Source organism: Aromatoleum evansii (assembly GCF_012910805.1).
Lineage (GTDB): Bacteria > Pseudomonadota > Gammaproteobacteria > Burkholderiales > Rhodocyclaceae > Aromatoleum > Aromatoleum evansii.
This window is the reverse complement of the sequence record NZ_WTVK01000013.1, coordinates 1-57671: the sequence shown is the minus strand read 5'-3', so window position 1 is coordinate 57671 and position 57671 is coordinate 1. Positions and strand designations below refer to the sequence as shown.

Sequence of the window (57671 nt, the reverse complement as noted above, 5' to 3'; positions counted from 1 at the left end):
GAGCACACCGTTGCTGTGGTTGTGCGCGCCACGCTCGAACAGTGCGATCGCCGGTTTGGTGGTCGCGAACTCGCGCGCGGTCTTCACGATGAGGTCGGCGGGAATCGTCGTGACGCCTTCCGCCCACTTCGGCGTGCGGTCCTTCAGTTCCACGTTCCACCACTCGGTGAGGCCCTGCGTCCACTTCTCGTTGAACGCCGTATCGACCGGCTCGCCGGCCTTGAAATGGTTCTGGCCGTCCGCGAAATTGCCGACGAAGTTGCGGTCCCACAGCCCCTCGGTCAGGATCACGTGCGCGATCGCCAGCGCCAGCGCCCCGTCGGTGCCGGGCTTGATGATGAGCGCGCGGTCCGACGCGGAAAGCGTCTGGTTCATGTGCACGTCGACGGCGGTCACGCGCGTCTTCGGCGCCTTCTCGCCGCGGATGTAGCCCCATACCTGCAGGTTGTTGTTGTACGGGCGGAAGGACTCCAGGAAGTTCGCGCCGAACATCAGCAGGTAGTTCGCATTGCGGTAGTCGTAGGAGCTGTAGGACGCGTTGCCGTCGGTGCATTGCTTCGCGAGCACCGAGCCGTCCGAGCACATCGACGAGTGGCCGATGCCGATGTTGGGCGAGCCGTATAGTTTTGCCATCGGCGCGAGCGTCACGCCGACGTCGGTGGCGCCCCAGCCGCGGCCGAAGAACAGGCCGAAGCGGTGCGATTCACCCTTGTCGCGCAAGGTGTTCATGCGGTCGGCGACGGTCTGCCACGCTTCGTCCCAGGTGATCGGTACGAACTTCGGATCCTCGTCGCGGCCTTTCTTCGGGTTGGTGCGCTTCATCGGCCCCTTGAAGCGATCCGGGTCATACAGGATGTAGGTGCCCAGGTGCATCTTCGGACAGCCCTTGCCATTGGCGATCGGATGGCCGGCGTTGCCGTAGATCGCGTGCACCTTGCCGTTCGTGGTGTAGACGTCGATGCCGCAGCGCGCCGGGCATTGTGCGCAGATGCTCTTGTTCACCACGGTGTTGCTGTCGACGGTGGCTGCGGTCGCTTCCTTCAGCGTCGACAACTGCCCGATGCCAAGTCCGCCGCTGCCCACCACCGCTGCGCCGGCCGCTGTCCCCGCGCCGCTGACCTGCAGGAAGCGGCGCCGCGAAATGAGCTTCTTGAGTAGTTCCATTTTTGCTGACTCCTCCATTGACCGTCTTGGTGTGGCGTTCATGTCCGGCATAACGGGGGCTAAGGGCCCTCGGGAACTGCCGGCGTGTCTCGGTGTTGGCGGCTGAACAGGGCAAAACCCGCGCGTGCGAGGTTCTCCGTCTTGCGGCAGCGCTCGCACAGCGCTTCGTCTTCGTGCGCGTCGAACAGCGCGCCGCAGCGCTCGCACTCGCTTTGCCTGATCGTCGCGAGCACGACCGGCACATCCGCAAAGGGACGCCAGGCGCGTGGTTGGTGATCGAGCGCATGGGACGGGCAGATCCGCGCGCAGGCGCCGCAATCGACGCACAGCCATGCGTCGAACTGCAGGCGCGCCTGGCCATCGTCATGTCCGGTTTCGAGGTGCAGGGCTCTGGTCGGGCATGCGCGCGAACAGGCGCCATGTGCACGGCAGGCGTCGCTCGCCATGAGCGCGGGTAGCAGGACCGACCGGGGATGGGGCTGGCCACTGCTGCTTGCGATGTGCTGCAGCAGCACGCGGGTCTCGGCGCCGCGATGTGCGGCGACGCTGGCGTGGCGGCGTGCTTGCGCACCGGCGGCGGAACTCGACACGCGCTCGCCCGTTGCGGCCTGGCTGATCGCCGAGGCGAGCGAACGCGAGAGCCCGGCAAAAAAGCGACGGCGACCTTCGATGGGCAACTCGGCAATCGCGGTGTTGGAGCGGTTACTGTTCGGTAACGCGTCGGGCGTCATGGCCACGGGTAGGCGATTCGGCGGCATTCCTGCTTCGGACAGGGCGCGTCGCGCAATTTCCAGAGTGCTGCGCCAGGGCGCCTCGTGCGAGGGCGCATTACTGCAGCCCGCGCAGGCGCCGTCGTCCGCCACGCGGATCGGCGCATCGCCGGCGGCTATCGTCAGGCGCAGCCAGTCGTTGACGGCGAGGGCCCCGAGGCAGGCCAGACGGAGGACGGGCGCATCGGTCGCCGCGCGGCTACGTTCGCAGGCCAATACCAGCCCCTGTGCGGGGACGTGCGTCGGCAGCGTCACGCCGTCCACCGCGAGAGCCCCCGTCGGACACGCGGCTGCGCACATGCCGCAGGCGCTGCACGCGGTCGGCTCCAGCGTCGGGCCGCTCTCGCTGATCTCGAGGCAGGCATGGGGGCAGGCGATCTTGCAGAGCTCGCACAGGCCCGCTGGCCGGCTTGCGGCGATGCACATGTCGCGACGCAGCCCGACCAGCCCGAGTGCGTGCAGGCGCCGATAAGCGTCTTCCCCGGAGAGGGATGCGGTGTTGGCGGCGGGACGGTGCGGATCGTGATTCATACTCGGCTTCCGGAACGGTCGAGCGTGTCCCGCAAGAGACGGGCCATCCACTTCAAGTGTCGGAAAAATAAGGGGATATGTCTTTGAAGACCGTGCAGCGGGGGTCGCGCGTTACGGATCGGTAACCTAAACTCCAGTCACGATCAGGGTTTTGTTACGATCCGGTAACGGGGATGCCGGCGCGAGGCGCGGAGGCCGCCAGCCCCGCTCTTCGGCGCAGATCTTGCCTTTGCATGAGTGCCCGTTCTTTCGCGTGAGAACGGCAAGCGGAAGGGAGGGGGGAGGGATGCTGAGCTCGGAACCGCGTGGGCGATGGGGCGGGCGATGAACCGGCGACAGGCCTTGATCGGGTTGTGCGGGTTTGCACTTGCCGGCTGCGCGCGGCGGGCGATGGCCGAGGCGGGTGCAGACCCCGTGCGCATCGGCATGACCCCGGTGTTCCTCGACGACCAGGTCGGGTTTCTGGGCGCCTGGCGCGATTACCTGGCGCAGGCCTTGGGGCGCCCGGTCGAATTCATCCAGCGCGGTAGTTACCGCGAGATCGTCGAGCTCATGCGCCAGGACAAACTGCACTTCGCGTGGCTGTGCGGATACCCCTACGTGCGCGAGCAGCGCTGGATGCGGCTGCTGGCGGTGCCTCTGCATCAGGGCCGACCGCTGTACCGCTCCTATCTGATCGTGCCTGCGAAGGACACCGCGACGTCGACGATCACCGAGCTGCGTGACCGCGTTTTCGCGTTCTCCGACCCGGATTCGAACTCCGGCTACCTCTATCCCAGTTACCAGCTGAGTCGCGCGAACACGTCGCCGGCCAACTTCTTCCGCCGCAGCTTCTTCACCTACTCGCACAAGAAGGTGGTCGAGGCGGTGGCGCTCGAGGTCGCGCACGGCGGGGCGGTCGACGGCTACGTCTGGGACACGCTCGCGCGGACGCACCCGGAGCTGACCGGCCGTACGCGCGTAGCCGACCGCTCGCCGCCGTTCGGTTTTCCGCCCTTCGTCGCCGGGCCCGCGGCATCGCCTGCGCTGTTCAAGCGGATGCAGGAGATCCTTCTTGCGATGCACGACGACGCTGCCGGAGCGGGCTTCCTGCGCCAGCTCAATCTCGATCGCTTCGCCCTCGGCACCCCTGCGTTGTATGCCGACATCGAGCGCATGTTGCGCGCCATCGGCCAGCCCGGGGCCTAGGAGGACGCTTGCTTCAATTTCGCGACATCAGCTTCCGCTACAAGATTCCGTTGCGCGCAACGGTGCTGGTGTTCGTGACCGCGACGGTGCTCACGGCTTCCCTGCTGCTGCGCGAGTACCGCGATCTGCGCAGGGACATGCTCGACGGTTCGGCGCGCTGGTCCGCGGTGTTGAGCCAGACGCTCGTTACGCCGATGCTGCACGACGACCTGTGGCGTGCCTTCGAGATCGTTCGTGCGGCGACCTCCCCGGGCGGAGGTGAGCAGGCGAGCGCGATCACCCTTGTGGACCCGCGCCTGCGTATCTATGTGTCGACGGATCCGGCCCGCTACCCCATCCTCGCGCCGCTGCACGAGCGGGGCGAGGCAGCGCGCGAGATTGCGAGCCTGATCGACACCTTGTCCGGGGCGGAGTCGCACAGTGTGGAGATCGGCGACAAGCTGTACGTCATCACGCCGATCGACGCGGACGGGGTGCGCCTGGGCCACATGATCCTCGAGCACACCAACACCTTCATGCAGTCGCGCTTTGCCGGCATGTGGCTGAGTGCGACGCTGGTGACGCTTTTCGTGCTGCTGCTGATCCTGCCGGTGTCGTGGTTCTGGGGACGGCGCATGGCGGAGCCGCTGGTGCATCTGGCCGATTGCATTGGCAAGGTCGGCGCGACGATTCCTCCGCCCGGAGCGCTGCAGTTCGAGGACTCCAAGGACGAGCTGGGACAGGTCGGGCGCGCCGTGGAGCGCATGTTCGACGAACTGCGCGAGAAGGAGGGGCTGGAGCGCGAGATGCTGTTCTCCGAGCGGCTCGCGGCGATCGGCCGGCTCACCGGCGGCATCGCGCACGAGATCAACAATCCGCTCGGCGGCATGCTCAACGCGATCGGCACCTACCGCAAGCACGGCGCGAGCGATCCCGAACTGGCCGCGCGCACGATGTCGCTGCTCGAACGCGGACTGCTGCAAATCCGCGATACGGTGTCGGCGCTGCTGGTCGAGGCCAAGGCACCCAGCCACCCGCTGGCACCGCAGGACATCGAGGACGTGCATATCCTGCTCAAGCCCGAGGCCGCGAAGAAGTCCGCGCGGCTGGAATGGAACTGCGAGCTGCCCGACGAGATCCCGCTACCCGCGACGCTGGTGCGGCAGGTCCTGATCAACCTCGTGCTCAACGCGCTGCAGGCGGTCGAGGCGGGGGGCACCGTCGCCTGCGACATCGGCCTCTCGGCGGAGGGCATGACGATGGTGGTGCGAAATGATGGGCGCTACATCGAGGAGTCGCGCCTGGCCTATCTCTTCGAGCCTTTCGTCGGGGACAGCAATGGCAGGCACGGCCTCGGCTTGTGGATCACCTACCAGATCGTCACCGAGCTCGGGGGCCACATCTCGGTGCAGAGCGAACCGGGTCTCACGGTGTTTGCCGTCGATCTGCCGCTGGGGCTGGCCGTCGAAATGGAGTCCGCATCATGAATGCCGCCGTGCGCGTGTGCCTGATCGAGGACGACCCGATCATGGGCGAGTCCCTGTGCGAGCGATTCCGCCTGGAGGGCTTCGATGCGCACTGGTGCACCAGCGGCACCGAGGCGATGCGCAGCCTGCGCGAACAGGCCTTCGATGTCGTCATCAGCGACATGCGGCTCGGCGACACCACAGGCGAAGCGATCTTCGACTGGGCGGTGGGGGCTTTGCCGCAGGCTCCGCCCTTCGTCTTCATCACTGGATACGGCACTGTCGACCAAGCCGTCGCGCTGATCAAGCGCGGGGCGTGCGACTACGTCACCAAGCCTTTCGACCTCGACGCGCTCATCGCCAGGGTGCAGGAGATCGCGACAGTTGCCCGCGCGCGGGAGGAGGGCGCGCCGGGGTTGGAGTCGCTCGGCGTGTCGGCAGCGATGCAGCGCATCGAGGCGATGCTGCCGCGGCTCGCGCACGCAGCCAGCACGGTGCTGATCGTCGGTGAATCGGGCGTCGGCAAGGAGCGCGTCGCGCAGCGCCTGCATGCGAGCCTGCCTGACGCTGGGCATCGGCCGTTCATTGCGCTGAACTGCGGTGCGGTGCCCGAAACGTTGCTGGAGGCAGAACTTTTCGGCCACGAGAAGGGCGCCTTCACGGGCGCCGTGCGCAGCCGGGCCGGCGTGTTCGAGCAGGCGCACGGCGGCACGCTGTTCCTCGACGAGATCGGCGAGATGTCGCTGGCGATGCAGGTGCGGCTGCTGCGCGCGGTGCAGGAGCGGCAGGTCGTGCGCGTCGGCGGCGACCGCCCGATCCCGGTGGACCTGCTGCTGGTCTGCGCGACACACCGCGACCTGAAGGCGATGGTCGCCGAGGGGACGTTTCGCGAGGACCTCTTCTATCGTGTCAATGTCGTGCAGATCCGCGTGCCGCCGCTGCGCGAGCGGCGCGAGGACATCCCTTGGCTGATCAGGCGCTTTCTTGTCGACATCGCGCGGGAAAGCGGCGAGGCGCGCCGCCACCTCACCCCCGCAGCGGAGGAGGCCGCGCTGGCCTACCCTTGGCCCGGCAACGTGCGCGAGCTCAAGCATGCGGTAGAACGCGCCTGCATCATGAGTCCGGCCGAATGGATTACGCCCGCCGCGCTGTTTCCCGATGCCGATCTCCCGCCGCCGGCGGGCGACGTGCAGGCGTCGCTGGGCGATTACCTGCGCGAATGCGAATGCCGCTACATCCGCGGTGCGCTCGAATCCTGCGACGGACACATCGGGCGCACCGCCGAGCTGCTCGGCATCAGCCGCAAGAACCTGTGGGAAAAGATGAAGAAGCTCGATATCGGGCACGCCTGAGATCCTCTCGGTGTCTCGCGTCGGCGTAGCGCAGTGCGGCATTTGTCAGATGCTTGGCATCGCCGCCGCTGTTTCGGGAGGATAATTAACAACAACTGATATAGGACCCGTTGGCGATCCGTCGATGGGTGACCTGCGCGAACGCGTGAGGGCGCAGGAAGCCAATCACGGGAGCAGCGCCGATGCGCGAGTCTTGAGCGAGGCGCTGTCGTCGGGTCGGGGAGCAATGCCATGGAAACCGTCTCATCGTGGATCCTGCCGGTGTTCTACGGCGGGTTGGGAAACCTCGCGGCGTATCTCGCGGCGCACGTGCTCTTGTGCCTGCTGCCGGCCTTCTTCATTGCCGGCGCGATGGCGGCACTGATTCCCAAGGAAACGGTCACGCGCTTCCTCGGACGCAACTCCAGCAAGGCAGTGTCCTATCCGGCCGCGGCAGCGGCGGGGTCGCTGCTGGCGGTATGCTCGTGCACCATCGTCCCGCTCTTCGCCGGCATCTACAAGAAAGGGGCCGGGCTGGGGCCGGCGATCACCTTCCTGTTCTTCGCCCCGGCGGCGAACATCCTGGCGCTGGTCTATACGGGTGGCGTCATCGGACCGGATCTCGCCGCCGCGCGCTTCCTGCTGTCGCTGACCTTCGGCATCGGCATCGGCCTGATCATGGCGCTGATCTTCCGCGCCGACGATGCCGCGCACGATCTCGCCACCGACAGCCCCTTCGCGGCGCAGGGCGAGGGCATGGGCCGCGCGCCGCTGTTCTTCCTCTTCGTGTGGGTGGCGCTGTTGCTGGCCGGCACGCTGAAGCTCGGTGTGCTGACCGGCACCTACGCGCACTTCGAGCTGCCGCTCGCCGATGCGCAGGCTTGGCAGGGCGTGCTCGATCGCCTCGTGCCCTATGACGCGACGAAGGGCGAGGAGGGCGTATCGCTGCAGGGCGCGGTGCTGATCGCGCTGCTCGCGGTGATCGGATTCAGTGCGTGGCGCGGGCTCGAGAACATCCAGGACGGCGCGAACGCATGGACGTGGACCAGCCTTGCGACGATTGCCCTCACGCTGCTCGTCGCCGCGCTGTCGGTGCAGGCGGCGCCGGAAGGGCTGCGGATCGGGCTGACTGGCAAGTTCTTCGGCGTCGCGCTCGCGCTGGCCGGGGTGGGGCTGATCGCACGCGCGCACCTGTCACCGGACGAGCTGCGCGACTGGCTGTGGGAGTCGTGGCGCTTCGTGAAGCAGATCTTCCCGCTGCTCGTGGTCGGCGTGTTCATCGTCGGCATGATCCGGGTGCTGATCCGCCCCGAATGGATCGAGATGCTGGCGGGCACCAATTCCGCGATCGGCAACCTCGCCGGCGTGGCCTTCGGGGTGTTCATGTACTTCCCGACGCTGGTCGAAGTGCCCATCGCGAAGATGTTCCTCGACCTCGGCATGCACCGCGGGCCGCTGCTCGCCTACCTGATGTCCGACCCTGAACTCTCGCTGCAGAGCATCCTGATCATTTCGGCGATCATCGGCCGGCGCAAGACGGCGACCTATGTCGGGCTGGTGGCGCTGTTCAGCGCCGTGGCCGGCTTCACCTACGGCGCTTGGGTCGACGGCGTGTCGTTGGTGCGACTCGCGCTGTGGCTGGGCGCCTTCATCGGCGTGCTGGCCGTGCTGCTGTCCTTCGCTGGCCGGCGCGCCGCATCCACCCTCGTGAAAGGAGTCTGATCATGGTGAGCATCAAGGTTCTCGGCCCCGGCTGCGCGAACTGCCGCAAGCTCGAGGAGGTCGCACGCGAGGCGGTCGCGTCGCTGGGCGTGCAGGCGGAGATCACGAAGGTCACGGACATGAACGAGATCATCGCCCACGACGTCCTGAAGACGCCCGGGTTGGTGATCAATGAAAAGCTTGTGTCGTCGGGGCGCATTCCGACGCCCGCGACCGTTGCGGAGTGGGTGCGGGCGGCAATGTCCTGAACGGGGAATGCGCTCAGCGGGCCGGGGGCGTTGTGCGGCGCAGCCGCAGCGCGTTCGTGACCACCGACACCGAGCTCGCGCTCATCGCCAGCGCGGCGACCATCGGCGACAGCAGCAGGCCGGTGAAGGGGTACAGCAGGCCGGCCGCGAGCGGCACGCCGAGCGCGTTATAGACGAAGGCGAAGGCGAGGTTCTGGTGCATGTTGCGCACCGTCTCGACCGAGATGCGGCGTGCGGCGGCGATGCCGCGCAGGTCGCCCTTGACCAGCGTGAGCTGAGCGCTCGACATCGCGACGTCGGTGCCGGTGCCCATCGCGATGCCCACGTCGGCGCGGGCCAAGGCGGGCGCGTCGTTGATGCCGTCTCCCGCCATCGCGACCACGCGGCCCTCGCGTTGCAGCCGGGCGACCAACTCGTCCTTGTCCTTCGGCTTGACCTCGCCGAGCACTTCCGCGATGCCCAGCCGTGTGCCGACGGCGCGCGCGGTCGTCAGCCCGTCGCCCGTCGCCATGACGATGCGGCCGATGCCGTGTGCGCGCAGCTCGGCAAGGGCCTCGGGCGTCGTCGCCTTGACCGGGTCGGCGACCGCGACGATGCCCACGGCGACGCCGTCGACGGCCAGCATCATCACGCTCGCGCCTTCGAGGCGCAGCGCTTCGGCCTGACCGGCGAGCGCGTGCCAGTCAATGCCTTCGTCGTCCATCAGCGCGGTGTTGCCGAGCACGAGCTTGCGGCCGTCGACCGTGCCGCGCACGCCGATGCCGGACGAGGACTCGAATCCTTCCGGCTTCGACAACGCCAGCCCGCGGCGCCGAGCCTCGCCGACGATCGCATGGGCGAGGGGATGTTCGCTGCCCTGGTCGAGGCTCGCGGCGAGGCGCAGCACCGCGTCCGCCTCCCAGCCGGGCGCGGCGATCGCGGTGTGGAAGGCGGGGTGTCCTTCGGTGAGCGTGCCGGTCTTGTCGACGATCAGGGTGTCGACGCGGCGCAGGTTCTCGATCGCCGCGGCGTCGCGGAACAGCACGCCCTGCGTTGCGCCGTTGCCGGTTGCGACCATCACCGACATCGGCGTCGCGAGCCCGAGCGCGCACGGGCAGGCGATGATCAGCACCGCGACGGCGTTGATGATGCCGTAGGCCCACGAGGGTGAGGGGCCGAAGAGGCCCCAGCCGAGGAAGGTGAGGGCAGCGATCGCGACGACCACGACGACGAACCAGCCCGCGACGCGGTCGGCCAGGCGCTGCATCGGCGCGCGCGAGCGCTGCGCCTGGGCGACCATCTGCACGATCTGCGCGAGCACGGTCTGCGAGCCGATCTTCTCCGCCTGCATCACGAGGGCGCCGCTGGTGTTGAGCGTCGCGCCGATCAGCTTGTCGCCGGCCGCCTTCGATACCGGCATCGGCTCGCCGGTGAGCATCGATTCGTCCACGGCGCTCATGCCTTCGAGCACGACGCCGTCAACCGGCACCTTCTCGCCCGGGCGCACGCGCAGGCGGTCGCCCGGATGCACGTGGGTCAGGGGAATGTCCTCCTCGCTGCCGTCGGCGTTGATGCGCCGTGCGGTCTTGGGCGCGAGGCCGAGCAGCGCCTTGATCGCCGCACCGGTCTCCGATCGCGCACGCAGTTCCAGTACCTGGCCGAGCAGGGTCAGCGAGACGATCACCGCGGCGGCCTCGAAGTAGACGGCGACGTGCCCGCCCATGCGGAAGGAATCGGGAAAGACGCCCGGTGCGATGGTCGCGATGACGCTGTAGCCGTAGGCCGCCGCCACGCCGGTGCCGATCAGCGTCCACATGTTGGGGCTGCGGTTCGCGATGGATTGCGCCCAGCGAACGAAGAAGGGCCAGCCACCCCACAGCACGACTGGCGTCGCGAGCAGCAACTCGACCCAGGGGCGCGCGCCACCGAGCAGGGGATCCAGGATGTCGCCCGACATCGCGATCAGGGTGACGAGGATCGTCGCCGGCAAGGGCCACCAGAAGCGTCGGCGGAAGTCGGCCAGCTCCGGATTTTCGCCCCCCTCGAGTTCGGGCAGCACCGGTTCCAGCGCCATGCCGCACTTCGGGCAGGTGCCGGGGCCGGGCTGGCGGATCTCGGGGTGCATCGGGCAGGTGTATTCGGCGGCGGTCGGCGGCTCCGGGGCGGGAGCGGCCTGCTCCGCAGGGTGCAGATAGCGCTGCGGCTCCGCTCTGAACCTGGCGAGGCACTTCGCGCTGCAGAAGCGGTACTCGTGACCGTCGAAGCTGGTGCGGTGAGGCGAATCGGGCTTCACGCTCATGCCGCAGACGGGGTCCGTCAGGGCGGCCGATTCCTGCGGTGCTGCGGGTGAGGGGTGGGCATGCGCGTGTTCGTGGCGCGCGGCATGTCCTTCATGGTGTCCGTCGCCGTGACTTTCATGGTCGTGATGGACATGCGCTCGCATGGATCCGTCCTCAGTCATGCTCGTCCCCCTTGCCGCGCTGGCGGCGTGCCGCGTAGATCGCCGACGGCGAACTGCAGCAGCTGTCGGGCTTCGCGTCGCGGTGCGCGCGCTCGTTCTCCGCCATCCACGCGCGCAGCCGGCGCAGCAGTACCTTCAGCGATTCGAGCATCGCGTGTTTCTCCGTGTGGGTGCGCGCGCGCGGGAGCTCACTTCGCGGGGCGTTTGCCCGACGGGGCGGCCATGCGCTCCATCATCATCTGCATCATGTTCATGCGCTGTTCCATCTGGTGCATACGCCAGGCCATGGCGTCGGGGGACGCGCCGTATGCATCCGCTCCCATCATCCCGCCCATCATGCCCATGCCTCCCATCATTCCTTTGCCACCCATCATGTGGCAGCCCATCGGTGCGCCATCACTTGCGGCCATCTGCTGGCCGAGCATCATGTTCTCGCGCATGGTCTGCATGTGCTGCATGAGCAGCGTCTGGCGTTCCTCCGGGGTTTTGGCTGCGGCCAGGGCCTCGAGCTGGGACTGCATCGTGGCGGCGTTGTCGCGCATGCGCTGGACCGTCTTTTCCGGTGTCGGGGCGGGCGCCGCTGCGGGCGTCGTTGCGGCGGCGGCCTGGTCCGGGTGATGGGCGTCTTCGGCCCAGGCCGGCGAGCTTGTGGCGAGCGAGATGGCAGCGAGCGACAGTGCGAGTGCGTTGGTCAGCAAAGGTTTCATGATCGTTCTCCTGATGAATGCTCGCCGCGGTCGCCGGCGATGGGATGAGTGCGGGATTTCGTCCGGCAAGGGAAGAAGGCCGGGGTCGTCCGCGCGTAGCGCTGCCAGTCGGCACCGAAGCTCGCCTCCGCCTCACGCTCCTCGCGACGGGCGAGACGCACATAGGCGACGACGAGGACGGGGAACATCGCGAGCGTGATCAGCGTCGGCCACTGGAGCAGGAAGCCCGCCATGATCACGACGAAGGCCGCGTACTGCGGGTGGCGCAGGCGGGCGTAGGGGCCGGTGGTGGCCAGCGTGCCGGTGGCCTGCGCCGCGTAGAGCGCCTTCCAGGCCGAGGCGAGCAGCCAGAAGCCGCCGCCGATCAGGATTGCGGAGAGGATGTGGAAGGGGCCGAAATGCGGGTTGGCGCGCCAGCCGAACATCACTTCGAGCAGGTGGCCGGCGTCGTGGGAGAGGAAGTCCACACCGGGAAAGCGCGCCGCGAGCCAGCCCGACAGGAGGTAGATCGTCAGCGGGAAGCCGTACATCTCGGCGAACAGCGCGACGATGAACGCGGAGAACATGCCCAGCGTGCGCCAGTCGCGCGACGAACGCGGCTTGAAGAAGCTGGCGGCGAAGAGGATGAAGATGGCCGAGTTGATCGCGACCAGCGACCACAGGCCATAGGCGGGACTCGATTCGGTCATCGCGGCTCACCATCCCTGGGGGCGTCGTGATGAGAGCCGTGGCTGCCGTGGCCGTGGTGCATGAAGAGATGCATCAGCGGGCAGGCAAGCAGGAACAGCCAGGGGAGGATGCCCAGCAGATGGATCCGGTGCTCGAAGGCCAGAAGGATGGCGGCGATTGCGAGGAAGACGCCGAATACCCAGCCGGCGCGCTTCGGACGGGGTGCGTCCCTCATCGGGGCGGGCACGGGAGAGTGCTGCGGGCGCATGGCATCGATCCGATGTTCCGATGAATTCATCATAGACCCCGGAGATCGACTTCACCCTGACGCGATGATTACATTCATGTCAGCATCGCGCGAGATGGTTAATTTTCGGTGATTCGGGGAGCGTTCAAGGATTTTCGGGATTATTTCCTGAAAATGACGATTAGCTGAACGAAGCGTAATTCCGCAGTCATCGTCCTGTCGGGGGGGCTTTCCTAGCATTCGATCATGGTTGCTCGTAGTCGAGCGCCAGATCCGATCACAGCAAGGAGAGTCATCATGAAACACACATCGATCCGTATTGTCTTTACATCCATTCTGCTTGCCGGCCCGCTGGCGGTATCGGCCCATACGGACTACTCAGAGGCCGGCTCGACCCATTGGCTCGAGCACCTCCAGACGGTTCCCGCCTTGTCTGCGGGACCCGCGCTGCGCGAGAACGTCCGTGACGGTGACGGCGCAAATTCCCTGGAGAAATCGTACGACCTCAAGGACGGCTCGACCCTTCACGTGTTCAGCGACGGCAAGATGGCCATGGAGGACAAGTACGGCCGCGCGTACTCCATGGATCAGGGGCACCCGATGGTGACTGCCGATGGCCAGAAGATCACGATGCAAGGCAACGAGGTCTGGCGCCTCGACGCGCTGCTGAACACCAACTACCGCGGGCGCTGAACGCGCGTCGGGGAGGCGGCCGCTGTTGCGGCCGCCTCCCCTCTAACCCAAGACCACCGCGGGCTGGTTGTTTGCGATATCCCCGCGGTGGCAGGATGGCCGGGAAAAGGCTGGTGGCAGCCGTCGCTTACTTGAAGTCGCGCTGATGGTTGTGGCGATTGCGGGCGGTCTTTGCCGGCGCAGGATTCGCGGCCTCCGATCCGGATGAGGCGGCCTGTTCTGCACGGACACCGACCTTTTCCCCCATATGACTATGCCGTGACGCGCTTGTCGCATTGGGTGCGGCGGGCGCTTGTATCGCAATCCCGGGCTGTTCGACGGCCGGAGCCTGGGACGCTGCACTGGCCCCGAACGACAGTCCGAGCGCCATAACGACTGTGGCGACGGAAAGAAGGGTGGTTCTCATGATGATCTCCGGTGCGTTCCGGCGAATGCTCGTCCGGCGCGGATGCTCCGGAATCCTTCGCTCGTGTTTCGCAGTGTGCGCCGCGACGACTGTCCGATCGATGACATAGGTATTACGCGTTTGTAAGCGTGACGGCGGGCGAACGGTGCCGAAGGGCAAGTCGGTTGTCCGCTCGCACATAAGCTCAGCAGAATTTCATGGTTCGCGGCCGTGACACGGCCCCGTAAAGTCGGGGTGCGACGATGCGTCGGCCTGCCGTGTGCGATGCGTCGTGCTTTGCACCGGACCACTGATGGAGCCCCGCCATGACCATTCCGACTTCGCCGGTCGCCGACCGCGTTCGCGACTTCCTCCACCGCCTGCCTCTCGAACGGCAGGTCGGTCGGACGCTGCGCCGCCTTGCGGATGGCAGCGTCGTGGGGGACTGGTTCGGATGCGAGCTGTCGAGCGTCTTCCAGCCCATCGTCGATCCTTCATCCGGCCATGCCGTCGGGCACGAAGCCTTCCTCCGCTGCCTGGGGGGCGGCCGGCGCGACCTGTCGCCGTGGGGGCTGTTTTCGGCCAATGCCGACGACGATCGCCTGATCGCGCTGGACCGGCTCGCGCGCACCGTCCACGCGCTGAACTTCATCGCGTCGGTGGGCGCCGACGGTCTGCTGTTCCTGAACGTGCATGGCCGCCTGCTTGCGGCAGTCGCGGGCGATCACGGGGCTGCGTTCCGCAAGGTGGTCGATGCGCTCGGTTTCCCGCCCGAACGCATCGTCATCGAGGCGCCCATCGTCGCGAGCCGGCAGGCGGACCTGTTGAGCTTCGTGCTGCGCAACTATCGCCAGAACGGGTTCCGCGTGGCCGTGAACCTCGAGTCCGTGGCGCAATGGCAAACGCTGGCGGGAAGCGTGCCGGTGGACTTCATCAAGATCGGCACGGCGGCATTGCAGGCGGAAGCCGACGTCGGGGAGGCGCTCGATGCGCTGCGGGCGCGCGCGGGATCGGCGCGGGTGATCGTGACGCGGGTCGAAAACAGGGCATTGGTGAATCCGTCTCGGGGCGTGCTCGCCCAGGGTTTTGCCTACGGTGCTCCGTTCGGCCGTCCGGCAGTGCGTTCGCCGCTGCGTTTCGCCGTGCGGCGGGAAGGTGGCAAGGTGGTGGCGGAGCAGGATCCGGTGGCCGGCTGAGTCTGCGCCGGTCGGGGGCGGCGCCGTGCGTCAGGCGCGACGGACATGCATACTTGCACGCTCGCACGAATCCGGCGGGACTCATGCGCATTCGTCGCCCGGCGCGGCGGGTTGCCCCGTGTCCCGTCCTCGACCCGCCTTGAGGCCGCACAACCAGAATGAGCCGTTCCGTACCGACGACCGAAAACGCCCCCGCAACCGCACCCGCGCCGGTTTCGTTCCGCGAGGCCTTGCTGTTCTGGCTGAAGCTCGGTTTCATCAGCTTCGGCGGGCCTGCGGGCCAGATCGCGATCATGCACCAGGAACTGGTCGAGCGCCGCCGCTGGATCTCGGAGCGACGATTCCTGCACGCCCTCAACTACTGCATGGTCCTGCCCGGCCCGGAGGCGCAGCAACTCGCGACCTACATCGGCTGGCTGATGCATCGGGCGCGCGGCGGCATCGTCGCCGGCGTGCTGTTCGTGCTTCCGTCGCTGCTGATCCTGATCGGCCTGTCGTGGGTCTATGTGGCCTTCGGCGAGACGCCGCTGGTGGCGGGGCTCTTCTACGGCATCAAGCCCGCCGTGACGGCCATCGTCGTCCAGGCGGCGCACCGCATCGGCTCGCGCGCGCTCAGGAACAATGTGCTGTGGGCGATCGCGGCGGCGTCCTTCGTCGCGATCGCCGGTCTCAACCTGCCGTTTCCCGCCATCGTCATCGGTGCGGCGCTCGTCGGGGTGATCGGCGGCCGGATGTCGCCGGAGCATTTCCGAGCCGGCGGCGCGCACGGCACGGCCGAGAAGTCCTTCGGCCCAGCGGTGATCGACGACGCCACGCCGACGCCCAAGCATGCGCGCTTTGCCTGGTCGCGCGTCGCGCGCGTGCTGGTGGTCGGCGGCCTGCTGTGGCTGGTGCCGATGGGGATGCTGGCGGGCGTGTTCGGCTGGCAGCACACGCTGACGCAGATGGGATGGTTCTTCACCAAGGCGGCGCTGCTGACCTTCGGCGGCGCCTATGCGGTGCTGCCCTACGTGTATCAGGGCGCGGTCGCGCACTACGGCTGGCTGACACCGACGCAGATGATCGACGGACTGGCGCTGGGTGAGACGACGCCGGGCCCGCTGATCATGGTGGTCGCGTTCGTCGGCTTCGTCGGCGGCTATGTGAAAGCGGTGTTCGGGCCGGACAGCCTGTTCCTCGCCGGCGCCGTGGCTGCCACGCTCGTGACGTGGTTCACCTTCCTGCCGTCCTTCATCTTCATCCTGTTGGGCGGTCCGCTGGTGGAGACGACCCACAACGACCTGAAATTCACGGCGCCGCTCACCGCGATCACCGCCGCCGTGGTCGGGGTGGTGCTGAACCTCGCGCTGTTCTTCGGCTACCACGTGCTGTGGCCGCAGGGGCTGGAGGGCGGCTTCGACCTCATGTCGGCGCTCATCGCGCTGGGCGCGGCGGTCGCGCTGTTCCGCTTCAGGGCGAACGTCATCCACGTGATCGCCGTGTGTGCGGTGGTCGGATTCGCGTTGCGGATGTTCATGACCTGACCACCTGAAACACCCCCGTTACCATTCTTGCTGTATTGTGCAGTGCAGCAAGAGTATGTCCCTGCATGGAAGGGGGTGGAGCATGTTGCGCAAACGATGGTGGTCGGGCAGGCGCGGCGAAGTGCCTGCGATCAGCCTCGCGCTGCAAGGCGGCGGGGCGCACGGCGCCTACACATGGGGTGTGCTGGACAGGCTGCTTGAGGACGGCTGGAAGCTCGACGGCGTCAGCGGCACCAGCGCGGGTGCGATGAACGCCGTGGCGCTGGCGCAGGGCTGGACGCGCGGCGGCGCGGAGGGCGCGCGCGAGACCCTGTCGGCGTTCTGGGAGGCGATCGCGGCCAGCGCGCCGCTGGAGCTCGACCTGCTGCACAGCATGAACCCGAATGGCAACGGCGCGCTGCCCAATCCCCTCGGGATGATGCTGGGGATGACGCGGCTGTTGTCGCCCTACCAGTTCAATCCGCTGGAGCTGAACCCCTTGCGTGAGGTGGTCCACGCGCAGTTCGATTTCGAGTTCCTGCGCCGCGAGTGTCGCCTGCGTCTGTTCATTGCGGCGACGCGCGTGCAGACGGGCAAGGTGCGCCTGTTCCGCACCGCCGAACTCACCGAGGACATGCTGCTGGCGTCGGCCTGCCTGCCCACCATCCACCATGCGGTCGAGATCGACGGCGAGGCCTACTGGGACGGCGGCTTCAGCGCCAATCCGGCTGTCTACCCGCTGATGTACGAATGCGAGACGCCGGACATCCTGCTCGTGCTGCTCAACCCGCTGCGCATTGCGGCGCCGCCGCGCAGCGCCGGGGAGATCGCGGATCGCACGGTGGAGCTCGGCTTCTCGGCGACCTTCCTGCGCGAGATGCGCATGATCGCGCATGCCCGCGCCTATCTCGAGGCGGGTAGCGGCTTTCTCCCGCACGGGCGCCTCGAGCGCAAGCTGCTGGGCCTGCGCTTCCACATGATCGAGGCGCAGGAGCTGGCCGAGAGCGGCAGCGGCAGCAAACTCAACGCGGCGCGCGCCTTCCTTCACGAACTGCGCGACCTGGGGCGCGCCCGTGCCGCGAAGTGGATCCGTACCAAGCGGCAGCATGTGGGCAGCCGGGGGACGGTGAATCTCGGAGAGGTGTTCGCGTAAACGAAAAAAGCCGCCCCCGGGGGAGGGGCGGCCAGCATTGCAGGGATTTCAGGCGCGATTGAGAGCGGTGCGCGGGAGGATGGTGGCCTCCTTGCCGCCCTTGCCCGTCTGCGCCTGCGGTGTTTCATCATCGACCGCGGCGAGATGCGCGACCCTGGTGCGGTCGGTCAGGAACAGGGCGGACACGAAGCCCAGCGCGGCGGCGAACATCACGTAGAAGACGGGGGCGATGACGACGCCCGTGTTCTGGATGAGCCAGGTCACGATGAACTGCGCGAAGCCGCCGAACACCATCACCGCGACGTTGTAGGCGAGCGCGAGGCCGGTCGAGCGCACGCCGGCGGGGAACTGTTCCGCCATCACGGCCGAGATCGGGCCGAAGAAGACCGCGAGCAGGATGCACAGCACGATCTGCATCGTGACGAGCCGTTCGAACGATGGGGCGGCATGCACCCACGACAGCAGGGGGTAGGAGGCGACGAGCAGGCCGGCGGCGGCGAGGATCACGAGGATCTTGCGGCCGACGCGGTCGGACAGCGCGCCGAACACGGGCATCAGGATCGTCATCAGCGCGACCGCGATGACCTGCGCGGTGAAGGCATCCGACAGCACCATGCCGAGCTGTTTGGTGGCGAAGGTCGGCATGTAGACCAGGATCACGTAGAAGCCGACCGTGCCGCAGACGGTGACGCCCATGACCGCGAAGACTTCGCGCAGGTGGTTCCGGAGCATGCGGGCGATCGACTGCTTCTCCGCCGGGGCCTTGTGGGCTTCCAGAAAGGCCTCGGTTTCTTCCAGGTGACGGCGGATCCATAGGCCGACCGGGCCGATCGCGAGGCCGATGATGAACGGGATGCGCCAGCCCCAGGCGTCGAGCGCCTCGGGCGAGAGGTTGCGCGTGACCAGCGCCGTGACCTCGGCGCCGGCAAACACCGCCAGGCCCTGGCCGAACATCTGCCACGAGCCGTACAGGCCGCGCTTGTTGGGCGGTGCGCTCTCGATCAGGAAGGAGGTCGCGCTGGCGAACTCGCCGCCGGTGGCGAAGCCCTGCAGCAGGCGTGCGAGCACGATCAGCAGCGGGGCGGCGACGCCGATCGCGGCGTAGGGCGGGGCGAAGGCGATCAGTGCGATCGACACGGTCATCATCGCGATGATGAGCTGCAGCGCCGCCTTGCGGCCCTTGCGGTCGGCGTAGATGCCCAGCAGCACGCCGCCCACCGGACGCATGAAGAAGCCCACGCCGAAGGTCGCGGTGGCCATCAGCAGCGAGCTGTACTCGCTTTCGGAGGGGAAGAACAGGCGCGAGATCACCACGGCGAGGAAGCCGAAGACGATGAAGTCGTACCATTCCAGCGCGTTGCCGATGACGGCGGCGACGATCTGCCGCGTGCGCGGCGCTGCGGTATTGGTGCTCATGATGCGTGTCTCCTCTTTAAGAGTCTGAGTTGTCGTTTTGGGGTCTTCCGCCAGCCGGCGGTCAGCCGCCGAAGAACCGGTTCGCGAGGGCGACCCAGAAGGCCGCGCCCGGCGCGAGGCAGGCGTCGTTGAAGTCATAGTGCGGGTTATGCACGCTGCACGGCCCAAGGTGTTCCCCGCCGGCGAAGCCGTTGTCGCCGTTGCCGATCAGCAGGTAGCAGCCGGGCACCTGCTGCAGCATGAAGGCGAAGTCCTCGCTGCCCGAGAGCGGCGGGGCGTTGCCGTCCACCTTGTCGTCGCCGACCAACTCGCGTGCGACCTCGGTCGCGAAGCGCACCTGCTCGGCGGTGTTGATCAGCACGGGGTAGCCGCGCTCGTAGCGGATGTCGCAGCCGACGCCGTGGGCGGCGGCCTGTCCGCGGGCCAGTTCGCAGATGCGCTGTTCCAGGCGGTCGCGCACTTCGGGGCGTAGCGCGCGCACGCTGAGTTCCAGTTCGGCCGTCTCGGGGATCACGTTGTAGGCCTTGCCGGCGGACATGCGGCCGACGCTGACCACGGCCATCTCGACCGGATCGACGTTGCGCCCGACGATGCCTTGCAGGCCGAGCACGGTCGCCGCCGCCGGCAGCGTCGGGTCGGCGGCGAGGTGGGGCAGGGCGCCATGGCCGCCCTTGCCGTCGAAGCGGATCAGCACCTTGTCGGACGAGGCCATGAAGGGGCCGGGGCGGAAGCGGAAGTGGCCGGTCGGCACGCCGGGGAAGTTGTGCATCGCGAAGATGGCATCGCAGGGGAAGCGCTCGAACAGGCCTTCCTCGAGCATGCGCTTGGCGCCGCCGCCGCCACCCAGTTCCTCGGCGGGCTGGAAGATCAGGTTCAGCGTGCCGCTGCCGGGCAGGCGGCCTTCGCGGTGCAGGCGTCCGAACACCTGTGCGGCGCCGAGCAGCATCGCGGTGTGGCCGTCGTGGCCGCAGGCGTGCATCCGGCCCGGATTGCGGCTCGCCCAGGGCAGGCCGGTTTCCTCGTGGATCGGCAGCGCGTCCATGTCGGCGCGCAGCCCCAGGCGCGGGCCGCCCTTGCCGCCGTCCGTGCCCCAGCTCAGGGTGCCGACGACGCCGGTGGTGGCGATGCCGGCAGTCACTTCGAAGCCGCAGTCGCGCAATTGGTCGGCCACCAGGCGGCTGGTCTCGAACTCGTCGAAGCCGAGCTCGGGATGCTGGTGGATGGCACGCCGCCAGGTCTTCATGGCGGCTTCGTCGGGGAGGTGGCGATCAATAGTATTCATGGATTGATAATAGAATTTGCTAACGATCGCGGAAGGCGGTACTTTTTCCGGGGTGACAACCAAACGTGTTCACTGACCGCGATGAAGGACCATCAACTGAAGGCGCTCGTGCAGGTTGCCGATGCCGGCTCGATCCGGGCGGCGGCGCGGGCGATGCATCTCAGCCAGAGTGCGCTGACGAAGGCGCTGCGCGAGCTGGAGGAAGACGTGGGGGCGGAGCTGCTGACGCGCAGCTACAAGGGCGTGGTGTTCACGCCTGCCGGCCAGGCGCTGCTCGCGCGTGCGCGTCTCGCGCTGGCAACGCTGGAGAAGGCGCGCGAGGAGGTGCGCCTGCTGCGCGGCGGGGCGGGCGCGCGCATCGCCGTCGCGCTGACGCCGCTCGTCGCGGCGACGGTGCTGCCGCGCGTGTTGGCGGAATTCCGCCGCATCCAGCCGGACGCCGCGCTGAGCCTGGAGGAGGGGCTGCTGACCAACGTGGTCCCCGGCATCATCGAAGGGCGCCTGGATTTCGCCGTGGCGCTCGCCAATGCGCAGGATCTTCCCTATGAAGTGGATTTCGAGCCACTGGCGCAGATCCCGGCCTCGCCCGCGGGCCGCATCGGGCATCCGCTGGCCGCGGCACGGACCTGGGCGGAGCTCAAGGGCGCAAGCTGGGTGCTGAACCTGACCGGGGCGAGCCAGGGCAGCCACCTCGTGAACTGGCTGATGGCCAACGGCATCGACGTGCCGGACAGCACCGTGCGCTGCGCTTCGCCGACGCTGATGCTGGAGCTCATGCGGCGCACCGACCACATCGGCTTCGGCCCGACCGTGCTGATACGCGATCCGATCTTCGGCGTCGGGCTGCAGGAGTTCGCCGTCGAACCGCTGCCGCCGCCGATGTCGCTCGGCATCCTGAGCCTGCGCGGGGTGCCGCTGAGCGTGGCCGCCCGGCCGCTGGCGGCGCTATTCGCCCGCCAGCTGCGCGCCTGAAGACGGTGCCGTAGCCCCGGCCAGCGTGGCATCCGACGAGGCGAAGCTGCTCGTGATGTAGTCGGCGAGGCAGCGCACCGCCTCGGTGACGCTTTCCCGCCGCTCGTACAGCCGTACGTCCAGTTGCCCCATCGCGGGGAAGCCGTCGCGCTCGCCCAGTGCCCGCACGCCTTGGGGCACGGTGCTGCCGGCGAGCAGGGTCACGCCGAGGCCGGCGCGCACCGCGGCGATGATGCCGCTGTAGCTGGAGCTCATATAGGCGATGCGCCACGGCCGCTGCTGGCGACCGAGCATCTGCAGCACGCGGCTGCGGTAGATGCACGGCGGCGGGGCGACGACCAGCGACAGCGGCCGCTGCGTGTGGCGTTCGTGGTCGGGGCTGGTGATCCACACCAGCGATTCGGTGAGCACCTTGGAGCCGCCACGCTCGTCCGGGTCGTCGTGCAGGGCGATGACGAGATCGAATTCGCCTTTCTCCTGCCGGGCAAGCAGGTTCTTGCTGAGGTCGCAGGTGACCTCGAGCATCACGCCCGGGTGCGACTGCGCGAATTTCCCGAGGATCACCGGCAGCAGCGAGGCGGTGTATTCGTGCGGCGCGCCCAGCCGCACGCTGCCCGCCACCTTGGGCCGGCGCAGGCTGCTCACGGCCTCGTCGTTGAGCGCGAGCATGCGCCGCGCGTAACTCACCAGCGTCGTCCCTTCCTCGGTGAGCTTGACGCGGTGCGTGCCACGCACGAACAGCGGTGCGTCCAGCAGCTCTTCCAGGCGCCGGATCTGCAGGCTCACGGCCGACTGCGTGCGTCCGACGATTTCGCCGGCACGGGTGAAGCTGCCCGTTTCGACAGCCTTCACGAAGGTGCGCAGCAGCTCGGTAGGGATGTTTTGCATCGTGTACGGACCATTAATGGCATCAATGATTTCATTTCAACTATCAAATTCGCTCATGTCAACACATTGATACCATGCGCTCCGTAACCTAACTTGAGTTTGTATCAATCAACACGCAACCAGGAGACACCATGAGCACGATCAAATTCACCGAAGACCACGAGTGGCTGAGCGTCGAGGGCGACGTCGCGACGGTTGGCATCACCGACTATGCTCAGAACGCGCTGGGCGACATCGTTTTCGTGCAGCTGCCGGACGTCGGCGCGAGCTTTGCGGCGGGCGATGAAGCCGCGGTCATCGAGTCGGTGAAGGCTGCCGGCGAACTGAAGATGCCGCTGGCCGGCACGATCGTCGAAGTCAACGGCGCACTGGCCGATGCGCCCGCGACCGTCAATGAAGATCCGATGGGTGCAGGCTGGTTCATCCGCGTCCGCCTCGACGATCCGTCCGCGCTTGCCGGGCTGCTCGACCAGGCCGCCTACGACAAGCTGACTGCCTGATCGACCTTCTTCCGGAAACCAGCCCAAGCCATGAACATGAACGACACCCGCTTCCCCGCGACGCTCGACCAGCTCGAGCAGCGCGATGATTTCGTCGGCCGCCACGTCGGCCCGGATGCGACCGAAACGCAGGCGATGCTCGCCGCGCTCGGCCTCGATTCGCTCGACCAGCTCGTCGACAAGGTGATCCCGGCTTCCATCCTGTCGCCCTCGCCCCTCCCTCTCCCCGAGAGCCGGACGGAAGCCGAAGCGCTCGCCATGCTGCGCGAGATCGCGGGGAAGAACCGGGTGTTCCGTTCCTTCATCGGCACGGGCTATTACGACACCTACACGCCGGGTGTCGTGCTGCGCAACGTCCTCGAGAACCCCGCCTGGTACACCGCCTACACGCCGTACCAGCCGGAGATCTCGCAGGGCCGTCTGGAAGCGCTGCTGAACTTCCAGACCATGATCACCGACCTGACGGGCATGGAGATCGCCAACGCCTCGCTGCTCGACGAAGCGACCGCCGCGGCCGAGGCGATGACCTTCTGCCAGCGCCTGTCGAAGAACCCGGCCAAGGCCTTCTTCGTTTCGAGCGACTGCCACCCGCAGACCATCGAGGTGGTGCGCACCCGCGCAGAGCCGCTGGGCTTCGAGGTCATCGTCGGCAATCCGGCGACCGATCTCGACAAGCATGAATTCTTCGGCGTGCTGCTGCAGTACCCGGCGAGCACCGGCGAAGTCGTCGACTACGCCGGCATCGTCGCCGCCGCCCACGCCAAGAAGGCGCTCGTCGTCGTCGCGGCCGACCTGCTCGCGCTGACGCTGCTGAAGTCGCCCGGTGAGCTCGGCGCGGACGTCGCGATCGGCACGACGCAGCGCTTCGGTATCCCGCTGGGCTTCGGCGGCCCGCACGCCGCGTATTTCGCGACCCTCGACGCGCACAAGCGCGTGATGCCGGGCCGCGTCGTCGGCGTGTCGATCGACAGCCACGGCAAGAAGGCCTACCGCCTCGCGATGCAGACGCGCGAACAGCACATCCGCCGCGAGAAGGCCACCTCCAACATCTGCACGGCGCAGGTGTTGCTGGCGGTGATGGCGAGCCTCTACGCCTGCTACCACGGCCCGAAGGGCCTGACCACGATCGCCCGTCGCGTGCATCGCCTGACCGCCACGCTGGCGGCCGGCCTGCGTCGCGTCGGTGCCGAAGTGGTGACCAACGCCTTCTTCGACACCATCGCCGTGCGCGTCGCCGACGCGGCTGCCGTGCATGCCGCGGCCCGCGCCAAGCAGTTGAACCTGCGCGAGATCGACGCCACGACCGTCGGCATCTCGCTCGACGAGACCTCCACCCGCGCCGACGTCGAGGCGCTGTGGGCGGTGTTCGCCAACGGTGCCGCTGTTCCCTCGTTCGCCGACGTCGAGAACCTCGCACCGGAGGCCCTGCCGGCCGGCCAGCTGCGCACCTCGGCCTTCCTGACGCACCCGGTGTTCAGCGCCTACCAGTCCGAGACCAAGATGCTGCGTTACCTGCGCGGGCTGGCGGACAAGGATCTGGCGCTCGACCGCACGATGATCCCGCTGGGCTCGTGCACGATGAAGCTGAACGCGACCACCGAGATGATCCCGGTCACCTGGCGCGAGTTCGGCGGCGTGCATCCCTTCGCTCCTGCGGACCAGGCCCAGGGCTACGCCCAGCTCACCGCCGAGCTGGAGCAGATGCTGTGCGCCTGCACCGGCTACGACGCCGTGTCGCTGCAGCCGAACGCCGGCTCGCAGGGTGAATACGCCGGCCTGCTGGCGATCCGCGCCTACCACGCGAGCCGCGGCGAAGGTCACCGCGACGTGTGCCTGATCCCGAGCTCCGCTCACGGCACCAACCCCGCGACGGCCAACATGGCCGGCATGCGCGTGGTCGTCGTGGCCTGCGACGAGAATGGCAACGTCGACGTCGCCGACCTCAAGGCCAAGGCCGAGCAGCACAGCGACAAGCTCGCCGCGATCATGATCACCTATCCCTCGACGCACGGCGTGTTCGAGACGGCGGTGCGCGAGATCACCGAGATCGTGCATGCCCACGGCGGCCAGGTGTATATCGACGGCGCCAACATGAACGCCATGGTCGGCCTGTGCGGCCCGGGCAAGTTTGGCGGCGACGTGTCGCACCTGAACCTGCACAAGACCTTCTGCATCCCGCACGGCGGCGGCGGACCGGGCGTCGGCCCGATCGGCGTGAAGTCGCACCTCGCGCCCTTCCTGCCGGGCCATGCGTCGGGCGGCCTGAAGGGCATCGGCGCGGTCTCGGCTGCACCCTACGGCAGCGCCAGCATCCTGCCGATCACCTGGACCTACATCACGCTGATGGGCGCCGAAGGCCTGCGCAACGCGACCGTGATGGCAATCCTCAACGCCAACTACATCGCCAAGCGCCTGGATCCGCACTACCCGGTGCTGTACCGCGGCGAGAACGGCATGGTCGCGCATGAATGCATCATCGACCTGCGCCCGCTCAAGGATGCGACCGGCGTCACCGTCGATGACGTCGCCAAGCGCCTGATCGACTTCGGCTTCCATGCGCCGACGATGTCCTTCCCGGTGCCGGGCACGCTGATGATCGAGCCGACCGAGAGCGAGTCCAAGGAAGAGCTGGACCGCTTCTGCGACGCGATGATCGCCATCCGCGAGGAAATCGCCAAGGTCGGCAGCGGCGAATTCGACGCCAAGGACAACCCGCTGGTCAACGCGCCGCACACCGCGGAAGCGATCGCCGGGGAGTGGTGCCATCCGTACAGCCGCGAACAGGCCGTCTATCCGCTCGCCAGCCTGCGTGCGAACAAGTACTGGTCGCCGGTGGGCCGGGTGGACAACGTGTATGGCGACCGCAACCTCGTGTGCGCCTGCCCGCCGATGTCCGACTACGAACAGGCCTGAGGAGAGAGCTGACATGAACGCATCCCTTGTTGTCACCCTGATCGGCGCTGATCGTCCCGGTCTCGTCAACGCGCTGGCCGAGTGCGCCGCCGACTGCGGCGCGAACTGGCTGGAGAGCAGCATGGCGCAGCTCGCCGGCAAGTTTGCGGGCATCGTGCGGCTGGAAATTGCCGAAGCCGATGCCGGCAAGCTCGAGGCAGCGTTGGGCGAGCTCGAAGTGGAAGGCCTGCGCCTGACGATCGAGCGCGGCGTCGCGGCCTCCGCTCCCGCGCTGCGCGTCACGAAGCTGACGCTGGTCGGCCACGACCGCCCCGGCATCGTGCGCGAGATCTCGGCCGCGCTGGCGCGCCACGGCGCCAGCATCAGCAAGCTGGAAACCGCGTGCGAGAACGCCTCCTTCAGCGGCGAACCGCTGTTCCGCGCCAGCATCGAGGTGCAAGTGCCGGCGTCCGTCGAGCCCGCAAGCCTGAAGGCGGAGCTGGAAACGCTGGCGAACGAGCTGATGGTGGATCTCAACCTGGAGGGCGAGGCTGCCAACTGACGCAGTACCGCCCGCCGATCCAGACGGCAGTTCCAATTCCCCGTTCGCCCTGAGCTTGTCTCAGGGCTCCGGCAGGGCCTCTTGAGGCCCCGCCCGGGGAGGATTTCGCCGCAATTTCGCGAGGCGGGCGCATCCACCGGGGCCGGGCATCAAAAGGAGCGGGAAAATCCGCCGTGTCCGGTCTCCGATCAAAACTAGAAGTATGACGGAGACAACCTCATGCAGTTCCTGAACCAGCTCTTCACGGCCCTGAACGACCTCGTCTGGGGCGTCCCCATGATCGTCCTGATCCTGGGTACCGGTCTGTATCTGCAGCTTCGACTCGGCTTCATGCCGATCTTCAAGATTCCCTACGGCTTTCGCATGATCTGGCGGAGCCGCACGCCCGGCGCCAAGGCCGAAGGCGAAATTTCACCCTTTGCCGCGCTGATGACGGCGCTTTCTGCCACCGTCGGCACCGGCAACATCGCCGGCGTCGCCTCGGCGATCGCGATCGGGGGGCCCGGCGCCCTGTTCTGGATGTGGATGACGGCGCTCGTCGGCATGGCCACCAAGTACAGCGAAGTCGTGCTCGCGGTGAAGTACCGCGAGGTGGACGACAAGGGCGAGCACGCCGGCGGCCCGATGTACGCGATCAAGAACGGCCTTGCGAAGCACTGGCACTGGCTCGGCACCGCCTTCGCGATCTTCGGCGGCCTCGCGGGCTTCGGCATCGGCAACATGGTCCAGGCCAACGGCATCGCCAGCGCGGTGCACAACGCCTTCGGCGTGGAAACCTGGATCACCGGCGTGGTTCTGGTCGTGCTCACCGGCGCCGTCGTGCTGGGCGGCATCAAGCGCATCGGTGCCGTGGCCGAATGGCTGGTGCCCTTCATGTGCATCGCCTACATCGGCTGCGTCGCGGTCATCCTGTTCGTCTTCGCCGACCGCATCCCCGATGCCCTGGCGACCATCTTCAGGCAAGCTTTCAGCCCCACCGCGGCCACCGGCGGCTTCGTCGGCGCGAGCGTGATGCTGGCGATCCAGAAGGGTGTGGCGCGCGGCATCTTCTCGAACGAGGCGGGCCTCGGTACTGCCGGCATCGCGCAGGCCGCAGGCGCCACCAGCAACCCCGTGTTCTCGGGCCTGATCGGCATGATGGGCACCTTCATCGACACCATCATCGTGTGCACGATGACCGGCCTGGCGATCATGGTCAGCGGCGTGTGGGATTCGGGTGCGACCGGCGCGGTGCTGAGCTCGGCGGCCTTCGAGGCGGCGATGCCCGGTGTCGGCAAGTACCTGCTCGCGGCATCGCTTGCGGTGTTCGCCTTCACCACCATCCTCGGCTGGGCCTACTACGGCGAGAAGTGCTGGGAATTCCTGCTCGGCACCGCGTCCGAGAAGCCCTTCCGCATCCTGTGGACCGTCGCAGTGTATTTCGGCGCGGTGCTGAGCCTCGATTTCGCCTGGCTGGTGGCGGACACGCTGAACGCGCTGATGGCCATCCCCAACCTGATTTCCCTGCTGCTGCTCTCGCCGGTGATCGTCAAGCTGACGCGCGAGTATTTCGCCGAACAGCGCGGTGAGATGCAGCAATCCGAAAACCCGTCAGTGTCCGCGGCGCGGGCGACGCACTGACATCCCAGTCCGACAACCCAATCCGGAGTACCTAGATGTTCGACAAGCAAATGCAGATCGCCGGCTTCGACCCTGACCTGTGGGGTGCCATCGAGTCCGAGCGCCACCGCCAGGAAGATCACATCGAGCTGATCGCGTCCGAGAACTATGCCAGCCCGCGCGTGATGCAGGCGCAAGGCACGGTGCTCACCAACAAGTACGCGGAAGGCTATCCGGGCAAGCGCTACTACGGCGGCTGCGAGCATGTCGACGTCGTCGAACAGCTCGCCATCGACCGCGCCAAGCAGCTGTTCGGCGCGGATTGGGTGAACGTGCAGCCGCATTCCGGTTCGCAGGCCAACGCCGCCGTGTATTTCGCGCTGCTGCAGCCGGGCGACACCATCCTCGGCATGAGCCTCGCGCACGGCGGCCATCTTACGCACGGCGCGAAGGTGAACTTCTCCGGCAAGGTGTTCAACGCCGTGCAGTACGGCGTCACCGACGACGGCGTGATCGACTATGACGCGCTCGAGGCGCTCGCCGTCGAGTGCAAGCCGAAGATGATCGTCGCCGGCTTCTCGGCCTATGCCCGCCACCTCGACTTCCCGCGCTTCCGCGCGATCGCGGACAAGGTCGGCGCGCTGCTGTTCGTCGACATGGCGCACGTCGCCGGCCTCGTCGCCGCGGGCCTGTACCCCAGCCCGGTGCCCTTCGCGGACATCGTCACCAGCACCACCCACAAGACCCTGCGCGGCCCGCGCGGCGGCATCATCCTCGGTCGCGCCAATGCGGACATCGAGAAGAAGATCGCCTCGATGGTTTTCCCCGGCACCCAGGGCGGCCCGCTGATGCACGTGATCGCGGCCAAGGCCGTCGCCTTCAAGGAAGCGCTGGATCCCTCCTTCAAGGAATACCAGAGGCAGGTGCTCGCCAATGCGCGCGCGATGGCCGGGGTGTTCGTGGAGCGCGGCTACAAGATCGTGTCGGGCGGCACCGACGACCACCTCTTCCTGGTCGACCTGATCGCCAAGGGCATCACCGGCAAGGCTGCCGACGCGGCGCTCGGCGCGGCCCACATCACGGTGAACAAGAACACCGTGCCCAACGATCCGCAGTCGCCTTTCGTCACCAGCGGCATCCGCATCGGTACCCCGGCGGCGACCACCCGCGGCTTCGGCATCGCCGAGGTCACGGAGCTGGCCGGCTGGATCTGCGACGTCCTCGACGACGTCGAGAACCCGGCAGTCATCGAGGCCGTGCGCGCGAAGGTGTCCGCTCTGTGCGCCCGCTTCCCGGTCTACGGCAAGTAATCGGCAAATAAAAAAAGCAGTACGCGGCGCCTGCGGGCGCCGCCTTCCAACGCCAGAGAGAGACCGTTGAATCAACCGAGGAAGGAAGGATGACACGTATCAGCGATATGCTCGACGAAGAGCAGAAACATGAAAGCAAGGACCTCGAACGAGGGCTCCAGGACAGGCACATCCAGCTCATCGCCATCGGCGGAGCGATCGGTGTGGGTCTGTTCCTCGGCTCGGCGAAGGCGATCAGCAAGGCGGGCCCCGCGCTGCTGGTGACCTACGCCTTCGCAGGACTGGCGGTGTTCTTCATCATGCGTGCGCTGGGCGAACTGCTCATCCACCGACCGGTCGCCGGCTCGTTCGCGACCTATGCCGAAGAGTACGTGAGCCCCTGGGCGGGCTTCGTTACCGGCTGGACCTACTGGTTCACCTGGGTCGTTACCGGCATGGCGGAACTCACCGCCGTCGGCGTCTACTTCCACTACTGGTTCCCGGACATCCCGCAGTGGATCCCGGCGCTCGGCACGCTGGTCGTGCTGTACGGCGCCAACCTGATTGCCGTGAAGGTGTTCGGCGAGATGGAATTCTGGTTCGCCCTGATCAAGGTGCTGACGATCGTCGCGATGCTGGTCATCGGCCTCGTCATCATCATCTTCGGCGTGGGCGACCTCGGCAAGACCGCGAGCTTCTCCAACCTGTGGTCGCACGGCGGCTTCGCGCCGATGGGCATGGTGGGGGTGGTGCTGACCCTGCAGATCGCGTGCTTCGCCTACACCGGTGTCGAGCTGATCGGCGTCACGGCGGGCGAGGCGCAGAACCCCGAGAAGGTGCTGCCGCACGCGACCAACAGCGTGACCTGGCGGATCCTGATCTTCTACATCGGCGCGCTGATCGTGCTGATGTCGCTGGTGCCGTGGAACGAACTCAACCCGAACATGAGCCCGTTCGTGACCGTGTTCGAGAAGATCGGCATCCCGGCCGCGGCGGGCATCATCAACTTCGTCGTCATCACCGCGGCGGCCTCGTCGTGCAACAGCGGCATCTTCAGTACCGGCCGCATGCTCTACACGCTCGCGCAGTTCAAGCAGGCCCCGGCCCCGCTCGGCAAGGTGAACAAGAGCCACGTTCCGGCCACCGCGATCACGTTGTCCGCTCTGTTCATGCTGGTCGGCGTCGCGCTGAACTATGTCGTGCCCGAGGAAGCCTTCGTCTATGTCACCAGCGTCGCCACCGTCGGCGCCGTGTGGACCTGGGGCATCATCGTGTGGTCGCACCTGAAGTACCGCCAGGCGGTGAAGCAGGGGCTCGCCACCGCGGTGTTCTTCCGCATGCCCGGCGCACCGTTCGCCAACTGGTTCGTGCTCGCCTTCCTGGCGCTGGTGGTCGTGTTCCTGGCAATGGACGCCGGCACCCGCGTGGCGCTGTTCGTCGCTCCGGTCTGGTTCGCTCTCCTGACCGCGGGCTATCTGATCTCCAAATCGCGTGCCGCCAGTGAAAACGGCGTGCTCGCATCCGAAACTTCGAGGTAATCCGCCATGGCCATAAGCGTTTTCGACCTGTTCAAGATCGGCATCGGGCCGTCGTCCTCCCACACCGTGGGGCCGATGCGCGCGGCGCAGGTCTTTGCGACCGGCCTCAAGGAGTCCGGCCTGCTCGCGCGGGTCGGAAGCGTGAAGGCCGAACTGTTCGGCTCCCTGGGCGCGACCGGCAAGGGGCATGGCAGCGACAAGGCCGTGCTCCTTGGTCTCGAGGGCGAAGCGCCGGATCTGGTTGATACCGATCTGGTCGAGGGCAAGCTCGCGCGCATCCGCGGCGAGCAGCGCCTGCATCTCGCCGGCGAGCACCCGATCCTGTTCGTCGAGCGCGAGCATCTGGTGATGCACCGGCGCCAGTCGCTGCCCTATCATCCCAACGGGATGCGCATCGCGGCCTTCGACGCGGCGGGCGAAACGCTTGTGAGCAAGGTGTATTACTCGGTCGGTGGCGGCTTCGTCGTCGATGAGAGCGCCGCGGGCGCCGACCGCATCGTCGAGGACACCACGCCGCTCGCGCATCCCTTCCATAGCGGCGACGAGCTGCTCGCGCAGTGCCGCGAGAAGAATCTCTCGATCAGCCAGCTGATGCTGGAAAACGAGCGCGCCTGGCGCACCGACGCGGAAACGCGCGCCGGCCTGCTGCGCATCTGGGACGTGATGCAACTGTGCGTGCGCCGCGGCTGCGAGAAGGAAGGCATCATGCCGGGCGGCCTGCAGGTGAAGCGCCGCGCCGCGGAGATGTTCCGCAAGCTCTCCAGCACGCCCGAGGCGAGCATTCGCGACCCGCTCACGACGATGGACTGGGTGAACCTGTACGCGCTCGCCGTCAATGAGGAAAACGCCACCGGCGGTCGCGTCGTCACGGCCCCGACCAACGGCGCCGCCGGCATCGTGCCCGCGGTGATGCACTACTACAGCCGCTTCATTCCCGGCGCGAGCGAGGAGGGCATCATCCGCTTCCTGCTCACGGCTGCGGCGATCGGTATCCTCTATAAAGAAAACGCTTCGATCTCCGGCGCCGAGGTCGGCTGCCAGGGCGAGGTCGGCGTCGCCTGCTCGATGGCGGCCGGTGCGCTCGCCGAAGTGCTGGGCGGAACGCCCGAGCAGGTGGAAAATGCCGCCGAGATCGGAATGGAGCACAACCTGGGCCTGACCTGCGACCCCGTCGGCGGTCTGGTCCAGGTGCCCTGCATCGAGCGCAACGCAATGGCCTCGATCAAGGCGATCAACGCCGCACGCATGGCGCTGCGTGGCGACGGCAAACATTTCGTCTCGCTCGACAAGGTCATCAAGACCATGCGCGAGACCGGCGCCGACATGAAGTTGAAGTACAAGGAAACCGCCCGCGGCGGCCTCGCCGTGAACGTCATCGAATGCTGATGACCCCCTGACACTCAGACAAAGGAAACATGATGAGCGACAACCATTCCGACGCACCGCTGCTGCGCACCCCGCTGTACGACCTGCACGTGTCCCTCGGCGCCAAGATGGTGCCTTTCGCCGGTTACGAGATGCCCGTGCAGTACCCCGCGGGCATCATCAAGGAGCACACCCACACCCGCACCCAGGCCGGCCTGTTCGACGTGTCGCACATGGGCCAGGTCTTCCTCGTCGGCCCCGATGCCGCCGCGGCCCTTGAAACCCTGGTGCCGGTCGACATCATCGACCTGCCGCAGGGCATGCAGCGTTACGCGCTGTTCACCAACGAGACCGGCGGCGTCATGGACGACCTGATGGTCGCGAACTTCGGCGACCGCCTGTTCGTCGTGGTCAACGCCGCGTGCAAGGCGCAGGACATCGCGCACATGCAGAAGCACCTGTCCGGCCGCTGCAAGGTCGAAGTGCTCGACGACCGCGCGCTGCTGGCGCTCCAAGGCCCGGCCGCCGCGACCGTGCTGTCGCGCCTCGCGCCCGAAGTCGGCAAGATGGTGTTCATGAACAGCATCACCGTCGATCTGCTGGGCGTGCCGTGCTACGTCAGCCGTTCCGGCTACACCGGTGAAGACGGCTACGAGATCTCGGTGCCCGCCGACAAGGCCGAAGCCCTGGCGCGCGAGCTGCTGAGCCACCCCGAAGTCGCCCCGATCGGCCTCGGCGCGCGCGATTCGCTGCGCCTCGAAGCCGGCCTGTGCCTGTACGGCCACGACCTCGACGTGAACACCTCGCCGGTCGAGAGCAGCCTGCTGTGGGCGCTGTCCAAGCCCCGCCGTGCCGACGGCGCGCGTGCCGGCGGCTATCCCGGCGCCGACGTGATCCTCGGCCACATCGCCAACGGCGTGTCGCGCAAGCGCGTCGGCCTGCGTCCGAATGCCCGCGTGCCGGTGCGTGAAGGCGCGGAGATCGTCGACGCGGACGGCCGCAAGGTCGGCATCGTCACCAGCGGCGGCTTCGGCCCGACGCTGGAAGCGCCGGTCGCGATGGGCTACGTCGAAACCGCGTTGGCCAAGGTCGGCACCCAGCTCTCCGCGATCGTCCGCGGCAAGCCGGTCCCGATCGAAGTCGCCAGCACCCCCTTCGTGCCGCAGCGCTACTACCGCGGCTGATGTAAAGGGCGATCCGGCTCTCGATCGCGCCCACCCCCACAGCCGTTCGCCCTGAGGCTGTCGAAGCCCCGCGCCGGGCCCTTCGACAGGCTCAGGGCGAACGGATTACCTGAACGCGATACCGAGAGCCGAATCGCCCGCCGGAGCCTCACCCATGCAGAACGCAAGCACCCCCACCCCCCAGACCGGAATCAAGCTGCGCGGCGCCGACAAGACCGCGCGCATCCCGGTCAAGATCGTCCCGATCACGCCCGCCGAGCAGCTGCGCAAGCCCGAATGGATCCGCGCAGCCTTCCGCGGCACCAAGAGCGTGCGCCAGCTCACCGGCACGCTGCGTGAAAACCGCCTGCACACCGTGTGCGAGGAAGCCAACTGCCCGAACCTGGGCGAATGCTTCAACCACGGCACGGCGACCTTCATGATCATGGGGGCGATCTGCACGCGGCGCTGCCCGTTCTGCGACGTGGGCCACGGCCGTCCGCTGCCGCTGGACGCCGACGAACCGAAGAACCTCGCCGAGACCGTCGTGGGGATGCGCCTGAAGTACGTCGTGATCACCTCGGTGGACCGCGACGACCTGCGCGACGGCGGGGCGCAGCATTTCGCCGACTGCATCCGCGAAGTGCGTGCCGCCAACCCCGGCATCACCGTCGAAGTGCTGACCCCGGACTTCCGCGGCCGCGTCGAGCTCGCGCTCGACCTGCTCACGGCCGAGCCGCCCGACGTCTTCAACCACAACATCGAGACCGTGCCGCGCCTGTACCGCGAAGTGCGTCCCGGTGCCGATTACGAACACTCGCTCGATCTCCTCGCGGCCTTCAAGGCGCGCCACCCCGAGGTCGCGACCAAGTCCGGCCTGATGCTGGGCGTGGGCGAAACGCGGGAAGAGATCGAGGCGACGCTGGCCGATCTGCGTGCGCACAAGGTCGACATGGTCACGATCGGCCAGTACCTGCAGCCCAGCCTGCACCACCTGCCGGTGCGTCGCTACGTCACGCCGGCCGAGTTCGATGAGCTGCGCGTCGTCGGCGAGAAGATGGGCTTTCGTCACGTCGCCTCGGGCCCGATGGTGCGCTCGTCCTACCACGCCGACCTGCAGGCGCGCGGCGTGATCGGAGGCTGAACGATGAACGGGATCTGGAGCGTCAAGATCGAACGGCTGGAAACCCGCCTGGCGGTGGGCATCTATGAGGACGAGCAAGAACCGCAGCCGATGTGGGTGTCCGTGACCCTGACCGGCCTCGCGCCGGCGGTGCCGGATGGCCTCGGCGACTGCCTCGACTACGAGCCGCTGTGCCGCTGGCTCGCGAGCGAATGGCCGCGCACCGCGCACACCGGGCTGCTCGAGACGCGCGTGAACGAGGTCTTCGACTTCGCGTTCGGCCTCGATCCGCGCGTGCAGGAGGTGTCGGTCGGCCTCTACAAGCAGCGCGTCAGCCGCTATGCCGCCGCAATCGGAATCGAACGCACCACCAACCGCGGCGAACATACCCGCGCGATGCAGAACGCAAGCGCACGCAACCGCGAGGCAAGCGAAAATGTCGCAAGCATCGAATGAATCCGCGCGCTTCGCGCTGACCTTTGCGTCCGCGGGAGAGCGCGGCCAGACCGCAGCCGTCACCGCGCTGCTGGAAAAGCACGGCGCATACATCGAGGAATTCACGGTCTTCGACGACGTCCTCAGCGGACGTTTCTACCTGCGTACCGCGTTCCGTCTCGTCGGCGCGACGCCGGCCGCGGTTGAGGCGCTACGCGGCGAGTATGGCGAATTGCGCAAACGCTTCCGCGATCCCGAGGGCGCGATCCACGACCTGCAGCGCCCGATGCGGGTGCTGCTGATGGTGTCCAAGGCCGACCACTGCCTGCGCGACCTGCTCGACCAGTGGCGCCGCGGCGAACTGCCGATGGAGATCGTCGGCGTGGCGTCGAACCACCCCACGCTCGGGCCGATCGCCACCGCCGAAGGGCTGCCCTTCCACCACCTGCCGATCACGCCGGACACCAAGCCGCAGCAGGAAGCGGCGCTGCGCGCGCTGATCGAATCGAGCGGCGCGGAACTGGTCGTGCTCGCGCGCTACATGCAGGTGCTGTCGGAGGACATGTGCGAACGCCTCGCCGGGCGCGTCATCAACATCCACCATTCCTTCCTGCCCGGCTTCAAGGGGGCGCGTCCGTACGAGCAGGCGCATGCACGCGGGGTCAAGCTGATCGGCGCGACGGCACATTTCGCGACCTCGGATTTGGACGAAGGCCCGATCATCGAACAGGCCGTCGAGCGTGTCGACCATGCCTACACGCCCGACCAGCTCCTGAGCACCGGCCGCCACGTCGAATGCCTGGCCCTTGGCCGCGCCTTGCGCTACGTGCTCGAGCATCGCGTGTTCATCAACGGCCTGCGGACCGTGGTCCTGCGCTGAGCGCGAAGATGAGGCTGCGCTTCGACTTCCCGGCGGATGCCATCGGCGCCACGCCGCTGCACTTCACGGCCCCGCGCGAGCAGCTCGTTGCGCGCCAGCCGCAGGACGTGCGCGCGGTGCTCGAACGGGCCGACGCACTGGCACGCGCCGGCGCGTGGGTCGCGGGCTTCGTGTGCTACGAGGCGGGCGCCGCCTTCGACCCCGCCTTTCGCTTTCGCCAGCGTCCTGCCTTGCCGCTGGCCTGGTTCGGGGTGTTCGACGGACCGGCGGAAGCGATCGAGCCCCCGCGTGCGGCGGCGCGTTGCGACGGCTGGCAGCCGGGCGTGGAGCGTGACCGCTACGACGCGGACATCGGTCGCATCCTCGACCACATCCGCGCAGGTGACGTGTACCAGATCAACCACACGATCCGCCTGCACGGCCGCTTCGACGGGGACCATCGCGCGCTCTACGAGCACCTGCGTGCGGGTCAGCCGACGGGCTACTGCGCGCTGCTCGATCTCGGGCGCCACCGCATCCTGTCCTTGTCGCCGGAGCTCTTCTTCCGCCGCGACGGCGAACGCCTGGTCTCGAAGCCGATGAAGGGTACGCTCGCGCGCGGCGCAACCCCGCAGCAGGATGCCGAGCACGCCGAGGTCCTGGCGGGTTCGGAGAAGAATCGCGCCGAGAACCTGATGATCGTGGATCTGATCCGCAACGACATGTCGCGGGTCGCGCGACCGCACAGCGTCAGCGTGCCGCACCTGTTTTCCGTCGAGGCCTATCCGACGGTGTTCCAGATGACCTCGACGGTGGCGGCCGAGCTGCGCCCGGACGCGGATCTCGCGGACATCTTCGCCGCGCTCTTCCCCTGCGGCTCGATCACCGGTGCGCCGAAGATCAAGGCGATGGAAATCATCGCCGGGCTCGAGGCCGAAGCGCGCGGCATCTATTGCGGTGCGATCGGCGTGCTGAAACCGGGCGGGGACGCCATCTTCAACGTCGCGATCCGCACGCTGGCGCTCGACGGCCTCACCGGCCGCGCGGAATACGGCGTCGGCGGCGGCATCACGGCCGATTCGGTCGCGCATGATGAATACGAGGAGATGCGCGCCAAGGCCCGCATCCTGCGTTGTGCCGCATGAACGGGGCCGCGTCAGGCAGGGCCGGTCGGAACAATATTCCGCCGCAGGCTGAATACCGCAAGAACATGTCGCATACCGAACATCGAAGTAGGGGCATACGGCTTTAAATTCCCGAAGGGTCGCGGCCATGACGACGGCCGTGTTCGGCATCGGACTTACTCGTCAGTAACCACAATCAGCTAGAAGCCAGAAAAGCAGGGCAGCCACATGAAACCGATCAAGAGCATCCTCGTCGCCAACCGTGGCGAAATCGCGATCCGCGTGTTCCGCGCCGCGAGCGAACTGGGTATCCGCACGGTGGCGATCTACGCCAACGAGGACCGCTTCGCGCTGCACCGCTTCAAGGCCGACGAGTCCTACCTCGTGGGCAACGGCCAGAAGCCGATCGCCGCCTACCTCGACATCGCCGACATCATCCGCGTCGCCAAGGACGCCGAGGTCGACGCGATCCACCCCGGCTACGGCTTCCTGTCCGAGAACCCCGAATTCGCCGAAGCCTGCGCCGCCGCCGGCATCGCCTTCATCGGCCCGCAGCCGCAGGTGATGCGCGATCTGGGCAACAAGGTCGCCGCGCGCAACCTCGCGATCGCCGCCGGCGTGCCGGTCGTGCCCGCCACCGGCGCGCTGCCGCGCGAGCTCGACGAGATCAAGCGCCTCGCGCGCGAAGTCGGCTACCCCCTGATGCTCAAGGCCAGCTGGGGCGGCGGCGGGCGCGGCATGCGCGCGATCGAGAACGAGGAGGAGCTCCCCGGCCTGCTCGACGTCGCCCGCCGCGAGGCGCTCGCCGCCTTCGGCAACGACGAGGTGTACCTGGAAAAACTCGTCCGCCGCGCCCGCCACGTCGAAGTGCAGGTGCTGGGCGACACCCACGGCAATCTCGTGCATCTCTTCGAGCGCGACTGCTCGGTGCAGCGCCGCAACCAGAAGGTCGTCGAACGTGCCCCCGCCCCCTACCTGGATGACGCGCGCCGCACCGAACTGTGCGACGCCGCGCTGAAACTGTGCCGTGCCGCGCACTACACCCACGCCGGCACCGTCGAATTCCTGATGGACGCCGACACCGGCGCCTTCTACTTCATCGAAGTGAACCCCCGGATTCAGGTCGAACACACCGTCACCGAACAGGTCACCGGCGTCGACATCGTCAAGGCCCAGATCCGCGTCACCGAAGGGGCGAAGATCGGCGCAGCCGACGCCTACCTGCCCGCGCAATCAGACATCCGCCTCAACGGCCACGCGCTGCAGTGCCGCGTCACGACCGAGGATCCGGAAAACAACTTCACCCCCGACTACGGCCGCATCACCGCCTATCGCAGCGCCGCGGGCTTCGGCCTGCGTCTGGACGGCGGCACCGCCTATTCGGGCGCAGTCATCACCCCGTTCTACGACTCGCTACTGGTGAAAGTCACCGCCTGGGGCCACAGCCCGGACGAGGCCATCGCTCGCATGGACCGCGGCCTGCGCGAATTCCGCATCCGCGGCGTGTCCTCGAACCTGCAGTTCCTCGAGAACGTCATCGCGCATCCGCTCTTCCGCTCCGGCGAATGCACCACGCGCTTCATCGACACCACGCCCGAGCTCTTCCGCTTCCAGAAGCGCCAGGACCGCGCGACCAAGCTGCTGAAGTTCCTCGGCGAAGTCAGCGTCAACGGCAACCCCGAGATGGCCGGCCGGCAGGCGCCCAAGCTCCCGCTCGCCAAGCCCATCAAGCCGCAGGTCGACCTCGCCGCCGCGCCGCCCGCCGGCACGCGCGACCGCCTTAAGGAACTCGGCCCGCAGCGCTTCGCCGAGTGGATGAAGAACGAACGCCGCGTGCTCCTCACCGACACCACGATGCGCGACGCCCACCAGTCGCTCTTCGCCACCCGCATGCGCACGCGCGACATGCTGGAAATCGCGCCGCACTACGCGCGCCTCGTGCCCGAGCTCTTCTCGCTCGAATGCTGGGGTGGGGCGACCTTCGACGTCGCGCTGCGCTTCTTGAAAGAGGACCCGTGGGAGCGCCTCGCGCGTCTGCGAGCCGCGGTGCCCAACGTGCTGTTCCAGATGCTGCTGCGCGCCTCGAACGCCGTCGGCTACACCAACTACTCCGACAACGTCGTGCGCTACTTCGTGCAGCAGGCGGCGAAGGAGGGCGTGGATGTGTTCCGCGTGTTCGATTCGCTCAACTGGATCGACAACATGCGCGTCGCGATGGACGCCGTGAATGAAGCCGGCGCCCTGTGCGAAGGCACGATCTGCTACACGGGCGACCTCTTCGACACGAGCCGTCCGAAGTACAACCTGCAGTACTACGTGGATCTCGCCAAGCAGTTGGAGAAGGCCGGCGCCCACATCCTCGGCATCAAGGACATGGCGGGCGTGTGCAAGCCGCGCGCCGCCAAGGCCCTCGTGAAGGCGCTGAAGGAAGAGGTGGGCCTGCCGATCCACTTCCACACCCACGACACCTCGGGCATCGCCGCAGCGAGCGTGCTCGCCGCGATCGAGGCAGGCGTGGATGCGGTCGACGGCGCGATGGACGCGATGAGCGGCCTCACCTCACAACCGAACCTCGGCTCCATCGCCGCGGCCCTCGCCGGCTCCGAGCGCGACACCGGCCTCGACCTGGAGGCGATGCAGTCGCTGTCGCACTACTGGGAGGGCGTGCGCCGCGCCTATGCGCCCTTCGAGGCCGACATCCGCTGCGGCACCTCCGACGTCTACAAGCACGAGATGCCCGGCGGCCAATACACGAACCTGCGCGAACAGGCCCGCGCGATGGGCATCGACCACCGCTGGCCCGAAGTCTCGCAGGCCTACGCGGACGTGAACCAGCTCTTCGGCGACATCGTGAAAGTCACGCCCACGTCGAAAGTCGTCGGCGACATGGCGCTCTTCATGGTCGCCAACGATCTGACGCCCGAGGAAGTGCGCGACCCCGCCAAGGAGATCGCCTTCCCCGAGTCGGTGATCTCGCTCTTCAAGGGCGAACTGGGCTTCCCGCCCGACGGCTTCCCCAAGGAGCTGGAACGCAAGGTCCTCAAGGGCGCCGAGCCCCTCAAGGGCCGCGCCGGCGACTTCCTGCCCGCGGTCGACCTCGACGCCGCGCGTGCCGAAGCCCAGGCCGCCACCGGCCGCCAGATCTCCGACACCGATCTCGCCTCGTGGCTGATGTACCCCAAGGTCTTCAAGGACTACGCCGCGCACCACGCGCGCTTCGGCGACGTGTCGCTGCTGCCGACGCCGGTGTTCTTCTACGGACTCAAGGACCGCGAGGAGATCAGCGTCGACATCGAGAAGGGCAAGAGCCTGATCGTGCGCCAGACCGGCAGCAGCGACACGCCGGACGAGGAGGGACGCGTGAAGGTCTTCTTCGAGCTCAACGGCCAGCCGCGCCTGCAGCGCATCCCCAAGGCGGGCGCCGCGCCGACCGGACGGCGCCATCCGAAGATGGACGAAGCCAACCCCAACCACATCGGTGCGCCGATGCCGGGTGCCGTGGTGACTGTGGCGGTGCACGCCGGCCAGAAGATCGCCAAGGGCACGCCGCTGGTGTCGATCGAAGCGATGAAGATGGAAACGGCGCTCACCGCCGACCGCGATGCGGTCGTGAAGGCAGTGTTCGTGAAGCCCGGCGACAAGGTCGCCGCGAAGGATCTGCTGGTCGAGCTGCAATAGTCGCCGGCACACAGTGTTCTCCCCCTTCTCTCCAGAGGGGTTTTGCAGGTCCGGGTCATGGTGCCCGGACTTTTTTTTTGCGCGTCCGCGGCGTATGCGATCGTGCTGCCGCCGATGATGGCCCCGTCTCGTGGGGCGGGAGCAGCGCAGCGTATCCCGCCGTGCGGCGCTCGAGCACGTCTGGTCGCCTGGAGCGGCGCTGCGATGCCGGCGAACGGCCGCACATGGATTAGTATCCCCACACTGCCATCACCACGTTGCGAGGAGTTCGGATGAGAGTCTTCCAGGTCGAAAACGCGTGGTCAGACGACAACCTGCGCATCGGCGAGCGCCCCGACCCCGTCGCCGGGCCGGGTGAGGTGCGGCTCAGGATGCTCGCTTCCGCGCTCAACTATCGTGACCTGCTCGTGCCGCGGCGTGGCTACGGATCCCGCATGCAAGCGCTGCCGCTGATCATGCTCAGCGATGGCGTCGGACGCATCGATCAGGTCGGTAGCGGCGTTGACGCGTTCCACATCGGCGACCGTGTCTGCCCGCTGTTCTTCTCGACCTGGCCCGGGGGCGAGCCGAGCTCGGAGCACATGGCGCGCAGCCTCGGCTGCGAAAGCGACGGCACCATGGCCGAATACATGGTCGTCCCGGCCGCCACGGTTGCCCACGTCCCCGCGCACCTCGACGACACCGAGGCCGCCACCCTGCCCACCGCCGCGGTGACCGCATGGCGAGCGCTGGTCACGGAAGGGCGCGTGAAGGCCGGCGACACGGTCCTGGTGCAGGGCACCGGCGGTGTGTCGCTGTTCGCACTGCAGTTCGCCAGGCTGCTCGGTGCGCGGGTCATCTGCACCTCGTCCAGCGACGAGAAGCTCGAACGTGTCCGTGAAATGGGCGCCGACGTCACCATCAACTACCGTTCGACCCCCGAGTGGGGCCGCGTCGCGCGCGATGCCGCGGGCAACGGCGGCGTCGACCACATCATCGAGGTCGGCGGGCAGGGCACGCTCGCGCAATCGCTGCGCGCAGTGCGGCCTGGGGGCACGCTCAGCCTGATCGGCGTGCTCGGCGGCGGCGCCATGGACGCGCCTCTCGGGCTGGTCGTCACCCGCCACGTCCGCCTGCAGGGCATCACCGTCGGCAACCGCGAGGACTTCCTCGCCATGTCGCGCGCGATTGCACACAGCGGCATGCGCCCCGTCGTCGACCGTAGTTTCCCGTTCGAGGAACTGCGCGAAGCGATGCAATACCTCGCCAGCGGCCGGCATTTCGGCAAGATCTGCATCCGGCACTGACAACAGGACATTTTCATGCACATTTGGGTCGACGCCGACGCCTGCCCCGGCGTCATCAAGGAAATCCTCTTCCGCGCCGCCGAGCGCACCAAACGCCCGCTCACCCTGGTCGCCAACCAGTATCTGCGCATTCCGGCGTCGCCGCAGATCCGGATGATCCAGGTCCCGGGCGGCCTGGACGAGGCCGACAAGTACATCGCCGCGCACGTGCAGGCCGGGGATCTGGTCATCACCGCCGACATCCCGCTCGCCGCCGCAATCGTCGAAAAGGACGCCCACGCGCTGTCGCCGCGCGGCGAACTCTACGGCAAGGAAAACATCCGCCAACTGCTCGACATGCGCAACTTCATGGACACCCTGCGCAGCACCGGCGTGGACACCGGCGGGCCGGCGGCATTCAGCGCCGGTGATCGACAGGCGTTCGCGAATCGGCTGGATCGTTTGCTGAGGTAGGGCGAACTGCGCGGGGGCAGCGGTCGTGCCCGGCCGGAAGTTGTCCTGGGCGGCAACATTTCACTTGATAGTCATTTGTCCGACGCTATGCTAAAAGGATCGATCCGCGACCGATCCGCTTCGGCATATTCCGGTTGTGTTCCCCGTCCGATGACGGCTCAATCCGCATGACTTACTGGCTGGCCATAGGTGAAAGAATGAAGAACAAATTGGGTACCTGGACGCGTCTCCTGTCCGCTGCACTGGTCCTGGCGCTGCCGGGACTCGCCAGTGCGCAACTGGATTTCAGCAACATCGTCGTCTTCGGCACGAGCATATCCGATCCCGGCAACGGGTTTGCGCTACTCACGCATCCTGTGGACGGCCTGGATCTGGATAGCCCGGTTCGTCAGACCACGCCACCGCATTACGAGGGCCTGGACGAAACGCTCGTGCCCAGTGCGCCCTATGCCAAGGGTGGGCATCATCTGAGCAACGGCGCGACGTGGATCGAACAGTACGCCGTCGGGCGTGGGTTTGCCCGCGATGTGGGCCCGGCCTTCCGGGGCAAAGGCAAGGCCTCGAACTATGCGGTCGGCGGCGCGCGCGCGGTGGATTTCCCGGGTCGGGTAAACCTGCCGGATCAGGTGCGGGTATTCCTCGAGGACGTCGGGAACAACGCCCCGGCTGACGCCCTGTATGCGATCGAGATTGGCAGCAATGACGTGCGCGATGCCATGGTCGCGTTCGCCACCACGCTCCAGGATACCAGCGACCCCGCTCAGGCGATGGGAGCCGCGAACACGGTCATCGCGAATGCTCTGGGCAGCATCGCCTCTCATATTGAAACCTTGTACTTTGCCGGAGCCAGGAAATTCCTCGTCGTGAATGTGCCGCGCCTGGATCTGGTGCCGGCCGTCAGCTTCCTGGAGCAGTTCGCTCCGGGCACCGCCACGCTGGCCTCCGGCCTGACGCAAGCCTTCAACCTGGCCCTGTCGCAGAACGTGCTGGCGCCGCTTGCCGGCCTGCCCGACATTCAGATTGCACGCATGGACATCGCGACACAGATGACGAGCATCGTCACGGCGCCGGGCAGCTTCGGTCTGACAAACGTGACGGACCCCTGCGTCACTCCCAACGTGCCTCCCTATACCTGCCAGCAGCCGGACAAATACTTCTTCTGGGATGGGATCCATCCGACCAAGGCCGTACACGGCATCTTCGCGCAGCAGGCAGCGGGCATACTGGCTCGTTATCCGGCTCCCTGACGCACCCGGGACGCCTCATCCGGAAGCGGCTGGCGTTGCATAGGCGCACCCCAGGTATCGCGTCTTGCTACTCCGGAAGAAGTTCATATCCCGACGGACTGGTCGGGCATTATGATGACTTCTTTGTCATACGATCCTGATCCGCGCGAGCCGGCAATAATGCTCGCCGCGGACTCGATCGGCGGAGCCGCGAGCGATGAAGCGTCAAGGAATCCTTGCCCTGCTGGCAGGCCTGCTGGCCTGTGTATCCTTTGCCCACGCCGGCAGCGGCCGGATGAACCCGGAGGAGGTCCCGCCGCCGCTCCGCCCCTGGGTCGATTGGGCCCGCCATAATCCGCCGGTGCCGGAGTGCCCGCGCACGGCATCCGAACCGGAATCCGCGCATTGCATCTGGCCGGCGGGCATCGAGATGCAGCTCTCGGCCCGGCAGGGCGCCTTCACGATGACGGTCGACGCCTTCGCCGACGGGACGGTGGAACTGCCCGGCGACATCGAGACCTGGCCGCGCGAGGTGCGCCTGGACGGCGAACCGGTGGCGGTCGTGCCTGCAAACGGGCGGCCGTCGCTGCGCGTGGGACCGGGACATCACGTGGTCGCCGGGCGCTTCGACTGGCAACGTCTGCCGCTGAACCTGCAGCTGCCGCGGCAGGTGGCGAAGGTATCCGTCACCCTCGACGGCGAGCGCTTCACGAGTCAACCGGATGCTTCCGGCCAGCTCTGGCTGCGCGCCGCGCCGGACAAGGATGGCACGGACGACTCGCTGTCCACACGCGTATTCCGGCAGTTCACCGACGACGTGCCGATGGTTTCGACGGTGCGCTACGAGTTCTCGATTGCGGGCCGGCAGCGCGAGGTGCGCGTTCCGCATGCGGTGCTTGAGGGCTTCGTTCCGCTGGCCGTCGAAGGCGGGCTGCCGGCGCGCATCGACGCCGACGGCAGCCTGAAGGTGCAGGCGCGCGCCGGTTCGTGGGTGCTGAACGTCACGTCGCGCAGGATGAGCTCCGCGAGCGAGCTACAGTTGCCGGAGGGGGCGGGAGAGCAGGAGGTGTGGTCCTTCGCGCCGCGCAACGCGGTGCGCGTGGTGAATCTGGAGGGGCCGCCCGCAGTCGATCCCAAATCCGTGGGCGTACCGGCGGAATGGGCCGGCCTTCCGACCTTCGTGCTGCAGCCGGGAAAGTCCCTGAGGATCGCCGAGGTGCAGCGCGGGGATGCGGGCGGGGCGGCGGATCGCCTGCAGATTCGCCGCACGCTGTGGCTCGACTTCGACGGTGGCGGATTCTCCGTGCAGGACAGGATAAGCGGAACGATCGGCCGCAGCTGGCGGCTGGACCTGCCAGAGCAGTTCGCGCTGGGGCGGGTGTCGGTCAACGGCGTCGATCTCCCGGTGACGCGTAGTGCGGCCGGCCGCGGCGTGGAACTGCGCGAGGCGTCGATCGCGCTGGAGGCCGACAGCCGCATCGACTCGTCCGTGCGGGAGATTCCCGCGAGTGGCTGGACCGTGCCGCTCAGCGGCTGGGCGGCCGAGCTCAACCTGCCACCGGGATGGCGCCTGATACACGCCGCGGGCGCAGATTCGGTGCAGGGCGAATGGCTGATGTCGTGGACACTGTGGGACATCTTCGGCGTTCTGCTGATCGCGGCGGTGACCTTCCGGGTCGTCGGCCCGCTCCCCGCCCTGATCCTGCTCGCGGGGCTCGTGCTGACGTGGCACACGTGGGGGGCGCCGAAATTCATGTGGCTGGCGCTGGTCCTCTTCCGTGCGATTGCGGCAGCGGTTCCAGCCAATGCGAAGCTGCGCGGTTGGGCGGCGCGCGGCGCGCTCTTCAGCGGGGTGTTGATTGCCCTCATGCTCGTTCCCTTCGCCGTCGATCAGATCCGCCAGGCCATGTATCCGGCCCTCGGGATGAGCTATTCGCAGGCCACCGCGGGGATGAGCCGGGCGGCGCGTGCACCTGCGTCCGCCCGGCCGGCCGCGCCTCCGGTCGCACAGGAGGCGGAGAACTACGTCGAGCGCAAGCTGCGCGACGAGGCGGCCTCGCTCGTGGCTCCGCTCTCCCGGGAGGATACGGCACGCACCGCGGCGAGCCGGCCCGATCCAAACCTCAAGGTCCAGACAGGGCCCGGAATCCCGAGCTGGCGCTGGACGGTGATCGAGCTTGCGTCGCAGGGTCCGATCGCGAGCGGTCAGAACCTGTCCCTGACCTTGCTGCCCCCCGCAGGCTCTGCGCTGTGGTCGGTGCTCTCGGTGCTGCTGCTCGGGCTCGCGCTGTGGCGCTGCTGGGAGTTCGATCGCGCGGCCATGATGCGCAAGCTGCGCGGCGCGCTGAGTTCCGCGGCGGTGCTGGGTGTCGTGGCGGTTGTCGGGATGGGGGCGACGACGACCGATGCACGGGCGCAATCGGCATTTCCGTCGGAAGCGCTGCTCGGGGAGCTGCGCACGCGACTCCTTGCTCCCGATCCCGCGCCGGCGTGCGCGCCGGTGTGCGCAGACCTCGCCGACATGCGCATCGAAGCCGCCGGCAACACGATCACGCTGAAGCTCGAAGTTCATGCGCAGGCCCGCACGGTGGTGCCATTGCCCAGCCCCGGAGCGAACATCCGGCCCTCGTCCGTGCTCGCGGGCGGGCAGTCGCCGGCGCTGCTGCGCGACGACAAGGGAGTGATCTGGGCGAGCGTGCGCCCAGGCATCACGTCGATCGAGATCGTCATCCCGGCCCATCAGGACGAGGTGCCGGTCCATCTCCCGCTGGCGCCGCGACGCGTGGGCACGCAGCTCGAGCGCTGGAGCCTGTCCGGCATCGATGCAAGGGGGCTCGCGACCGAAACGCTGACGCTGTCACGGCTGCGTGAAACGCAGGCGAAGGCGGACAAAGAGTTCGCGGGCGGGGCCGATTTGCCGCCATTTGCCGAGGTCGAGCGGCACGTCATCTTCGACCAGACCTGGACCGTGCGCACCGTCGTGCGCCGTCAGGGACCAAGCGCGCTGCAGACCAGCGTGCGAATTCCGCTGCTGGCGGGCGAGGCCGTTACTGATCCCGGCATCAAGGTCGAGGACGGAGAAGCGGTCGTCGATCTTGCGCCCGGCGCATCGCGGAGCTTTACCAGCGTTCTCGAGCACGCCGACAGATTGCGACTGGTGACTTCGACGCACCCCGGCCAGATCGAGCGCTGGACGGTGTCGGCAACGCCGTCGTGGCATGTCGAATCGTCCGGGCTGGCGCCGGCGGTGTGGACCAGCGGCGGCACGTGGCAGCCGCGCTGGCAGCTCTGGCCCGGCGAAGCGGTCGAACTGACCCTGTCACGCCCGTCGGGCATGGACGGCGGAACCCTCACCTTCGACGAGGTCCAGATCGACACCACCGTCGGACAGCGCTCTTCGGACGCATCCGCCAAGCTGCGACTTCGCAGCAGCGCCGGCGGCAATCACGTCATCGGCCTGCCCGATGGCGCGGAACTCCTGTCCGTACGGATCGACGGCCAGGTGCAGCCGCTACGGGCGGAGAAGGGCCGGCTTGCGCTGCCGATCACGCCCGGCGAGCATTCCGTGCAGCTCGACTGGCGTGACGTCTCCGCGGCATCGAACCACTATCGTTCGCCGCAACTGGACCTCGGTGCACAGGCGGTTAACGCAAGCATCGCCCTTGCCGTGCCGCAGGACCGCGTGGTGCTGTTCACCAAGGGGCCGCTGGTCGGCCCGGCGGTGCTGCTGTGGGGCGTGCTCATCGTAGTGGTCGCGATCGCCGCCGTCCTGTCCCGCGTCGTGCCGGGGCCGCTGGGGATGGTGACCTGGATCCTCCTCGGCGTCGGGCTCGTCCAGTCGTCCATTGCCTCGGCGTTCTTCGTCATCGGCTGGTTCGTGTTGCTTGCGATCCGGCGCAACTATGTCGATCCCTCGCCTTGGCGCTTCAACCTGTTCCAGGCGCTGCTGCTGATCTTCACCCTGCTGGCGGCGAGCGCGCTGCTGTCGGCGCTGCGACAGGGCCTGCTCGGCTATCCGGAGATGCTCGTGACCGGAAACGACTCGACCGCGTTCAGCCTGAGGTGGTACCTCGACCGCCTCGACGGAACGACACCGAGCGTGGAGTTCTTCAGCATCCCCGTGTTCGCGTATCGACTGATGATGCTCGGCTGGGCGCTGTGGCTCGCGATCGCGCTTACCGGCTGGGTGCGGTGGGCGTGGAGCTGCGTCTCGGCAGGCGGAAGCTACTGGCGCCCGCTTGATGTCCCGAAGATGCTGTCGCGCACAACCAAGGCAACAGTTGCGGCCGGCGTGGATGAGTCGGGGAGGCCGGGAAGGGTGGAATAAGCTGCCGACATCGAATCATTGCCCGGCGCATGACGATGGCTCTTGCGCCGTATCCCTCGAGAAAAAGAAGTGTGTTGCGCCTTCGGCATAATTTATTATGCCGAAGTTCTTTGTTTGTCTATCTGTTTCCCGCCACGCAATGTTTTCGTGCTGATTGCGTGTGTATGGCTCATTCCCAGCCCCGATTCACATCAGATCATTCACCCATTACCGAGTATTCAATATGCTTGATAGCCTGATCTATATCGACAGCGCCAACCATCAGATCGTCACCGCGCCGTCGATTGGCCCGAAGCAGTTGGTGCTGTACCGTGATCCCGCTTCCAATCAGTACGTCGCGAAGCTGTTGGGCTCCGATGAAGAGTTGCGTTTCTATCCGGGCTCGATCCAGCAGATCCAGTTCGGCGACGGTACCGTTTGGGACCAGTTCGCCATCGACCAGGCGGTATGGCAGACGCAGCTGCAGCAGGGCATGGCGGGCAACGACTGGCTGTGGGGCACGGAAGGTCGTGACGTACTGCTGGGTGGCGCGGGCGACGACCAGTTGATGGGCAACGGCGGCGACGATGTGCTCGACGGTGGCGCCGGCGACGACCGGCTCGAGGGTGGCGCGGGCGCGGACACCTACGTCCTCGCGGCAGGCGGCGGCTCCGACACCATCTTCGACGGACCCTACTGGATGGAGAACAACCGCATCGTCACCGGGCCCACCATCGACCCGAGCAAGGTGATGCTGGTGCGCGAGCCCGGCGGCTATGACCAGTATGGAAATTGGACGGGTGACCAGTACGTGCTGCGCCTGCTCGGCTCGCAAGACGAGCTGCGCTTCAACCCGGGCTCGATCCAGGAGATCCAGTTCGGCGACGGCACGGTGTGGGACCAGTTCGCCATCGACCAGGCGGTATGGCAGACCCAGCTGCAGCAAGGCAAGGCGGGCAACGACTGGCTGGCGGGCACGGAAGGGCAGGACGTGCTGCTGGGCGGCGCGGGCGACGACCAGCTGATGGGCAACGGCGGCGACGACGTGCTCGACGGCGGCGCGGGCGACGACAAACTCGAGGGCGGCGCCGGTTCCGATACGTACGTCCTCGCAGCAGGCGGCGGCTCCGACACCATCTTCGACGGACCCTACTGGATGGAGAGCAACCGCATCGTCACCGGGCCCACCATCGACCCGAGCCAGGTGATGCTGGTGCGCGAACCCGGCGGCTATGACCAGTATGGCAATTGGACGGGCGACCAGTACGTGCTGCGCCTGCTCGGCTCGCACGACGAGCTGCGCTTCAACCCGGGCTCGATCCAGGAAATCCAGTTCGGCGACGGCACGGTGTGGGACCAGTTCGCCATCGACCAGGCCGTATGGCAGACGCAGCTGCAGCAGGGCACTGCGGGCAACGACTGGCTGTCGGGAACCGAGGGCCAGGACGTGCTGCTGGGCGGCGCGGGCAACGACCAGCTGATGGGTAACGGCGGCAACGATGTGCTCGACGGCGGTGCCGGCAACGACAAGCTCGAGGGCGGCGCGGGCGCGGATACCTACGTCCTCGCCGCAGGCGGCGGCTCCGACACGATTGTCGACGGGGCCTCCTACTGGATGGAGTCGAACCGCATCCTCACCGGCCCGACCATCGACCCGAGCCAGGTCATGCTGGTGCGCGAGCCCGGCGGCTACGATGCGTTCGGCAACTGGACAGGCGACCAGTACGTGCTGCGCCTGCTCGGCTCGCAAGACGAGCTGCGCTTCAACCCGGGCTCGATCCAGGAGATCCAGTTCGGCGACGGCACGGTGTGGGACCAGTTCGCCATCGACCAGGCGGTATGGCAGACGCAGCTGCAGCAGGGCACGGCGGGCAATGAGTGGCTGTGGGGGACCGAGGGCCAGGACGTGCTGCTGGGTGGGGCCGGCGATGACCAGCTGATGGGTCACGGCGGCAACGACGTGCTCGACGGCGGCGCGGGCAATGACAGGCTCGAGGGCGGCGCGGGCGCGGACACCTACGTCCTCGCCGCAGGCGGCGGCTCCGACACCATCTTCGACGGACCCTACTGGATGGAGAACAACCGCATCGTCACCGGGCCCACCATCGACCCGAGCAAGGTGATGCTGGTGCGCGAGCCCGGCGGCTATGACCAGTATGGCAATTGGACGGGTGACCAGTACGTGCTGCGCCTGATCGGCTCGCAAGACGAGCTGCGCTTCAACCCGGGCTCGATCCAGGAAATCCAGTTCGGCGACGGCACGGTGTGGAACCAGGTCGCCATCGACCAGGCGGTGTGGCAGACGCAGCTGCAGCAGGGCACGGCGGGCAACGACTGGCTGTCGGGCGCGGACGGCCGGGACGTGCTGCTGGGCGACGCGGGCAACGACCAGCTGATGGGTCACGGCGGCGACGACGTGCTCGACGGCGGCGCCGGGAACGACCGGCTGGAAGGTGGCGCGGGCGCGGACACCTACGTCCTCGCCGCAGGCGGCGGCTCCGACACCATCATGGATGGAGGCGCCACCTGGATGGAACAGAACCGCATCGTCACCGGGCCGACCATCGACCCGAGTCAGGTGATGCTGGTGCGCGAACCCGGCGGCTACGACGCGTTCGGCAATTGGACGGGCGACCAGTACGTGCTGCGCCTGCTCGGCTCGGATGACGAGCTGCGCTTCAATCCCGGAACGATCCAGGAAATCCAGTTCGGCGACGGTACCGTGTGGAACCAGTTCGTCATCGACCAGGCGGTGTGGCAGACGCAGCTGCAGCAGGGCACGGCAGGCGATGACTGGCTGTCGGGCGCGGACGGCCAGGATGTGCTGTTGGGCGGCGCGGGCAACGACCAGCTGATGGGTCACGGCGGCAACGACGTGCTCGACGGCGGCGCGGGCGACGACCGGCTTGAGGGCGGCGCCGGTTCGGACACCTACGTGCTCGCCGCAGGCGGCGGCTCCGACACCATCATGGACGGCGGCGCCACCTGGATGGAACAGAATCGTATCGTCACCGGCCCGACGATCGACCCGAGCAAGGTGACGCTGGTGCGCGAGCCTGGCGGCTACGACCAGTATGGCAATTGGACGGGCGACCAGTACGTGCTGCGCCTGCTCGGCTCGCACGACGAACTGCGCTTCAACCCTGGCTCGATCCAGGAGATCCAGTTCGGTGACGGCACGGTGTGGGACCAGTTCGCCATCGACCAGGCGGTGTGGCAGACGCAGCTGCAGCAGGGCACGGCGGGCAATGACTGGCTGTGGGGCACGGAAGGGCAGGACGTGCTGCTGGGTGGCGCGGGCGACGACCAGCTGATGGGCAACGGCGGCAATGACGTGCTCGACGGCGGCTCCGGCGACGACCGGCTGGAGGGCGGTGCCGGCTCCGACACCTACGTGCTCGCCGCCGGCGGCGGCTCCGACACCATCATGGACGGCGGTGCCACCTGGATGGAGCAGAGCCGTATCGTCACCGCGCCCACGATCGAGCCGGACCAGGTGACGTTGCTGTATCGACCCGGCACCTTCGACCCATACGTCAGCGGCCCGCAAGCCGAGCAATATGTTCTGCGCATTATCGGGACTAATGACGAATTGCGCTTCGCGCCGGGTACGATCCAGGAGATCCAGTTCGGCGACGGCACCGTGTGGAACGCGCAAACGATGTCGATGATGGCCGTGACGGACGTCAATGACGCGCCGACCGGCGAGGTCACGATCGGCGGCGCTCCGGTGCAGGGCGAGACCCTCGTTGCGTCCAATACCCTGGCGGACGCCGACGGAATCCGCGAGCTTCATTACCAGTGGAGTGCCAACGGCGTCGCGATCGACGGTGCGATCGGAGACAGCTACACCCTGTCGCAGGCTGACGTGGGCAAGAACATTACCGTGACCGCCACTTACGTCGACGGCTTCGGGATGACCGAGAGCGTCACCGGCTTCACGATGTCGCCGGTGGCGAACCTGAACGATGCGCCCACCGGTGAGGTTCTTGTCGTTGGCGAGGCAATCCAGGGACAGACGCTCGCGGCCTTCCACACCCTTGCGGACGTCGATGGGCTAGGCGCACTTGGCTACCAGTGGAGTGTGGACGGCGTAGCAATCGCAGGTGCCAACGGGATCAGCTACACCCTCAAGCAGGGTGACGTGGGCAAGAGCGTTGTGGTCACCGTGAGTTATGTCGATGGCTTCGGCGCTGCCGAAAGCGTTGCGAGTGCGCCGACGGTTCCCGTCGCCAACGTCAACGACCAGCCGACCGGAGAGGTGGTCATCGATGGAACCGCGATGCAGGGCCAGACCCTGACCGCGACCAGCAACCTGGCGGATGAAGACGGAGTCGGGCTGCTCAGCTACCAGTGGAGCGTCGATGGTGCCGCAATCGCCGGCGCGACCGGAAGCAGCTACACGCTCGCCGCAAGCGACGTGGGCAGGACCATTTCCGTCACCGCCAGCTATGTCGATGGCTACGGTACGACGGAAAGCGTCAACAGCCTCGCCACGGCCCCCGTGCTACCCATCCCGAATCTCACCCTGACCGGATCCGGCGGCAACGATACGCTCTACGGCGATGGCGGCCACGACAGCCTCACCGGCCTTGGCGGAAGCGACACGCTGTACGGGCTGGACGGCAACGACATGCTGGATGGCGGCGCGGGGACGGACAAGCTGCTGGGCGGGGAGGGCTCCGACCTGTATGTGATCAACCTCGCGTCCGATCACCTGGCAGCGGAAATCTCCGACACGGGTGCGACCGGTACGGATGAAGTCCGCTTCACGTCGGCCTCCGCGAGCACCTTGAAGCTCTATGCGTCGGACACCGGCATCGACAAGGTCGTCGCAGGCACGGGCACGGGAGCCACGGCAAACACCTCGGGAACGACGGCCCTGAATGTGGACGCATCGGCGGTCCTGAACGGCCTGACGCTGATCGGCAATGCCGGCGCGAATACCCTGACCGGCACCGCCTACAACGACACACTCGACGGAGGCGCCGGCGCGGACAGGTTGACCGGCGGCAATGGAGATGACACGTACATCGTGGACAACGTCAAGGACGTGGTCTCCGAGGGCAGCGCGTCGGGAGGCTCGGACACGGTCGTGTCGAGCATCGGCTACACCCTGGGTACAAACGTCGAAAACCTCGTACTGACCGGACAGACCGGCCTGAGTGGCACGGGGAACACGCTGGCGAACGTCCTGTCGGGCAGCGAAGGGGCGGACACCCTGAAAGGGCTTGGCGGAAACGACGTGCTCCGGGGCGGAGCCGGGAACGACGTGCTGGTCGGCGGTCTGGGGCTCGACGAGCTGAGCGGGGGCGCGGGCGCGGATGTTTTCCGCTTCGACAGCACCCTGGGTTCGACCAACATCGATACGCTGACGGACTTTGACGGCACCACCGACACGATCCAGCTTGAGAACCAGATCTTCAGGAAGCTCGCTGCGACCGGCAGCCTCTCGGCCGCGAACTTCGCCTCCAACATGACGGGCGAGGCCGCCGATGCCAACGACTATGTTCTCTACAACACGAGCACCGGAGGCCTTTACTACGATGCCGACGGCAACGGAGCGGGAGCCGCGGTTCAGTTCGCGACGCTGACCGGCACGCCGACTCTGGACGCCGGGGATTTCATCGTGACGTGATGTGCGGGACGCGGTTCGCCGGCCGAAACCGGTCGGCGAGCCGCCATGTTACCGCGGTTACGCACACTGCCCCTGCACGCGGCGATGATGGCGGAGGCTCACGGCAAGAGCATCAACCAATGGGCCGCCGAGGTTCTTGCGCACGCAAGCTGATTGCGCGGTCGGGTCTTCGATATTCTGCAGCGCCGCGTTTTCAATTTCTCGCCGGCGAGCAGATCGTCAGGATCTTTCACTCCCGACTCGCTACGAGTAAAGGCCCGTAATTCGACCGCCGCTCACCACGCCGATTTCCTACTCTCCGGACTGTCCGCGTGCGTGCTGAGGTATTCGCGCAGGTGTTCGACGAAGAACGACACCTTCGCCGACAGGTTCAGCCGCTCCAGGTACACCGCATAAATGTCCGCCGCAGGCGTCTCGTAGTCGGCGAGCACCTGTTCCAGCCGGCCGCTGCGCAGGTACTTGGCGACGTCCCACTCGGCGCGCATCAGTATGCCGTGCCCGTCCAGCGCCCAGTTCAGCGCCACTTCGCCGTCGTTGGTGCTGAGCTTGCCGTGCACCTTTACCGCCTCACCCTGCTTGCCGCGCGCGAGCCGCCACACGCCGTAGGCCGATTCGTTCTGCCGCAGCACGATGCAATCATGGCGCTGCAAATCCGCCGGGATTTCCGGGCGACCGCGCGACTTGAGGTAGACAGGGGAGGCGCACAGCAGGCGGCGGTTCGATGCGATCTTCTTCGCGATGAGGCGTGAATCGGGGATGTCGCCGAAGCGGATCGCGACGTCGATGGCGTCGTCGGGCAGGCTCACCGGGCGGTCGGTGAGCTGGAGCTGCACTTCGACGTCCGGGTAGCGTTTCGTGAAGCGCGAGATCGCGGGGCCGATGTAGGAGCGCCCGAATCCCAGCGGGGCATTCACCCGCAGCAGTCCCTTCGGCACGGCCCGGCTACCGGATACGCGGCTTTCCATTTCGGCGATGTCGCCGAGGATGCGCTGCGCGTTGGTGAAGTACACCTCGCCTTCGTTGGTGAGGCTGATCCTGCGCGTCGTGCGGTTCAAGAGCCGCACGCCGAGGCGTTCCTCGAGCTGGGCCAGGCGCTTCGTGACCGCGGGCGGCGTGAGGTTCATCTCCCGCGCCGTCGCTGCGAGACTCCCGAGCTTCACCAGCAGGCAGAAGAAGGCCAGTTCGGAGTTCGGATTCATCGCGGCTTGATTATTAACTGGTAGGAATCAATGTATTAACTTTATATCGATTCTATCAGTAATCGAAGCCATTACTCTCCTCCCTGCGTAATCCCTTGCAGAGAAGCAGCACTGACCGGGTTCGCCCGGGGAAGGCCGGAAGAGTCGCCCCAGACGATTCCCGGGCTTCTCATCCGGGCACATCCCGGACTTCACAACGCGTTACGGAGGAGACTCAGGTGGATCTTGATATCGAAAAACGCACATTGCGCCGGATCACCTGGCGAATCGTGCCCTTCATCATGCTGTTGTACTTCATCGCCTACATCGACCGGGTCAACATCGGCTTCGCCGCCTTGACCATGAAGGAAGATCTGGGCTTCACCGCGTCGATCCTCGGCTTTGGCGCGGGCATCTTCTTCTGGGGCTATTTCCTGTTCGAAGTGCCCTCCAACATCGTCCTGCACAAGGTCGGGGCGCGCATGTGGATCGCCCGGGTCATGGTGACCTGGGGGATCATTTCGGGCGCCATGGCCTTCGTCGAAGGCCCGACCAGCTTCTACGTGATGCGCTTCCTGCTCGGGGCGGCGGAGGCGGGCTTCTTCCCCGGGATCATCCTGTACCTCAGCTACTGGTTCCCGGCCCGCCATCGCGCCGGCGTGACCGCGTTCTTCATGGCTGCGGCACCGCTCTCCACCGCGCTGGGCTCGCCGATCTCCGCCGCGCTGCTGGAGATGGACGGTGTCATGGGCATGCAGGGGTGGCAGTGGATGTTCATCCTCGAAGCCGTTCCCGCCCTGATCCTCGGCGTGGTCGTGTTCTTCTACATGACCGACAAGCCCGAGCAGGCGAGGTGGCTCAAGGACGACGAACGCGCCTGGCTGGTCAAGGCCATGAACGAGGAAAACGCCAGCAAGGCCGGCAGCGCCAAGCACGGCATTCTCAGCGGCCTGGCCAATCCCAAGGTGCTGGCGTTGGCGATGATCTACTTCGGCACTTCCGCCGGTCTCTATACCCTCGGTATCTGGGCGCCGCAGATCATCAAGCAGCTCGGCGTCTCGTCGATGACAGTCGGCTTCCTAAATGCCATCCCGCCGATCGTTTCGGTGGTGGCGATGGTCCTGTGGTCGCGCCATTCCGACCGTACCGGCGAGCGCACCTGGCACGTCATCCTGGCCTGCCTGGCGGCGGCGACCGGCCTCGTGGTTGCCGGCGGCGCCAGCACCGTCGTCGGCCTGATTGCCGCGCTGACCCTGGTCAACGTCGGTATCAGCTGCGCCAAGCCGCCGCTGTGGAGCATGCCGACCACCTTCCTGTCCGGCGCTGCGGCCGCCACCGGTATCGCGACCATCAACTCGATCGGCAACCTCGGCGGCTTTGCCGGCCCGGCGATGATTGGCTGGGTCAAGGACCAGACCGGCAGTTTCACCGGCGGCCTGTACTTCGTCGCCGGCCTGCTCGTGCTCTCGGCCTTCCTGACCTTGATGCTGGCCCGTTCCCATAAGCCGCAGGCGGTGACCGCCGAAGCGGCAACGCACTGACACACCGCCCAACCCCAACAGATTTATCAGGAGCACAAGAATGGATAAGGAAAATGCCGTCCAGTCGCTGACGGACACGATGGCCAAATTCACGTCCTGCATCGGCAAACGCCTGCCGACCGATGTGAAGCGGAAACTGGCCGACCTTCGCACCCTCGAAACCAACCCGCTCGCGAAGTCGATCTACGACTCGATGGCCGAGAACCAGGAGGCCGCCGACAAGCTCGACCGGCCGAGCTGCCAGGACACGGGCGTGATCCAGTATTTCATCTCGGCCGGCGCGAAGTTCCCGCTGCTGGGCGAGCTGGAAGAGATCCTGCAGAACGCGACGCTGGGCGCGACGAAAATCGGGCCGCTGCGCCACAACGCGGTCGAGACCTTCGACGAGAAGAACACCGGCACCAACACGGGCTCGAAGATTCCCTGGCTGGACTGGGAAATCGTGCCGGACTCGGACTGCGCGACGATCGACGTGTATATGGCGGGCGGCGGCTGCACGCTGCCCGGCAAGGCGACGGTGCTGATGCCGGGCCAGGGCTACGAAGGCGTCACCGAGTTCGTGTTCGACGTGATCACGTCGCGCGGCGTCAATGCCTGCCCGCCGCTGCTGGTCGGCGTGGGCGTGTCGACTTCGGTCGAGACCGCGGCGCGGCTGTCGAAGCGCGCGATCCTGCGGCCGGTGAATTCGAAGAACCCCAACGCGAACGCCGCACTGATGGAGGAGCTCCTCGAAGAGGGCCTCAACGAGGTCGGCATCGGCCCGCAAGGCCTCACCGGCAACAACAGCGTGATGGGCGTGAACATCGAATCCTCCGCCCGTCACCCCTCGACAATCGGGGTCGCCGTGTCGACCGGCTGCTGGGCGCACCGCCGCGGCAAGATCCGCTTCAACGCCGACCTGTCCTACGACATCCTGTCCCACGAAGGAGTGGTGCTGTGAAGAAGATCCTGCAAACCCCGATCCGCGACGAAGACCTTGAAGGCCTGAATGTCGGCGATGTCGTGTATCTCACCGGCCACCTGGTCACCTGCCGCGACGTCGCGCACCGCCGCCTGATCGAGCAGAAGCGCGAGCTGCCGGTCGATCTCGAAGGCGGCGCGATCTTCCATGCCGGCCCGATCGTGCGCAAGAAGGACGACGGCAAGTTCGAGATGGTGTCGATCGGCCCGACCACCAGCATGCGGATGGAGAAGTTCGAGCGCGAGTTCATCAAGCAGACCGGCGTGAAGCTGATCGTCGGCAAGGGCGGCATGGGGCCGGAAACGGCGGCGGGCTGCCAGGAAGGCAAGGCCGTGCATGCGATCTTCCCGGGCGGCTGCGCGGTCCTCGCGGCGACCAAGGTCGAGGAGATCGAGCGCGCGGAGTGGCAGGATCTGGGGATGCCGGAGACGCTGTGGGTCAACCGCGTCAGGGAGTTCGGGCCGCTGATCATCTCGATCGACACCAAGGGCAACAACCTGATCGAGCAGAACAAGGCGCACTTCAACGAGAAGAAGGTGCCGGTGATGGAGCGGATCTTCAGCCAGGTGCGCTTCATCAAGTAAGCGTCATTTGCCCCGCAACCCGATACCGTTCGCCGCCGAATCAGCTCGGGGCGAATGGTATTGCCTGTTTGACTTCCGCGTTCACAGGAGACGAGCCACCCGACCGGATCCGCTCCCGGATGCGGCAGTTCAGCCGATTCTGATGTTCGACTTTATCGCGTAACACCATTGACGAAAATGCGAGGAAAAATGTATCGTTTGTAAAAGCTACTGTTGGAACTCAAACAAATGTGTCGGGACTCTCGCTCTCCTGCAGACAACAACGACCGGGCGCTTCGCCTGGTCGAAGCCGAGGCGTTTGTGGTTGCCATCGAAGGGGCGGTTGCCTGGCTCCAGCCCGAGCAGCGCAGCGGTTGCGGTGCATGCGCGGCGGCCTCGCTGTGCGGCGCTGCGACGCTGGCGCGTGCAGCGCCGCACAGCGA

General features: G+C 67.1%; 45 protein-coding genes (1 of these 45 running past the window's edge). 33 read left to right on the top strand and 12 right to left on the bottom strand.

Annotation, left to right across the window (positions count from 1 at the left end; genetic code table 11):
- Together GO615_RS08475 and GO615_RS08470 are read right to left on the bottom strand one after the other, a co-directional pair.
- Positions 1–1164, bottom strand: the 5' portion of a protein-coding gene (locus GO615_RS08475) for a molybdopterin-dependent oxidoreductase (protein WP_169126912.1). 1326 nt of this gene lie to the left of the window's left edge; 1164 of the gene's 2490 nt are visible here — the first part of the coding sequence; the start codon lies at positions 1162–1164; the stop codon falls past the left edge of the window.
- Positions 1165–1223: 59 nt separating this feature from the next.
- On the bottom strand, positions 1224–2465 hold the full coding sequence (locus GO615_RS08470; RefSeq protein WP_169126910.1) for a 4Fe-4S dicluster domain-containing protein: 1242 nt from the start codon (positions 2463–2465) through the stop codon (positions 1224–1226).
- A 324-nt stretch (positions 2466–2789) separates the two neighbouring features.
- Here GO615_RS08470 and GO615_RS08465 point away from each other — a divergent pair, with 324 nt between their 5' ends.
- The 5 genes from GO615_RS08465 (at position 2790) to GO615_RS08445 (ending at position 8399) form a co-directional block, all read left to right on the top strand.
- Complete coding sequence (locus GO615_RS08465) at positions 2790–3653, top strand: substrate-binding domain-containing protein (RefSeq protein WP_246262202.1); 864 nt, start codon at positions 2790–2792, stop codon at positions 3651–3653.
- Positions 3654–3661: 8 nt separating this feature from the next.
- The gene (locus GO615_RS08460) at positions 3662–5119 is read left to right on the top strand and encodes a sensor histidine kinase (RefSeq protein WP_169126908.1); all 1458 of its coding nucleotides are present in this window, start codon (positions 3662–3664) and stop codon (positions 5117–5119) included.
- Positions 5116–6450, top strand: a complete 1335-nt coding sequence (locus GO615_RS08455; RefSeq protein WP_169126906.1) for a sigma-54-dependent transcriptional regulator — start codon at positions 5116–5118, stop codon at positions 6448–6450. Before GO615_RS08460 ends, GO615_RS08455 begins: the two co-directional genes overlap by 4 nt.
- 231 nt (positions 6451–6681) lie before the next feature.
- Positions 6682–8151, top strand: coding sequence for a permease (locus tag GO615_RS08450; protein WP_169126904.1), 1470 nt, complete (start codon positions 6682–6684; stop codon positions 8149–8151).
- 2 nt (positions 8152–8153) lie between these two features.
- A complete protein-coding gene (locus tag GO615_RS08445; protein WP_169126902.1) occupies positions 8154–8399 on the top strand; it encodes a thioredoxin family protein in 246 nt (81 codons plus the stop codon).
- A 13-nt stretch (positions 8400–8412) separates the two neighbouring features.
- On the opposite strand, the gene GO615_RS08440 is transcribed toward GO615_RS08445, so the two are convergent.
- From GO615_RS08440 to GO615_RS08420, 5 genes are read right to left on the bottom strand one after another with little or no spacing between them, the layout of a single operon-like run.
- Entirely contained in the window at positions 8413–10821 is a 2409-nt protein-coding gene (locus tag GO615_RS08440) for a heavy metal translocating P-type ATPase (RefSeq protein ID WP_169126900.1), read from the bottom strand.
- Between the two features lie 10 nt (positions 10822–10831).
- Positions 10832–10990: a hypothetical protein gene (locus GO615_RS08435; RefSeq protein WP_169126898.1), complete on the bottom strand. Its 159-nt coding sequence runs from the start codon at positions 10988–10990 to the stop codon at positions 10832–10834.
- A 37-nt stretch (positions 10991–11027) separates the two neighbouring features.
- Positions 11028–11546 carry a hypothetical protein gene (locus GO615_RS08430; RefSeq protein ID WP_169126896.1) on the bottom strand — a complete coding sequence of 173 codons (519 nt, stop codon included), beginning with the start codon at positions 11544–11546 and terminating at the stop codon, positions 11028–11030.
- Positions 11543–12235 carry a methyltransferase family protein gene (locus tag GO615_RS08425; RefSeq protein WP_169126894.1) on the bottom strand — a complete coding sequence of 231 codons (693 nt, stop codon included), beginning with the start codon at positions 12233–12235 and terminating at the stop codon, positions 11543–11545. Before GO615_RS08425 ends, GO615_RS08430 begins: the two co-directional genes overlap by 4 nt.
- Complete coding sequence (locus GO615_RS08420) at positions 12232–12450, bottom strand: DUF2933 domain-containing protein (RefSeq protein ID WP_343037739.1); 219 nt, start codon at positions 12448–12450, stop codon at positions 12232–12234. Before GO615_RS08420 ends, GO615_RS08425 begins: the two co-directional genes overlap by 4 nt.
- Before the next feature lie 309 nt (positions 12451–12759).
- On the opposite strand from GO615_RS08420, the gene GO615_RS08415 reads away from it, so the two are divergent.
- The gene (locus GO615_RS08415) at positions 12760–13155 is read left to right on the top strand and encodes a CopK family periplasmic copper-binding protein (RefSeq protein WP_246262201.1); all 396 of its coding nucleotides are present in this window, start codon (positions 12760–12762) and stop codon (positions 13153–13155) included.
- A 127-nt stretch (positions 13156–13282) separates the two neighbouring features.
- Here the strand turns inward: GO615_RS08415 and GO615_RS08410 are convergent, their stop codons facing one another.
- Complete coding sequence (locus GO615_RS08410) at positions 13283–13561, bottom strand: hypothetical protein (protein ID WP_169126890.1); 279 nt, start codon at positions 13559–13561, stop codon at positions 13283–13285.
- Positions 13562–13866: 305 nt separating this feature from the next.
- On the opposite strand from GO615_RS08410, the gene GO615_RS08405 reads away from it, so the two are divergent.
- The 3 genes from GO615_RS08405 (at position 13867) to GO615_RS08395 (ending at position 17391) form a co-directional block, all read left to right on the top strand.
- The gene (locus GO615_RS08405; protein ID WP_169126888.1) at positions 13867–14736 is read left to right on the top strand and encodes an EAL domain-containing protein; all 870 of its coding nucleotides are present in this window, start codon (positions 13867–13869) and stop codon (positions 14734–14736) included.
- Positions 14737–14894: 158 nt separating this feature from the next.
- Positions 14895–16259 (top strand): chromate efflux transporter, encoded by a 1365-nt coding sequence (gene chrA, locus GO615_RS08400; protein ID WP_169126886.1) that lies wholly within the window; start codon positions 14895–14897, stop codon positions 16257–16259.
- 82 nt (positions 16260–16341) lie between these two features.
- A complete protein-coding gene (locus GO615_RS08395; protein WP_211167003.1) occupies positions 16342–17391 on the top strand; it encodes a patatin-like phospholipase family protein in 1050 nt (349 codons plus the stop codon).
- A gap of 48 nt (positions 17392–17439) precedes the next feature.
- Here the strand turns inward: GO615_RS08395 and GO615_RS08390 are convergent, their stop codons facing one another.
- Both GO615_RS08390 and GO615_RS08385 read right to left on the bottom strand, forming a co-directional pair.
- Positions 17440–18807: an MFS transporter gene (locus GO615_RS08390; RefSeq protein ID WP_169126884.1), complete on the bottom strand. Its 1368-nt coding sequence runs from the start codon at positions 18805–18807 to the stop codon at positions 17440–17442.
- Positions 18808–18868: 61 nt separating this feature from the next.
- Positions 18869–20089 (bottom strand): M20 aminoacylase family protein, encoded by a 1221-nt coding sequence (locus GO615_RS08385; RefSeq protein ID WP_246262200.1) that lies wholly within the window; start codon positions 20087–20089, stop codon positions 18869–18871.
- Positions 20090–20170: 81 nt separating this feature from the next.
- On the opposite strand from GO615_RS08385, the gene GO615_RS08380 reads away from it, so the two are divergent.
- On the top strand, positions 20171–21061 hold the full coding sequence (locus GO615_RS08380; protein WP_169126882.1) for a LysR substrate-binding domain-containing protein: 891 nt from the start codon (positions 20171–20173) through the stop codon (positions 21059–21061).
- Here GO615_RS08380 and GO615_RS08375 read toward each other — a convergent pair.
- The gene (locus GO615_RS08375) at positions 21035–21949 is read right to left on the bottom strand and encodes a LysR substrate-binding domain-containing protein (protein WP_169126880.1); all 915 of its coding nucleotides are present in this window, start codon (positions 21947–21949) and stop codon (positions 21035–21037) included. The two genes, GO615_RS08380 and GO615_RS08375, sit on opposite strands and share 27 nt — an antisense overlap.
- Before the next feature lie 131 nt (positions 21950–22080).
- Between GO615_RS08375 and gcvH the strand changes: the two genes are divergently transcribed.
- The 19 genes from gcvH (at position 22081) to GO615_RS29505 (ending at position 53138) form a co-directional block, all read left to right on the top strand.
- Entirely contained in the window at positions 22081–22449 is a 369-nt protein-coding gene (gcvH, locus tag GO615_RS08370) for a glycine cleavage system protein GcvH (protein WP_169126878.1), read from the top strand.
- Between the two features lie 30 nt (positions 22450–22479).
- Positions 22480–25362, top strand: a complete 2883-nt coding sequence (gene gcvP / locus GO615_RS08365) for an aminomethyl-transferring glycine dehydrogenase (protein WP_169126876.1) — start codon at positions 22480–22482, stop codon at positions 25360–25362.
- Between the two features lie 13 nt (positions 25363–25375).
- Positions 25376–25903 (top strand): glycine cleavage system transcriptional repressor, encoded by a 528-nt coding sequence (locus tag GO615_RS08360; protein ID WP_169126874.1) that lies wholly within the window; start codon positions 25376–25378, stop codon positions 25901–25903.
- A 219-nt stretch (positions 25904–26122) separates the two neighbouring features.
- The gene (locus GO615_RS08355) at positions 26123–27523 is read left to right on the top strand and encodes an alanine/glycine:cation symporter family protein (protein ID WP_169126872.1); all 1401 of its coding nucleotides are present in this window, start codon (positions 26123–26125) and stop codon (positions 27521–27523) included.
- 35 nt (positions 27524–27558) lie between these two features.
- Positions 27559–28812, top strand: coding sequence for a serine hydroxymethyltransferase (gene glyA / locus GO615_RS08350; protein ID WP_169126871.1), 1254 nt, complete (start codon positions 27559–27561; stop codon positions 28810–28812).
- Positions 28813–28901: 89 nt separating this feature from the next.
- Complete coding sequence (locus GO615_RS08345) at positions 28902–30329, top strand: amino acid permease (RefSeq protein ID WP_169126869.1); 1428 nt, start codon at positions 28902–28904, stop codon at positions 30327–30329.
- A gap of 6 nt (positions 30330–30335) precedes the next feature.
- On the top strand, positions 30336–31715 hold the full coding sequence (locus GO615_RS08340) for an L-serine ammonia-lyase (RefSeq protein ID WP_169126867.1): 1380 nt from the start codon (positions 30336–30338) through the stop codon (positions 31713–31715).
- Between the two features lie 32 nt (positions 31716–31747).
- The gene (gene gcvT / locus GO615_RS08335) at positions 31748–32878 is read left to right on the top strand and encodes a glycine cleavage system aminomethyltransferase GcvT (RefSeq protein WP_169126865.1); all 1131 of its coding nucleotides are present in this window, start codon (positions 31748–31750) and stop codon (positions 32876–32878) included.
- Positions 32879–33032: 154 nt separating this feature from the next.
- Positions 33033–34001 (top strand): lipoyl synthase, encoded by a 969-nt coding sequence (gene lipA / locus GO615_RS08330; protein WP_169126863.1) that lies wholly within the window; start codon positions 33033–33035, stop codon positions 33999–34001.
- Between the two features lie 3 nt (positions 34002–34004).
- On the top strand, positions 34005–34436 hold the full coding sequence (locus GO615_RS08325) for a dihydroneopterin aldolase (protein ID WP_169126861.1): 432 nt from the start codon (positions 34005–34007) through the stop codon (positions 34434–34436).
- On the top strand, positions 34417–35295 hold the full coding sequence (locus GO615_RS08320; RefSeq protein ID WP_169126860.1) for a formyltetrahydrofolate deformylase: 879 nt from the start codon (positions 34417–34419) through the stop codon (positions 35293–35295). Before GO615_RS08325 ends, GO615_RS08320 begins: the two co-directional genes overlap by 20 nt.
- An 8-nt stretch (positions 35296–35303) precedes the next feature.
- Positions 35304–36419 (top strand): aminodeoxychorismate synthase component I, encoded by a 1116-nt coding sequence (pabB, locus tag GO615_RS08315; protein ID WP_169126859.1) that lies wholly within the window; start codon positions 35304–35306, stop codon positions 36417–36419.
- Positions 36420–36626: 207 nt separating this feature from the next.
- A complete protein-coding gene (locus GO615_RS08310; RefSeq protein WP_169126858.1) occupies positions 36627–40076 on the top strand; it encodes a pyruvate carboxylase in 3450 nt (1149 codons plus the stop codon).
- 272 nt (positions 40077–40348) lie between these two features.
- Positions 40349–41362 carry a zinc-dependent alcohol dehydrogenase family protein gene (locus GO615_RS08305; protein ID WP_169126857.1) on the top strand — a complete coding sequence of 338 codons (1014 nt, stop codon included), beginning with the start codon at positions 40349–40351 and terminating at the stop codon, positions 41360–41362.
- Positions 41363–41377: 15 nt separating this feature from the next.
- A complete protein-coding gene (locus tag GO615_RS08300; RefSeq protein WP_169126856.1) occupies positions 41378–41815 on the top strand; it encodes a YaiI/YqxD family protein in 438 nt (145 codons plus the stop codon).
- A gap of 197 nt (positions 41816–42012) precedes the next feature.
- Positions 42013–43062, top strand: a complete 1050-nt coding sequence (locus GO615_RS08295) for an SGNH/GDSL hydrolase family protein (RefSeq protein WP_169126855.1) — start codon at positions 42013–42015, stop codon at positions 43060–43062.
- A 196-nt stretch (positions 43063–43258) separates the two neighbouring features.
- A complete protein-coding gene (locus GO615_RS08290) occupies positions 43259–47368 on the top strand; it encodes a hypothetical protein (protein WP_169126854.1) in 4110 nt (1369 codons plus the stop codon).
- Positions 47369–47591: 223 nt separating this feature from the next.
- Complete coding sequence (locus tag GO615_RS08285) at positions 47592–52985, top strand: calcium-binding protein (protein WP_246262199.1); 5394 nt, start codon at positions 47592–47594, stop codon at positions 52983–52985.
- Positions 52986–53030: 45 nt separating this feature from the next.
- A complete protein-coding gene (locus tag GO615_RS29505) occupies positions 53031–53138 on the top strand; it encodes a toxin-antitoxin system HicB family antitoxin (protein ID WP_211167002.1) in 108 nt (35 codons plus the stop codon).
- Positions 53139–53260: 122 nt separating this feature from the next.
- Here the strand turns inward: GO615_RS29505 and GO615_RS08275 are convergent, their stop codons facing one another.
- Positions 53261–54184: a LysR family transcriptional regulator gene (locus GO615_RS08275; RefSeq protein ID WP_169126853.1), complete on the bottom strand. Its 924-nt coding sequence runs from the start codon at positions 54182–54184 to the stop codon at positions 53261–53263.
- 218 nt (positions 54185–54402) lie between these two features.
- Between GO615_RS08275 and GO615_RS08270 the strand changes: the two genes are divergently transcribed.
- From GO615_RS08270 to GO615_RS08255, 4 genes are all read left to right on the top strand, one after another.
- The gene (locus GO615_RS08270) at positions 54403–55704 is read left to right on the top strand and encodes an MFS transporter (protein WP_169126851.1); all 1302 of its coding nucleotides are present in this window, start codon (positions 54403–54405) and stop codon (positions 55702–55704) included.
- A gap of 40 nt (positions 55705–55744) precedes the next feature.
- Positions 55745–56644, top strand: a complete 900-nt coding sequence (gene ttdA / locus GO615_RS08265) for a L(+)-tartrate dehydratase subunit alpha (RefSeq protein WP_169126849.1) — start codon at positions 55745–55747, stop codon at positions 56642–56644.
- Complete coding sequence (ttdB, locus tag GO615_RS08260; RefSeq protein ID WP_169126847.1) at positions 56641–57249, top strand: L(+)-tartrate dehydratase subunit beta; 609 nt, start codon at positions 56641–56643, stop codon at positions 57247–57249. Before ttdA ends, ttdB begins: the two co-directional genes overlap by 4 nt.
- A 228-nt stretch (positions 57250–57477) precedes the next feature.
- Positions 57478–57671: SoxR reducing system RseC family protein (locus GO615_RS08255; protein WP_169126845.1), on the top strand; the 194-nt coding region annotated here is incomplete at its 3' end.

Bases quoted from the DNA above. Each gene is read 5' to 3' on its own strand.
- GO615_RS08470 (WP_169126910.1), bottom strand. From the start codon at position 2,465: ATGAATCACGATCCGCACCGTCCCGCCGCCAACACCGCATCCCTCTCC.
- GO615_RS08465 (WP_246262202.1), top strand. From the start codon at position 2,790: ATGAACCGGCGACAGGCCTTGATCGGGTTGTGCGGGTTTGCACTTGCC.
- GO615_RS08455 (WP_169126906.1), top strand. From the start codon at position 5,116: ATGAATGCCGCCGTGCGCGTGTGCCTGATCGAGGACGACCCGATCATG.
- GO615_RS08450 (WP_169126904.1), top strand. From the start codon at position 6,682: ATGGAAACCGTCTCATCGTGGATCCTGCCGGTGTTCTACGGCGGGTTG.
- GO615_RS08445 (WP_169126902.1), top strand. From the start codon at position 8,154: ATGGTGAGCATCAAGGTTCTCGGCCCCGGCTGCGCGAACTGCCGCAAG.
- GO615_RS08440 (WP_169126900.1), bottom strand. From the start codon at position 10,821: ATGCGAGCGCATGTCCATCACGACCATGAAAGTCACGGCGACGGACAC.
- GO615_RS08435 (WP_169126898.1), bottom strand. From the start codon at position 10,990: ATGCTCGAATCGCTGAAGGTACTGCTGCGCCGGCTGCGCGCGTGGATG.
- GO615_RS08430 (WP_169126896.1), bottom strand. From the start codon at position 11,546: ATGAAACCTTTGCTGACCAACGCACTCGCACTGTCGCTCGCTGCCATC.
- GO615_RS08425 (WP_169126894.1), bottom strand. From the start codon at position 12,235: ATGACCGAATCGAGTCCCGCCTATGGCCTGTGGTCGCTGGTCGCGATC.
- GO615_RS08420 (WP_343037739.1), bottom strand. From the start codon at position 12,450: ATGAGGGACGCACCCCGTCCGAAGCGCGCCGGCTGGGTATTCGGCGTC.
- GO615_RS08415 (WP_246262201.1), top strand. From the start codon at position 12,760: ATGAAACACACATCGATCCGTATTGTCTTTACATCCATTCTGCTTGCC.
- GO615_RS08410 (WP_169126890.1), bottom strand. From the start codon at position 13,561: ATGAGAACCACCCTTCTTTCCGTCGCCACAGTCGTTATGGCGCTCGGA.
- GO615_RS08405 (WP_169126888.1), top strand. From the start codon at position 13,867: ATGACCATTCCGACTTCGCCGGTCGCCGACCGCGTTCGCGACTTCCTC.
- chrA (WP_169126886.1), top strand. From the start codon at position 14,895: ATGAGCCGTTCCGTACCGACGACCGAAAACGCCCCCGCAACCGCACCC.
- GO615_RS08395 (WP_211167003.1), top strand. From the start codon at position 16,342: ATGTTGCGCAAACGATGGTGGTCGGGCAGGCGCGGCGAAGTGCCTGCG.
- GO615_RS08390 (WP_169126884.1), bottom strand. From the start codon at position 18,807: ATGAGCACCAATACCGCAGCGCCGCGCACGCGGCAGATCGTCGCCGCC.
- GO615_RS08385 (WP_246262200.1), bottom strand. From the start codon at position 20,089: ATGAATACTATTGATCGCCACCTCCCCGACGAAGCCGCCATGAAGACC.
- GO615_RS08380 (WP_169126882.1), top strand. From the start codon at position 20,171: ATGAAGGACCATCAACTGAAGGCGCTCGTGCAGGTTGCCGATGCCGGC.
- GO615_RS08375 (WP_169126880.1), bottom strand. From the start codon at position 21,949: ATGCAAAACATCCCTACCGAGCTGCTGCGCACCTTCGTGAAGGCTGTC.
- gcvH (WP_169126878.1), top strand. From the start codon at position 22,081: ATGAGCACGATCAAATTCACCGAAGACCACGAGTGGCTGAGCGTCGAG.
- gcvP (WP_169126876.1), top strand. From the start codon at position 22,480: ATGAACATGAACGACACCCGCTTCCCCGCGACGCTCGACCAGCTCGAG.
- GO615_RS08360 (WP_169126874.1), top strand. From the start codon at position 25,376: ATGAACGCATCCCTTGTTGTCACCCTGATCGGCGCTGATCGTCCCGGT.
- GO615_RS08355 (WP_169126872.1), top strand. From the start codon at position 26,123: ATGCAGTTCCTGAACCAGCTCTTCACGGCCCTGAACGACCTCGTCTGG.
- glyA (WP_169126871.1), top strand. From the start codon at position 27,559: ATGTTCGACAAGCAAATGCAGATCGCCGGCTTCGACCCTGACCTGTGG.
- GO615_RS08345 (WP_169126869.1), top strand. From the start codon at position 28,902: ATGACACGTATCAGCGATATGCTCGACGAAGAGCAGAAACATGAAAGC.
- GO615_RS08340 (WP_169126867.1), top strand. From the start codon at position 30,336: ATGGCCATAAGCGTTTTCGACCTGTTCAAGATCGGCATCGGGCCGTCG.
- gcvT (WP_169126865.1), top strand. From the start codon at position 31,748: ATGAGCGACAACCATTCCGACGCACCGCTGCTGCGCACCCCGCTGTAC.
- lipA (WP_169126863.1), top strand. From the start codon at position 33,033: ATGCAGAACGCAAGCACCCCCACCCCCCAGACCGGAATCAAGCTGCGC.
- GO615_RS08325 (WP_169126861.1), top strand. From the start codon at position 34,005: ATGAACGGGATCTGGAGCGTCAAGATCGAACGGCTGGAAACCCGCCTG.
- GO615_RS08320 (WP_169126860.1), top strand. From the start codon at position 34,417: ATGTCGCAAGCATCGAATGAATCCGCGCGCTTCGCGCTGACCTTTGCG.
- pabB (WP_169126859.1), top strand. From the start codon at position 35,304: ATGAGGCTGCGCTTCGACTTCCCGGCGGATGCCATCGGCGCCACGCCG.
- GO615_RS08310 (WP_169126858.1), top strand. From the start codon at position 36,627: ATGAAACCGATCAAGAGCATCCTCGTCGCCAACCGTGGCGAAATCGCG.
- GO615_RS08305 (WP_169126857.1), top strand. From the start codon at position 40,349: ATGAGAGTCTTCCAGGTCGAAAACGCGTGGTCAGACGACAACCTGCGC.
- GO615_RS08300 (WP_169126856.1), top strand. From the start codon at position 41,378: ATGCACATTTGGGTCGACGCCGACGCCTGCCCCGGCGTCATCAAGGAA.
- GO615_RS08295 (WP_169126855.1), top strand. From the start codon at position 42,013: ATGAAGAACAAATTGGGTACCTGGACGCGTCTCCTGTCCGCTGCACTG.
- GO615_RS08290 (WP_169126854.1), top strand. From the start codon at position 43,259: ATGAAGCGTCAAGGAATCCTTGCCCTGCTGGCAGGCCTGCTGGCCTGT.
- GO615_RS08285 (WP_246262199.1), top strand. From the start codon at position 47,592: ATGCTTGATAGCCTGATCTATATCGACAGCGCCAACCATCAGATCGTC.
- GO615_RS29505 (WP_211167002.1), top strand. From the start codon at position 53,031: ATGTTACCGCGGTTACGCACACTGCCCCTGCACGCGGCGATGATGGCG.
- GO615_RS08275 (WP_169126853.1), bottom strand. From the start codon at position 54,184: ATGAATCCGAACTCCGAACTGGCCTTCTTCTGCCTGCTGGTGAAGCTC.
- ttdA (WP_169126849.1), top strand. From the start codon at position 55,745: ATGGATAAGGAAAATGCCGTCCAGTCGCTGACGGACACGATGGCCAAA.